Origin of the sequence: Streptomyces sp. NPDC059455 (assembly GCF_042750115.1) — a bacterium.
Classification (GTDB): Bacteria; Actinomycetota; Actinomycetes; order Streptomycetales; family Streptomycetaceae; genus Streptomyces; species Streptomyces endocoffeicus.
Genome location: NZ_JBHYVB010000057.1, coordinates 15,091 through 56,215, shown reverse-complemented (window position 1 = coordinate 56,215; position 41,125 = coordinate 15,091). Strand labels below are relative to the sequence as shown.

Below are 41,125 nucleotides of genomic sequence, written 5' to 3'. Positions count from 1 at the left end.
AGTACGGCCGGTCCGACGATCCCGTCCTGCAGTTCGTGCTGGAGCATCGGCGCCCGATCGACTCGTCGCACGCCATCTGCCCAGACCAGTGGCAGCGTTCCGGCGCTCGCACCGTGCTGGCCGAGGCCGGCCTCGCGCACTCCCTCGAGGCACCGTTGATCGCGGCGGGGACGATCATCGGAACGATCAACTTCGCCCGCGCGCCTCAGAGCCGCGCCTTCTCCTCGACCGATCTCGTGTCCGCCCGCTTCGTCAGCGAGCAGCTGAGCCTCGCCATCGAGCGTGCGCTGCGTTTCGAGGCAACGGGCCGGCGGCTCAGCACGCTCGAATCAGCCCTCGACCGGATTCCGCAGGGGATCGTCGTGACGGGCCTGGACTCCAAGCCGATCTACGCCAACCAGGCCGCGCGGCGGCTGCTGCAGCTCACGGAGCGCCAGGGCGTGACGGACATGCCCCGATGCCTGCCGGCACCGCTCGAGGAGGCCATCGACCAGTTCCGGCAGGGCCGGCGCGTCCACGCAAGCAGCAGCCGGGACACGACCGGGCAACGAGTGGCGGTGAAAAGCTGGCTGCTGGGCGAGCGCCACGGCGCCGTCGTCAGCGTTGTGAGCAGAACGAGCACTGCCGAAAGCTCAGCTCGCGTCCCGGTCCTCGCCGTGCTGTCCCCGCGCGAGCAGGAGATAGCCCAGCTTGTGGCAGAGGGGCTGACCGCCAAGCAGATCGGCGAGCGCGCGTTCATCTCCGAGAACACCGTCAAACAGCACCTGAAGCGGATCTTCGCCAAGACCGATGTCAGCAGCCGGGCCGAACTCGTGCAGTTGATGTGGTCAGCCGGTACTTACTAGCCTGTGTGTTTCGCTTGCGGCGGTGTCCGAGTCTTGATCAGAAAAGCGAAAGTCTCTTCTGAGCTGGGAAGTTGAGGCTTGGCGAAGGTCTCTGTCATGACAGCAGAAAGCCACTGTCTGCGTGCGCCCTACCCGGTCGCGTCCCAAGCTCGTCGTGTCGGCCGACGGCCACGGGTTGGTCAGTCAGGTTGGATCCCGCTTGCTGGCCGACCTTTCCTATGTCACCAGCCTGACCGGCGCCTTCACGGACGCGCTGCGTCGGCTGCGACCGCGTGGCACCGGGCACCGGGCACGACTCCGGCCGGATCACGGTCGATCTCGCGGTGATGCTCGCCGACGGCGGTGAGGCGACAGCGGACCCGGCCCTGCTGCGCGACCAGGGGGACACGCGGATACAACCCGCTACGCTTCTTCACCTGGAGAGTGCTCCGTCGGCTCCGGCTCCAGCAACCTGGCCGTCGCGGCCTCGATGGTGCGCCAATGTTCGGATCGCGGGTCTATAACGTCGAAGTGACCGGCGTCCTGGAGCAGCAGGAGCTCACAGGAATCCCCGACACGCTGCCCATTCGCGGCGTAGGACGCACTCAGGCTGGGCGGGACCACCTCGTCGGCGGTCCCGTGTGCGAGAAGGGTCTTCTTGCCCAGGGGAAGGTGGCGAGTCGGGTTCGCGGCGTCGAAGTTCTCTGGTACTTCATCCGGTCCTCCGCCGCAGAAAGCGGGCACTGCGTTGTTGCCCAGACCCAAACGGGTGGCCTCGCGAAGGTCGCAGTAACCAGCGATACAGACGACGGCGGCCACCTGTGCTTTCTGTGCCGCGCGCAGGGCGAGCTGGCCTCCCGAGGAGTGCCCGAGCAGGATCAGTCGCTGCAGATCGATGCCGGGCACGTCCTGGAGCGCGCGTATCGCGGCCGCCACGTCGGCTCCGGTCGCCGGCACGCCGCCCCCGTTGCCCACCCGCCGGTATTCGATGTTCCACGTGGCCCAGCCTGCTTGCGTGAGCCCGACTGCGAGCGCCTCGATCGTCGTCTTGGAGAACTGAGCTCGCCAGTTGCCGCCGTGAATGAGAACCATGACCGGGTGCGGCCCGTCACCAGTCGGCATGCGCAGATCCGCGACCTGTTCGGGGTCATCGCCGTATCGGTGCCGCTGCGGCCCGAAAACGTCGTTCGATTCGACCCATTCGGCCAGTTCGGCGAACAAACGGTCGCGTGCAGGATTAGCTCTGGGGGCTGGCGTCGGCATCAGTACGTCTCCCGACCGCCGTTGATGTGCAGGGTCCGCCCGGCGGCATACGGCTCGAGAGCCATCCAGCCCGCCGACGAGCATTCACCCGGGGACAGGTGCGCGCCACCTCGGGAGAACTCGGCAGCAGCCGGGTTCGGCGCCATGAGAACGGCAAGCCCGACGGCGCGGCACTGGGAAAGGCGACTCAGATCGGCATGGACCTCCTCACAGAGCGCAACGGGCTCTCGCGTGAGCTGATCGATGGTGATGTCAACACTCATGGTGAGTTACCTCCGAGTCACCGCAGCTGTCCAGAGCTGTGGGCCACCGCGGATCAGTTCCGGGAATGCCAAGCAACGATAGGCGCAGTACCTCACCCGGCCAGTCACTCGACCGGGTACATTTCGAAGACCGGACTGGGGCCCACTACCGTGAGGCTTGGATTACTCAGACGGGCGCATCTGTCGTCTGTCGGCAACTGCCACCAACCCAGAGGTCACGGTCTCCTGCCACCACTGTCGAGAGGGCCCGGGGCGCCGTGGCCAGGGCAGGGCGTCGGGGACGACGAGGTCGACGCGTTCCTACCTCTCGTAGCGGAAGAGGGCGTCCGCGGCGTGCTGGGTGCCGAGGTGTTCCCAGGCCACGGTGATCCGGCCGTGGCGGATGGTGAGACCCCGCAGTAGTCGTTGTCGTAGGGCTTCCCGGTGGCCCGCGGAATGCCGAGCTGATCACCCATGTCGTGGCGGCCTGGCGGATAGGGGCGGGCACGCCTGCCTCGTCTGACGGCATCTCCTGACTGCGAGGGGCCGCGCCCGGAGCAGCGCGCGGCGGCGAATACACCCGTTCAGGGACGGCGCAGGGGTGGTTGCCGTTCATACCGTTCTTCGTGTCGCCCCAGCGAGACGGACCGCCGGGGCCGAGTACGAAGGAGTCGGTGTGAGCGGCCTGGTTGTGCGGAAGACATTCGCCCAGATCGAGGAGATCCGGGCTGTGGCAGGGCAAAGCGACGAGGGCGGCCCGCTGCGCAAGGTAGCGGTGTGCGCGGTGGTTCGTAACCCCTTCGCCGGGCTGGGATACGTCGAGGACCTCTCCCAGATCGTCGAGGGCTCGGATGCGATCGGCACCTACCTCGGAGAGGAAGCCGCCCGTCTGCTCGGCTCCACCCCGGAGAGCTACGGCAAGGGCGGGCTGGTCGGCACCGCGGGCGAGCAAGAGCACATCAACGCCGCCGTCACCTCGACCTTCGGCAACGCCCTGCGCAAGGCGATCGGCGGGGGCGAGGCATGGATCACGTCCGTCACCAAGCCCTCCGGCACGGACGCCACCATCGACGTACCGCTCGCCTTCAAGGACGAGATCTGGGTGCGCAGCCACTACGACGCCATGACGGTACGCATCCCCGACGCTCCGCACCCCGACGAACTGGTGATCATCGCGGTCGTCGCCAACCGCGGCCGGATCAACGCGCGGGTGGGTGGGCTGTCGAAGGCCGAGGCGCAGGCGCGGGTGACGTCATGAGCACCCTCGCTGTCGTCGGCGCCGGCACGGTGCTGTCCGGCGACCATCGCAACCCCCTGATCGCCGACGCGGACACCGTGGTCAACGAGGACGGGGTGATCGTCGCGGTCGGTCGGCGCAATGATCTTGCCGAGCTCGTCGACACCGCCGAGGTGGTGATCGACGCGAACGGTTCGACCGTCGCCCCCGGCCTCATCGACTCGCACTGCCACGTCGTGCTGGGGGACTACACACCCCGGCAGAAGACCGTGGACTTTCTTGCGAGCTACGTGCACGGCGGCATTACCAGCGTGGTGTCCCCGGGCGAGATCCACGCCCAGGGCCGACCGCACGACGCGACGGGTGTGAAGGCACTTGCCATCGCCGCGATGTCGTGTTTCAGGAACTTCCATCCCGGAGGCATGACCGTTCACGCCGGCTCCGTGGTGCTGGAACCCACCCTGACCGACGAGGACTTCGCCGACCTGGAGAAGGCCGGCGTGCGACTGGCCAAGTTCGGTTTCGGTCTGTACGAGGATCCCGCCGACGGATACGACCAGGTGCGCTCGGCCCAGGCCCACGGCATCACCGTGATGTGCCACTCCGGCGGCGCCAGCATCCCCGGAAGCAAACCGATCACCCCCGACCATCTGCTGCACCTGGCTCCCGACGTGTGCGGCCACGTCAACGGCGGCCCGACCTCGCTGTCCAGCGAGGGCGTCGACAAGATCATTGGCGAGACGTCGATGGCGTTGCAGCTCGTGCAGGCCGGCAATCTCCGGTCGGCGGTCCGCATCCTTCGCAAGTGCCACGAGGAAGGCCGTTTCGACCGCATCGTCATTGGCTCGGACACCCCGACCGGTACCGGTGTGATGCCGCTGGGCGTCATCAAGACTGTCGCCGAGCTCTCCTCGCTCTCCGGCATCGACCCTGCACAGGTGTGGGCCGCCGCCACCGGCAACAACGCCCGCACCTGGGACCTGCCCGCAGGCTTCATCGCCCCCGGCGCGGCAGCCGACCTCGTGGTCATGGACGCCCCCTGGGGGTCCACCGCCCCGGACGCGCTCGGCGCCCTCGCCATCGGAGACATCCCCGGCATCACCGCGGTCGTCACCCAGGGCGTTCTGCGCAATCTAACCAGCCGCAACACGCCGCGCGCCGCGCGCCTCGTCGACGTCACCCCACCGATGCCGCACTTGTCCGCGGCCGGTCACTAGGCCGACCACAAGCAACCAGGGAGTGTGTCATGTCCCTCCATGTCATCTTCGAATCGGCAAAGTGCCAGGGGTACGCCAACTGTCTGATCGAAGCACCCGAACTCTGGGGCTTCGACGAGGACAAGAACACGGCCGTCCTGCGAGTGGACAACCCCGACGACACCCTGCGCGCCCGTGCCGAGGCATCGGCACGTTGCTGCCCGGCCCAGGCCATACGCGTGGAGAGCGCGGTATGAAGCGCGTAGTCGTCGTCGGAGCCTCCCTGGCCGGTGTCAACGCCATCGAGTCCCTGCGGGAACGGGGCTTCCAGGGGGACATCGTCCTCGTCGGCGCCGAAGACCACCTTCCCTACACCCGGCCCCCGCTGTCCAAGGACGCTCTCGCCGCAGGGCTGAATGAATCGGCCCTGCGACTGCGGGAGAGAGAGTGGTTCGACGCGCGAGGCGTCACGCTGCAACTCGGAGATGCGGCCACCGGCCTCGACACCCGCGACCGACGGCTGTGGCTCGGAACCGAGACCTCCCTCGCCTATGACGGCTTGGTCATCGCCACCGGATCGATATCGCGCCGGATGCCCATGACCTTGTCCTTGCCTGCCGCGCACACCCTCAGAACCTACGACGACGCGGACCTGCTGCGGCAGGCACTGCGACGCGGCGGTCACCTGGTGGTCATCGGCGCCGGGTTCATCGGCCTGGAGACAGCGGCCACTGCCCGCGCTCTCGGCCTGGACGTCACCGTCGTCGACGTCATGCCGACCCCCATGTACCGGTTCGGAGAACAGGTCGGGGTCTGGTTCACCGATCTGCACGAGCGGAACGGGGTCCGGATCGTCTGTTCCACCGGCGTCGCCTCGTTGCATGCGGTCGGTGATCGCGCTCAGGTGGTACTCGACACGGGGGAGACCCTGGCCGCCGACACGCTCCTCGTGGGAGTGGGCGGCATTCCGGCGACCGCCTGGCTGACCGGCTCGTCGGTCGGCTTCGCCGACGGCGTGAGCTGCGAGCCCGACCTGTCCACCGGAGTTCCCGGGGTCGTCGCCGCGGGTGACGTCGCCCGCTGGCACAACAAGGTCTTCGACGAGACCATGCGCGTCGAGCACTGGACCAACGCCGTCGAACAGGGCATGCACGCGGCGGGGACGCTGATGGGCGAGCACCTTCCCTTCGAGTCCGTTCCCTACTTCTGGACCGACCAGTTCGAAGCGAAGCTGCGCTGCGTCGGACGTATCTCCCCGGACGACACCATCGCCGTACTGCGGCGCGAGGAGAACTCGCTCGTAGCCGCCTACGGACGGGACGGCACCATCCGCGGAGCGGTCTGCGTCAACGCCCCCCGACAGCTCGCCACCCTGCGCGACGCCATCGCGCAGCGCGTGAACTTCCGCGAGATCACCGGCAGTGGCACCACACCGGTGACCACAACACCCTGACCATCCTCTGGCCGCAGGCTGCCGACCAGGCAGCTCGGTCCGGACATCCACCGAGCAAAGGAAGCCCGATGCCCCAGTCGTCTGTCGCCGCCAACCGCGACGCCCTCTCCACCATCGAACTCTTTCCCCAGGACGAAGACTGGTCGCTGCAGACCATGCGCCTGCTGGCACAGGTCGCTGTCGGCGGCTCCGACCTGTTCGAGTGTGCTCGCACCGCCGCCCGCATCGGCCGCACCAGCACCGACGGCGAGCTGTGGCAGAAGGAGTGGAGCCGCACCGCCCAGGAAGTCGCCGCCGCGGCCGAGGCCGCCCTCAGCGCGGGCAACATCACCACCGCCCGCCGGGCCTTCATGCGATCCTGCGGCTACTGGCGTCACTCGGAGTTCTTCCTCAAGTCCGACGACCCGCGCCGCGAACTCGCGTACACCACCGGCACCGCGAACTTCCAGCGCGCCGTCGAGCTCTCGGACGGTCTCATCGAGCGCATCAAGGTGCCTTTCGAAGGCATCACCATGGACGGCTACATCGTCCGTCCCGACAACTCCGGCAAGCGTCGGCCCACCGTCCTGTTCCTGGGCGGCGCCGACTCCTGGGCCGAGGAGCTGTACTTCATGGGCGGGACCGAGTTCCCCTCCCGTGACATGAACGTGGTCATGGTCGACACCCCCGGCCGCGGCAGTTCGCTGCGCTTCAAGAAGCTGTTCAGCCGCCCCGACTACGAAGTCCCCGTCGCCGCCGTCCTCGACTTCCTCCAGCAGCGTGACGATGTCGACGCCGACCGCATCGGCGTGGCCGGTGTCAGCTTCGGCGGCTACTACGCCCCGCGAGCCGCCGCCTTCGAACCGCGCGTCAAGGCCGTCGCCGCCTGGTGCGGCACGTGGAGCATCCTCACCGACTTCTACGAGTTCTACCCGCCGCTGCAGCAGCAGCTGCAGTGGCTGTCGGGGTCCAAGGACGACGCAGAGGCCCGCGAGAAACTGGCCGCGTTCACCCTCGACGGCGTCGCCGACAAGTTGTCCATCCCCGTGTACGTCATGCACGGCACCGACGACATCATCATGGACATCGCCGGTGCCCGCCGCTTCATCGACGCGCTGACCACCAAGGATGTCACCGTCGAGATCTACGACGGAGCCGGTTCGCTGCACTGCAGCTACGACTACTTCTCCGTGGCCACCGCCCGCCTGGCGGACTGGTTCCTCCACAAGCTCGACATCGGCCCTGCGAGCGCCTGAGCAAACCCCCGGAGGTGACGTCGTGTACGAGATCCATCAACTCCTCTGGGAGATCCGCCGCGATCCAGGGGTGAAGAGGGCCTACCAGACCGACCCCGACGCCGTCCTCGACTCCTACGGCATCGAGGGCGAATACCGGCAGTGGATGAAGGACCTCGACTTCAAGGCCCTGTACGAGCGCGGCATCAACCCCTACCTGCTCTACTTCTGCGCCATTCAGCTCCAGGTCGACCGAGCCCAGTACTACGCCCAGATACGAGGGGAGACGCAACGATGAGCGGTAACGGACGCATCGTGGGAGTCTTCGCCGCCTCCCACTCGCCGGGCATCACCGGCTGGCCCGAACGGGTTCCCGCCGATGTCCGCGCCACTGTGGAAGGCGCTTACGCCGAGGTGCGCAAGCGGATCGAAGAGCTGCGGCCCGACGCCGTCGTCGCCGTCTCGGTGGAGCACTTCACCAACTTCAACCTCGGCAACCTGCCGTCCTTCGCCATCGCTACGGCCAGGTCCTACCTGGGGCCCACCACCGCGGAGATGGCCGCCTTCCTCAACGTCGAGCAGCACCACTACCCCGGTCACGCGGAGCTGGGCCGCCACCTGTACGCCCACGCTCTGGGGGCGGAGTTCGACCCGGCCCTGGTCGAAGGCGGCCTGGAGTTCGACGAGAACTTCTGCGTGCCGCTCAAGCATCTCGACCCGGACTCGAAGTACCCGCTCGTCCCGGTGATCGTCAACGGCGTCAACCCGCCCTGGCCCACCCCCAAGCGGTGCTACGACCTGGGACGGATGATCCGCGACGCGGTCGAGGCCCAGAGCTTCGCCCCGCGTGTCGTGGTCCTGGCGACCGGAGGCCTCTCGCACTGGGTGGGCCTGCCGGAATCCGGCTCCGTCAACGAGGACTTCGACCGTGACTTCATCGCACGGCTCACGTCCGGAGACCCCGCCCGGCTGACCGACTACACCCAGGACGCCATCGACGCCGCCGGCAACGGAGCACACGAGATCCGCACCTGGCTCGCAGCCGCGGGCGTCGCCCGGACCGGCTTCGACGTACTGGCCTACGAACCCGTGCCCGAATGGCTCACGGGCACCGCGGTCGCAGCCGCCCGGCTGTGACACACCCTTCCCGCCCACTCTCCAAGGAGAAAGTCCATGAGCAAGCTGCCCAAGGTCACCGGCCGTGACATGCGGGGCGTGATGGCCTATCCGCCCACTCCCGCCCTGCCCGGCGCCGAGCGCGTCGATGCCGTCGACACCGTCGACCTCCAGGAAACCGAGCGGATGATCGGCGCCCTCATCCGCGACGGCGTCGACGCCATCGCCCTCAACGGCACGCTCGGCGAGATGGCCACCCTCACTCTGGAGGAGTGGAAGGCGTATGCCGCCTGCGCGGCCGAGACCGCCCGTGCCATCGACCCCGATTTCCCCCTCTTCATCGGGGCCACCACGCTCAATACCCGGGACACGGTGGCCCGGATGAAGTACCTCTCCGACCTCGGCGTCACCGGCACGCTGCTGGGCCGGCCCATGTGGGGCGAGATGGTCGCACCGGTGATGGACCGCTTCTACCGCGACGTGGCCGAGGCCGTGCCCGAACTCGCCATCGTCGTCTACGACAACACCGCCGCCTTCCGCGGGATCATCCCCCGGAGCGTGTACAGGACCCTCGTCGAGCTGCCGCAGGTCGTCGCCGTCAAGTACGCCGGTGGCGCCTCTGTCGGCTTCCGCTACCACAACGACATGGCCCACACCGGCACCAGCTTCCCGCTGATGTCGATCGAGACGGACTGGTTCCCGGCCTGGGAGCTGTACGGCGAGGAGCTCGTCGGCATGGCCTGGTCCTCCACCACCGCCATGGGCCCCGGCCCCGTCCTGGAACTGCGCGACGCGCTCCAGCAGGGCCGCACCGACGACGCCCGCTGGCTGACCGAGCGGCTGCGCTGGGCCCACGAGCCCTTCCTCGTCGGCCAGGACTTCATGGAGTTCGCCAAGTACAACATCCCGCTCGAGAAGATCCGGGTGAATGGCGCCGGCTACATCAACGTCGGCACGTGCCGCCCGCCCTACACTGTGGACCTCGTCCCCGACGTGCATGTCCAGACCACGGCCCAGCACGTCGAGCGCTACGCGCAGATCAAGACCGAGATCGAGAAGCGGTTCGGGTCGCGCGCGCCGAAGCACCAGGGATGACCGATGACACCACAGGCGGAGCAGCAGCAGCTGGATGCCTGGGTTGAGAACACCCGGGCGGGGATCACCGCAGGCCGGTTCCCCGCCCGGGCCTTCAACGACCAGGCCGTGTACGACCTAGAGCAGGAACGCCTGTTCTCCAAGGCGTGGTGCTTCCTCGCCCACGAGAGCGAGATTCCGGCACCGGGTGACTACGTCACCCGCAAGATCGGCAACAACAACCTCATCGTCGCCCGGGACGAGCACGGTGAGATCCACGCCAGCCTGAACATGTGCCGGCACCGCGGCAACGTGATGTGCAAGTCCGAGATGGGCAACGCCTCGCACTTCCGGTGTTCGTACCACGGGTGGACGTACAAGAACTCGGGTGAACTCATCGGCGTGCCCTACATGAAGGAGGGCTACGAGGGTCAACTAAAACGCAAGGACTGGGGATTGGTCGGGGTCCGCGTCGACAGTTACGAAGGCCTCGTCTTCGGGACGCTCGATCCGCGGGCTCCCACGCTCGATGAGTATCTGGGCGACTTCCGCTTCTACCTCGACCTCTACCTCAAGCACGGCTTCGGCGGCTGCGAAGTGCACGGGCCGCCGGACCACTGGGTCGCCGACACGGACTGGAAGATCTGTGCCGAGAACTTCGCGGGCGACGGTTACCACACCCCCGTGGCCCATCAGTGGGGCTTCAACCTGGGTTACTTCCCGTCGTCGGGTTCCACGCACAGCCAGGGCTGGGCCGCCAGCGTTCCCGGCAAGGGCCACGGCATCGGACTGGGCCACAGCCCGAACTTCCCGGCTTTCGGCGGATTTCCCGACGAGCTGGTCGAGGAGATGAAACAGACCCTGACGCCCGAGCAGGTCGAGGTCTTCGCCAGGACCCGCACGGCCGTGGGCACGGTCTTCCCGAACCTCTCCTTCCTCATGCAGCCCTTCAGCCTGGTGCCCGGCGAGCCGGGAGTCCGCTTCGTCACCATGCGGCTCTACCACCCGGCCGGCCCCGGACGCATGGAGATGTACTCCTGGTGTCTGGTGCCCAAGGACGCCTCGGAGGAGTACAAAACCGAGGCCTACCGCGCCTACACCCTGGCCTTCGGGCAGGCCGGAACTTTCGAGCAGGACGACTTCGAGAACTGGACCAAGGTCACCCAGTCCGCGGGATCGACCATGGTCAAGGATCTCGACTTCCCCTACATCATGGGCATGCACAGCGAGACCGATCCGGAGTTCGCCGGTCCCGGCCACGTCGTCACGCCCTACGTCAACGACACCAACTTCCGGAATCTGTGGACCCGTTGGGGCGATTACCTGGCCGGGGAGGTGTGATGGGCGACCGAATCCTTGTGAACCGCACCACGGTGGCCGAGATCCAGGAGTTCCTCTACCGCGAGGCTCTCGCCCTCGACGAGCGGCGGTTCCGCGACTGGCTGGCCATGCTCACCGACGACATCACTTACGAGGTGCCGGTCCGGGTGACCCGTGAGGCCCAGGCCGACTGGGAACTGACCCCCACCTCACGCATCTTCGACGACGACCGTCAGACGCTCGAAGTTCGCGTGCGGCGGCTGGAGACCGATTTCGCCTGGGCCGAGCAGCCGCCCTCCCGCACCCGGCACTACGTCACCAACGTCCTCGTCGACCCCACGGACCTGCCGGACGAGTACCTCGTGCACTCCAACTGCTTCATCTACCGAAGCCGGGGAGACAGCCCGACGCCCAGTTTCTACTCCCTGGCCAGGAAGGACACCGTTCGCAGGGAAGCCGACGGGTGGCGGCTCGCGCGCAGGTGGGCGGCGTTCGATCAGGCGCTGATCAACGCACACAACCTGTCCATCTTCGTCTAGCCGGCTCCCGCCCCGCATTGATCAGGAGGCCATGGTGGACACATCGAGCCACACGCCGAACATCGAACGCCCGGACATCGGTGAGGAGTCCCACTACCCCGAAGACCCGGGCACCGACGGGCCGATCATCATCGCGAACGAGTTCGCGGACGTGGTCATCCGCAAGGTGGCGACCAGGAACGGCATGCGCCTGGACATCTGGTCGCCCCGCCGGGGCACCCGCGTTCTGCTGGACGCCGTGGCCCTGGACTGCCTCAGCTTCCAGGAGCCCGATTTCATCACCGAGATGCTGGCCAGGAGGCCAGCACCGTGAACGGGCGCATGGAGGGGATGCGTGTTCTCGTCGTGGGCGGCGGCGCGGGCATCGGCAAGGGTGCGGCGCTCGCCTACCTCGACCAGGGCGCGGTGGTGACCGTGGTCGAACGGTCCGAGCATCATGCGGCGGCACTGCGGCGGGAGACCGAGGGCAGCCCCCTGGAGGTCGTCGTCGGGGACGCGACCAGTCCGGCTGTGCTCTATCAGGCTCTGTCTCAGGCCATCGACACGACCGGCGGGCTCGACCACCTCACCTGCTGTGTCGGCGTGTTCGACCACTACGCCTCGCTGCGGGAGCTGTCGGTGGAGGAGCTCGTCAAGGCTGCCGAGGAGATCTGGCGGGTGAACGTCCTGGCCACGCTGGTCGCGGTCAGGATCGCCTGGCCCGCCCTGCACGAGGCGGGTGGCTCCGTCACCCTGACCCTGTCGGAGTCGGCGTTCCACCCGGTGGGCGGCGGCGTGCTGTACGGAAGCTCGAAGTGGGCCCTGCGCGGGGTGGTGCAGCACTTGGCGGCCGACCTGGGCCCCTCCGTCCGGGTCAACGGCGTGGCCCCCGGTGGCACCAGCGGCACCGGCTTCTCCGGCCTCGCGGCACTCGGGGAGAGCGAGTCATCGGTCGCCGCGGTCAGTGGCAGGGACGAGCGGATCGCCGCGGGCACCATGCTCGGGGTGACTCCCTCTCCGGCCGATCACGCCGGGGCCTACGTCTATCTCGCCGACCCGGAGGCATCTCGGGTGGTGACCGGCCTGGTCATCAACAGCGATGGCGGGCGTGCCCTGCGGTAGCGGGTCGCAGGCGCAATTCCATGACGAGCCGGAGGCGCCCAGAGGTGCCGCGTCGACGGCTGTGTGGCCCACCTGAACGGGAGGTCGGGGTGAGCCACGGGAAGTAGCACGGGTGGTGGTCTTCGAAGACCACCACCCGTGCTAGGTGCTCTTAGCGCCAGAACGAAGTCGCTGTTAATTGGTACCTAACGTGGCATAGGCAGGGTCGCCATCTCGCCGAGAGCATACCCGGCCCCTTTTCGTTTATCGCGAGTCAAATACAGCGTGGACATGAGAAGGAAGGTAGAAATGTATATCCGGCAACAAGAAGTACTCTCGCCTCGGCCGCGTGCGACCAAGGCGACAAATTTTTCGTCAGCAATAAATTTAACAGCGTCGCAAATCGAAGAAAAAGGCAAAATATTCAATGAATGGCAGGATGGGCCATTCGCGCATCTCACCCATGTTGAAATTCCTCGCGAAACGGCGTCAGGTGGATTCAGTTTCTCCGCCAACGGTTACTGGTTTAACCACTTACTCTCCGTAAGCGTATACTGTGATTCCCTCGTGGGCATCTCTGGAAATCAAGATCGAGATCCAGTCGTTGCCGATCTAGTGACGTCGGGAGAGCTTAGATTCGCTAGCCGTGGCGAGAATTATGCCATCACGCCGGGGCGGATCTGTATTCGTGATACGAGAACTTCTTGGGAATTCACCTGTGCACCAAGGACGCAAGCTCGGGTGATTGCCCTTCCGCGACACGCTCTTATCTCGCGAGTTCCTTCGTCGGTGACTCTACTGCCTGCTTACGTTGCTGATGTCGAGACGGCAGAGGTTCGCTTTCTGCTCAATTTTCTGGATGCCATCGAGAAAAGCAGCGAGGATCTCGACGGTTCTCTCGCCACGCAAAATATGGCCCTCGACGCCTGCGCGAGTGTTTTTGCGGGCATGTTGACAAAGAACCCCCAACAAGGGCTTAGCGATCACCAAGCAGCCTTGGTGAAGGCGGCGAAGAATGTGATCGAAAATCATCTTGATGACGCTGACCTGTCCCCGTCTATGATTGCTCGGCTCATAGGTGTGTCGCTACGAAGCATTTATCGGTCATTTGAAGCGGCTGACGAGTCGATTATGTCCTTTGTTCGGCGTCGTCGCTTAGAGAAGGCGCGCGAAGATCTGATGCGGCGAGGCAGTACCGCCGCGGTTTCTGAAGTTGCTGCGCGTTGGCATTTCTCGGATGCCAGCCATTTCATCAGAACCTTCAAGTCATTCTACGGATCGACTCCAGCGGTCTACGCAAGGAATAACCACGCGTAATGGTGACACCGTGCAAAGAGCAGCGCCCGGCGCTCCTCGAGGCGTCATGGCCCTGGCCGACCTCGCCTACTAGGGTGGCGGCCCTTGGGGCGGCACCTGCATCAAACGCAGGCCCCTGCAAGAACTCGCCTTCACCGAGAAGACTGTCAACCGGGTTCTGGCCTCGGCACGGGCACCGGTTGAACGCGGTGCCGCGCACCTGAATTCCTGCCGGCTATTCCGGAAGATTCGGATGCTGCCGTCGCGGCGGCAGCATCCGACGGCATGCGATGGCCTCGTGATTACCTGCCTGGTGATCGGGTCACGGTAACGAGTTGGTGTTTCATCAGTGGCTGGTCGCTCTGCCTGCTGTAGTCATCCAGCCCGCACAGGATGTTCAGTTCGGGCATGTAGCCCGCGACGCTGCCGGGCGAGATGCCGTAGGCGATGACGCGGTAGCCGTAGACCGACCGTGTGCTGCCGTCGCGCGCGTGGCTCGTGATGTCGATCAGGTCGAACTCGGCCAGGCCCCGCTCATCCATGTCCTTACGGTTCATGAAGAGCAGAGTGCGCAGATTCTTGACCCCGCGGTATCGGTCGTCGTCCGAATACACGGTGGTGTTCCATTGGTCGTGCGAACGCATCGTAGAGAGCACGAGCATGCCCTGGGGCGGCATTACATCCGGAAGTTCACTTGAGTGGAACTCAGCGCGGCCGGACTCGGTGTGAAACTCGCGCTCACGGGCTGGCTGGGTGATCCGGAACCCCCGTGCCTCGCGAACCCGTCGGTTGAAATCCTCGAACCCCGGGAGCACGCGGGCCATCGTGTCGCGGATCCGGTCGTAGTCCTCGACATACCAGACCCACGGCGTCTTCGAGTCCGGCAGCGTTGCCTGCGCCATGCCAGCCACGATCGAGCACTCGGACCTGAGCATCTCCGAGGGCGGCTTCCGCATGCCGTAAGAGAGGTGCACCTCGCTCATCGCGTCCTCGACGCTCACACCCTGCTCCCCCGTTGCCTGTGTGTCCTTCTCGGTGCGTCCGAGGCACGGGAGAATGAGAGCCTTCCGGCCGTGGACCAGATGGCTGCGGTTGAGTTTCGTGCTCACCTGCACGGTCAGTTCGGTGTTGCGCAGTGCGGCACTGGTCGCGTCGGTGTCGGGTGCGGCGAGGACGAAGTTCCCACCCATTGCGACGAACACCTTCACTCGCTCGTCCAGCATCGCTTTGATCGTGCCGATAGTGTCCAGCCCGTGCTCACGAGGTGCGGAGATCCCGCACACCTCGTCGAGCGCGTCGAGGAAGTCGGACGGGGGGCGGTGGTCGATGCCGCACGTGCGGTTGCCCTGGACATTGCTGTGGCCGCGCACCGGCGAGGGCCCGGCTCCTTCCCGGCCGATGTTCCCACGCAACAGCAGCAGGTTCAGAATCTCATGGACAGTGTCCACCCCATGGTCCTGCTGAGTGACTCCAAGGCACCAGGAGATGATAGTGCGGTCAACGGCCATGTAGCAGGCGGCGACTTCGCGGATCTCGCTCTCGCTCACCCCGGACTGCCGCACCAGCTCGGACCAGTCGGCGGCACGCACCAGGTCGCGGTACGACGTGAAGCCTGACGTGTGCCGTTCGATGAAGTCGACGTCGAGCACAGCCGGATCCTTCTCAGCTCGCTCAAGTATTGCCTTGGCGACCCCTCGCAACAGGGCGAGGTCACCGCCGACGACGACCTGCACGTTCCGGCTTCCCGTCGGGGTGGAGCGGAAGGTGGCCATCGCGGCGAACTCGTGCGGCACGATCGTGCGTCGTGCCGCCGCCTCGATGAGCGGGTTGATGTGGATGATTTGGGCACCACGCCGATGTGCTTTGGCGAGAGTGGTGAGCATGCGCGGGGCGTTGGACGCCGCGTTCACGCCCATGACAATCAACAAGTCGGCCGCGTCCCAGTCGTTGATGTCGCACGTGCCTTTGCCGGTACCCAGCGCGGCTTGCAGGGCACGACCGGAAGCCTCGTGGCACATGTTCGAGCAGTCCGGCAGATTATTGGTGCCGAATTCGCGCACCCACAACTGGTAAAGGAACGTCGCTTCGTTGTTGAGCCGGCCGGAAGTGTAGAAAGCGGCCTGGTCAGGGCTGTCCAGGCCGCGCAGCGTCTGCCCGACCAGAGCGAACGCGTCCGGCCAGGAGATCGGGACGTACATGTCCGTGGCCTCGTCGTACGCCATCGGCTCGATCAGCCGGCCCTGCTCCTCCAGCGCGTAGTCCGGCCAATCCAACAGTTCGGTGACTGTATGCGCGGCGAAGAACTCCCGGCCGGTCTTCTTGCGAGTCATCTCCCAGGTGACATGCTTGATGCCGTTCTCGCATATATCCAGATGCAGGCCTTTGCGGTCGTCCGGCCACGCGCACCCCGGGCAGTCGAACCCGCCGTTCTCATGGTTCATCTTCGTGATCGCTAACGGCCCACGGACCGGCTCGCCGGTCCTGGCGATGACCCGCGTCACGCTGCGCGCCGCACCCCAACCTGCCGAGGGTCCCACGTCATCCACCTGGGAAAAGCCACCAGGGCGATTCGGTCCACGGCCCCGAGCCGCGACACCCGGTGCTCCACGGCCCAAGTCATCGCCGGGACGACCCTCGAAATCCGAGCGTTGCATGCTGTGTCCTTCGCAATCGAGATGCGGCCATCATGTACGCGGTGACGTCGCGCACATCAAATTTCACCGTCCTGGTCGCGGCGCCGTGGACCGTCGCACCTGCAACCCGCTCTGTGACCAGTCACTTGGCAGCCGGGACGGGGACGAATGTCCGTGTCCCGTGGGGAACCGCCAGGGCGTAGAGGACCAGACCCGCCGAGGTGAACACGAAACCGGCCCACGCCGTGGACAGCGTGCCCCACCCTGACTGGAGCGTGAACGCGCCGCCGATGGCGCCCAGCGAGTTGGCCAGGTTCAAGGCCGCCAGGTTGAGTGCCCCCATGAGGGTCGGCGCGTCGGGTGCGAACTCGGTCAGGCGAACCTGGATGGTGGGGATGGCGAACATCATCGTCGCACCGACGCCGAACAGGGCCGGCATCAACACCAGCAGGTTGCTGCCGGCCATTCCGATCAGCACCAGGAGCACAAGCACACCGGCGTAGCCGTATACCAGACCACGGCTTTCGAACTGGTCGGCGACGCGGCCGCCAAAGTAGTTGCCGACCGCCATGCCGAGGCCGAAGACGGCGAGGGCAATCGGGATGAGCGAGGCGTCATCACCCACTGCGTCGGTGATGAAGGGACCGATGAAGGTGTAGACCGCGAAGATGCTGGAGATGCCCAGCGCAGCGACAACGACCATCAGCCACACGTTGAGTTGGCGTAGGGCGCCAAGCTCGCGGGCGACGGAGCCACCCCGCAGGTCGTCGGTGCGGGGCACCCAGACGAACAACGCCAGCATCGCCAGTACGCCTATCCCGACCACGGTCCAGTACATGGCTCGCCACCCGGCCGTCTGTCCGATTGAGGTACCCAATGGCGATCCGACTATCGTGGCGACGGTCAGGCCGCCCATCACCGTTGCGAACGCTTTGCCACCCCTGCCCGGGCCGTAAACGTAGGCGGCCACCACGGCACCTGCCCCAAAATACGCACCCTGCACGCATCCGGTCACAAAACGGAAGATGATGAGGAGTGCGATATTCGGTGCCAAGGCTGAGAGCACGTTGCCAGCCAGAAAGAGCCCCATCAGGCCGAGCAGGAGCGTACGCCGGTTGACCCGTGCGGCAAGGAGGGTGATCGCCGGTGAGCCGATCATGACCCCGAATGCGTAAGCCGTGATCGCATATGTAGCGACGGGGATGGACACGTCGAGACTGGACGAAAAGAGCTGGATGATGCCGTTGCTGCCGAACTCGCCAGTGCCGATGGCGAATGTACCCAGTGCCAGCGCGAAAAGAACAAGCCCTCGGCGCTGGACCGGCGAGCCGGTAGTGGTGTGACGGCCTTCCTCGGCCCCGCATTGCTGCTCATACGCTTTCTGATGCATAAGGGCATCATCACGGTGGCGAGTGGACAAACAGTTGACGGAAAGTTCAGTCCCACTTCGCTGCCGGGCGCGACCATCCGCGCGTGGCGTAGGGGTGAGCGCTTGCAGGGCCGGGGCGGTGCAGTGCGGCTCCAGCGATACGGCGCGTAGCGACACCGGAATCGGACTTGCCTGGCGATCCGACTCGGTGTCGTCGATCTGCCGCTCTCGCTGAAGAAGTTTGTTCCGATGAGCACCGTGGCGGCCGTCTGCGGTCTCGCGGGCTGGTGTGCGCTTCACCTGGTCCGTCGCGGCATCTTCTGGGGTTCAGCCCTGCAAGGTGAGGCATCATGATTCTATTTGTCGGCAGGCTGATTCTATCGAGATGGCCGACGTTCTTGCTAGTTTTCCTGTGGAATTTATCAAGCGGTGCCGTTCGGGCATGCTGCGGATCGGTGCTCATGGCTGAGCTGGTCGCGGACCGATGGGCATCGCTATGGACGCGTTCACGGATCGAACTGTCAGCTGCTGAGAGTTATGAATCTCCAGAATCGATCGCCGTAGGTAAACTCTGGTGTGCGCGTGTCGTGAGAAAGCAATCCGTGTCGGTGCATCCGGGGGCCATAAGCGTGGCTGTGTCAATGCGTTCCGTCCCGCCTGGTCGAGATGCCCGGCCGGGCGATGGAGTTCGCCTGCAGATCCTCGGCCCGTTGCGGCTCTGGCGTGACGGCGTCGAGATGAGCGCGGGTCCGAGGCGGCAGGCATATCTGCTTTCACTTCTCCTGGCCCGCGAGGGGCAGCCGATCAGCACCACTGAATTGATCTACCTTATGTGGAGGGATGACGTCCCGGCCAGCGCCTTGAACGTCATTCACAAATACATCGGCGTCCTACGACGCATCCTCGAACCACATCTTCCGACCCGTGACAGCGGCTCATACCTTCACCGGCGTGGCAGCAGCTACATGTTCACCGCCGGACCCCAGATGCTAGACCTGGTCACTTTCCGTGAGCAGGTGGCGGCTGCCAGGACGGCTCTGGCGCAGCAGCGGTACGAAGCGGCGTTCGCCACCTATGTGGAAGCGCTTGGGCTCTGGCACGGTTCCGCAGGCAACGGCCTGAGCTACGCGTCCACCGCGGAACCGATTTTCACCGCCCTCGACGCCGAGTTCTACGACGTGTGCACAACAGCAGCTGAACTCGCGATATCGCTGGCCCGGCCGGAGCAGGTGCTCCCGGCGTTGCAACTGGCTGCGTGGATGGAGCCGTTGCACGAGCCCGTCCAGGCCAGCCTCATAACGGCACTCGCGGCCGCTGGGCGGCAGGCAGAGGCACTGTCGGTGTTCAGCGCGGTTCGTGCCCGCCTCGCAGAAGACCTGGGTGTAGACCCTGGTCCAGCGTTGCGGACCGCACATCAGCGGGTGCTGACGCAGCAATCACTGTCTGGGACCGAGTCGGACGCGAACAGCGACGGAGGCCATGCGCAGGCCAGGGCAGTCGGCAGTCTGGTCGGCAGGGCCAGGGAACTCACAGTGCTGCAGCAGAGCCTGAAGGCGGCGCTCAGCGGCGGCACGGCGATCGGTATCGTCGAGGGCGAGCCGGGTGTGGGTAAGACCCGCCTGCTGGAGGAGATCACCGGTGAGGCAGGCCGGCGCGGGGCGCTCACCGCCTGGGGCCGCTGTTTGGACGGCGATGGGGCGCCCTCGATGTGGCCATGGGCGCAGGCGATCGGCACGATCCTCGACGGCCTGCCTTCTCCCGCCCGGGAGCAGTGGCTCGCCGGTGAGCTCGGCCACCTCTTCGAGCCGTGCGGGGATGACGTCCTTGCCGCACGGGTGCCGCTGGACAGCGGGTTCCGGTTCCGGCTGTTCGAACGGGTCGTCGCCGTCATCGGCCAGGCTTCGTCCCAGGGGCCGGTGGTGCTCGCCATTGACGATCTGCAGTGGGCGGACGATACGTCGTTGGAGCTGTTCGGACACCTGGCGGCCCGGCTGCCGATCGGCACCGTCGTTCTGGGCGCGCTGCGCGACCGCGCACCGGCACCCGGTTCAGAGTTGTCCAGCCTGCTCGCCGCAGTCAGCCGGGTGCCCGGCCACCGCCGGCTCCGGCTCGGCCCGCTTGCCCAGGACGACGTAGCCGAACTGGTCAGCCGCGAAACTGGTCGTGATCCTGGCGCGGGTGCGGCCCGTAGCATCTACACACGTACCGTCGGCAACCCCTTCTTCGTACGGGAACTGTCGCGGCTGCTCGCGGACGCGGGCGGGCTCACCGACGCCGCCGCGGCCCAGGCGGGGGTCCCGGCAACCGTGCGCGACGTTGTCCTCGACCGGATGTCCGGCCTCGATGAGGCCACCAGGGATCTCTTGCAGATCGCCGCGCTCATCGGCCGCGACGTCGAGCTTGGCCTGCTCGTCCGCGTTGCGGGCCTTGACGCTGAGAGCTGCCTCGAACGCCTTGAGGCCGTGACGGCCCTGGGCATGATCGAGTCCACGCTGGAGAATCCGTTCCTGTTCCGGTTCGCCCACGACGTGGTCCGCGAGTCGGTCACCGCGACAACGCCACCCTCGCGGGCAATGCGGCTGCACTTGCGGGTCTCTGACGCCCTGGACGAGACCGACTCCGACGGCGAGTCCATCGCCGAGCGCCTCGCACACCATCTGTGGGCCGCTGGCCCGCTCGCCGATCCCGCCCGCACCGCCGCCGCGCTGGTCCGCGCTGGCCAGCGGGCAGCGGGTAAGTCCGCGATCGATACCGCCGAGCGTCAGCTGCGGTTGGCCGCGCACGTGGCGCGGACCGCGGGCCTTGCGGAACTGGAGCTCACAGCCCTGTCACAGCTCGCAGCCCTGTCACAGCTCACCGCCGTGGTCGGGATGCGGCCGATGTGCGGCTCCTTGTCGCTCGATCTACTCGAGCGCGCTGAGCACCTGGCCCGCCGACTCGGCCGAGAGGCCGAGGCCACCGGCTTCCTCTGCTTCCGCTGGGTTGCCCATACTCAGGCCATCGAGCCCGACCGCAGCGGGCCCCTCGCACACCAGTTGTTGCCGTAAGGCGAGGCATCCTCTGACCCGTTCGTGCTCGGTTGCGGTCTGCAAGCCTGGGGGCTTCACCAGTGGGACATCGGCAGCATCCGCGAGTCACTTCGGTACTTCACCCGGGCCAGAGCCATCGTCGTGAATCTCGCCCAGCGCAAGAAGAGTCCGGTCCAGCACGACCTTCAGCTACTCGCGGCTGAGCGGGGAATCACTGTGGACCCGGACCTCTTCTTCGTCTTCTTCGGCACCTACCGGCGACTGGCCTCGGTGTGGATCGCTTTGATGCGCTTGGCGAGGGCGGCGCCTGCCGCCGCTCGTTCGGCGCGGGCCGCAGCCGACGCCCGCCACTTGTAGAAGCCGGAGCCGGCTACCTCCAGCACGTGGCACAGCCGCTTGACCGGGTGGGTCTCGCAGTGGTCCTCAAGGAGCTGGAAGCGGTCTACCCTGCCCCCTCCTCCCCGACCCTCACCAGGGCCGGGCCAAAGGTGTCCACCACTCGGAGGGAAGACCCCCGTTCACACCGCGCGGGGCGGCAGTGGGCGACTTGGGAAGGTCACCCGTCAACCGGAGCTTCGGCGCATTCGTGACGGGCCTCCGCTGGATCGTCACACCCCAGCGACCTGCACGTTTCCGTGACCCCCAGGACTTTGAATCAGCCCTGGTGTGTACGGGCGCTTATCCGGATGCCTGTGAGGGTGCTGACGTGGCGCCCGTTGTCCACTCGGTAGCCGGGCCCGGTGCAGCAGTACGACGGCCCGCGTGGCGCGCTCTGTTCATCACGCCCGTTGCGCAGAAAATCAAAAAAATGGCACTCCAGTACAATCTGCGAGCGGGATCGCCGAATACATTTACGTGGTGGCTGCCTCGCACGGAAGGGCCGGGTTTCAGATCGGTTCGCCGGGGGCGGCAGGGTGGAGTGCCCTCAATGAACACAGGGCTGGTGCCCGAATTGTCGGACCGGCTTGGAAGGGTTGAATCAGCTCTGTATCGATGGGCGACCCGCAATGGCCGATTGTACTTTGATCCGGCACTCGAGAACTTGATCCGCGGCCCACTGAACTTGAGGCCGCAGTGGCCTCGATATGGAAGGAGGCGGTGACGCGTGGAACCGGAACTCGTGGTCAACGAGATCTTCGGCCCGACCATCCAGGGTGAAGGCCGGTCCATGGGCCGCAGATGTGCGTTTCTACGGCTCGGTGGCTGCAACTTATCGTGCACGTGGTGCGACACGCCCTACACATGGGACTGGACCGGGGCGGGGGGTTCCGGGGTCAAGTACGACCCTCGCAAAGAGTTGCACCAGAGGCCGGTCCGCGAGGTGGCCGAGGAACTCCTTGCGTTCGGTGTCGAGTTGATCGTCATATCCGGCGGTGAGCCGCTCAGTCAGCAGAGCCGGCTGGTCCCGCTGGTCGAGCTGCTCACGGCGCGGGGCCTGGAAATCGAGATCGAGACCAATGGCACGCACACTGCAGACCCTGCTCTGGCGGCCTCCGGGGTCCGCTTCAACGTCTCGCCGAAACTGGCTCACTCGGGCGATCCGGTCAAGCGGAGGATTGTGCCGGACGCGCTGAGAAGTTTCGCAGTGACGGAAGGCACCACGTTCAAGTTCGTCTGCCGTAACGCCGATGACCTGGACGAGGTAGCCGGACTGGTCGAGGAGTTCGGTCTGGGCTCGGTCTGGATCATGCCGATGGGGCAGACGGGCGCCGAGGTGAGTCGGCACATGGCTGAGTTGGCCGATGCGGTGATCGCACGCGGTTGGGGTCTGACAACACGCTTGCACACCTTGTTGTGGGGCGACAAGCGAGGTGTCTAAGGGGTTGTATCACGTGGCTTGATGTCCGTGCGGCATGATCTCGGTCGCGGGTTTCGATCTGCCGTAGCGGCTGGATCCTGATGAACTGTGGCAGCTGGGCGCTCCGTTGCCGCAGGTTCGCCGCTCGTCCGCAGGGCGGTGGGATTGCTCCGTGGGATGAGCGTGCCGTGTTCACCGCGGTGGTGTACGTGCTGACCAGCGGTTGTGGTCGGAGGTACCTGCCGCCGACGTTCGGTACGTCTCCCGCTACGGCACATCGCCGGTTCGCGGTGTGGACCGAGGCGGACCTATGGCGCCGACTGCGCCGGGCGGACTCGGCGCCAGGAGCGAGGTGGACTGGATCGGGCGATCGTCGACACAGCGTCCGCCCGGGCGAAAGGGATCCCACTGACCAGGCCGAACCCGTTTGATTGCGGCAAGAAGGGCAGCAAGTCGCACGTGCTGTCCGAGGCGCGGGGCATCCCGCTCGCTGCCGCGGTCTCCGGTACAAACTCGCACGACAGCCAAGCGTTCAAGCCGCTGATCCCGGCCGTACCCGCCGACCGCTCCAGGCGCGGACCGCGCCGACGGCAACCGGTCAAGGTCCGCGCTGACAACGGGTACCACTCCGCCGACCACCTGGCCTGACTCCGCCGCCGCAACCTGATGCCGCGGACCGCGCGTCCGGGAATCGAGCCAGGCGAACGGCTCGGCCGCCACCGCTGGAAGATCGAGCGGTCGATCTCCTGGCTGCTCGGCTACCGCCGGCGCACCGTCCGGTACGAGCGCAAGGGCAGCCAACTTCCTCGCCCTCCTCGGCCTCGCCGCAGCCCTGACCTGCTGCAAGAAGCGCGCGAAACTCGCCACGTGAGACACCTTCTAAAAGCGTGGCTGAATCAAACCAGAAAGGGGAATCGCAGACATGACGCTGCGTATTACGAAGCAGTTCGAGTTCTCTGCCAGCCATCAGCTCTCCGGCCTGGCCGAGGGGCATAAGTGTGCTCGACTGCACGGCCACAACTATGTTGTCGAGCTGGAGCTGAGCGCTGACCTGACGGGGCTGACGCCGACGGGGTTTGTCCGGGACTACGGCGAGTTGGACTCCTTCAAGTCGTGGCTCGACCAGACGCTCGACCACCGTCACCTCAACGACCTGGTGGACGAGAATCCCACCGCCGAGAACCTGGCTGTGTGGCTCTACGAGCGTTGGTCGAAGGAGTTTCCGGATCTGACATCCGTGCGAATTTCCGAAACTCCCAAGACATGGGCCGCTTACCGGCCCTGAAACGCCGACCGGTTGGCGAGAGCAGCTGCCCGTTCCTCGGAATCGAACAACGGCCGTGCCGGTCGGACTGGAGAGGTGCCCGAATGCCTGTGACGACGTGGGTGCAGGAGAGTGAAGTGAACTCGGTGAAGTCGCGCGAGGAAGATCCGCTGGTCGGACTCGCCCGGCAGCTCCTCAAGGAAATCGGGGAGGATCCTGACCGCGATGGACTGCGCGATACGCCGACGCGGTTCGCCCGCTGGTGGCGTGAATTCATCAACTACCAGCCGGGTTCGGTCGGCACCTCGTTCGAGTCGGTCGGCACCAAGCAGTTGGTGGTGGTCTCGGACATTCAGGTCTGGTCCCTTTGCGAGCACCACCTGTTGCCGTTCAACTGCTCGGTGACGATTGCCTACCTGCCGACCGACCGGCTCCTGGGCCTGTCGAAGTTCGCTCGGGTTGCTCACCGGCGTGCGCATAAGCTCCAGGTTCAGGAGCGCCTAGTCTCCGAGATCGCCGAGGACATCGCCGTGCTTAGCGGGACGGATGACGTGGCTGTCATCGCCAAGGGCGAGCACCTGTGCATGACGATGCGCGGCATCAAAGCAGCCGCCCAGATGACTTCGACGGCCTACCGGGGGAAATTCGGTGAGGACGCCGGGCTCCGGGCCGAGATGTTCAACCTGCTGCACCCCTGAGACCTGACCGGGACCGCTGGGCCGCCGCCGGTGATTCGGTCCAGCAGACCGTTCCGATCGGGTCCCGTCAGGACCGGACTGACAGTGGGTACGGCGGACCAGGGGGAGTTCGCTCCGTCTTCTCGCCGGGGTATTGGGGTCGGCGCTCCCCAAATGGACCGGCTAGCGAGCGATCAATCCCCATGCTTCATTGCGGGAGCGACCGAGTCGGCCGCGAGCCGCCTGTTCATCGGCCGTAAGCGGGAACTGGCTGTGCTGACGACGCTCGGTGACGAGCACCTTTACACGGCCACACGTGGCGTCCAGGCGCCGGACACAACCCTTACCACGACTACCGTTCGCGAGCGGATACGGGATCGTCAAGCCGCTCGGACCGAAACGGTTACTTCAATCGGAATGAGGTCTCAGTGAAAAGCAAGGCCATGGTGTCTCTCTCTGGAGGCCAGGACTCGGGGACGTGCCTATTCTGGGCGGTGTCAAAATTCGACGAGGTAGAGGCGGTTTCGTTTGACTACGGTCAGCGTCATCGCGTGGAACTCGATTGCGCGGCGCGGCTCGCTGAACACGCCAGGGTTCGCCATACTGTCCTTGAACTCGGCTCCGCCTTTCGCCAGATGGGAGGCTCATCGCTCACCGATGAGTCCATCGACTCTCGGGTCGACGCTGCTGGAACTGGCAATGACTACGCGGCACGGCATGGGTTGCCGTCGTCGTTCGTGCCCGGACGTAACGTCATTCTACTCGGCTACAGCGCTGCGCTAGCCGTGACCCGTGGCGCACAGGCACTGGTTACCGGCGTGTGTTCAACTGATGATGCCGGCTACCCCGACTGCAGAATCAGCTTTGTACGGGCCTATGAAATCGCCCTACGCGAGGCACTTGATGAGCCCGAATTTCGCGTCGAGGCACCGCTGTTGGATCTCACCAAAGCGGCTACCTGGTTGATTGCTGCGGAGTTGGATTGTGTTGAGGAGATCGTAGAGCACACCCACACGTGCTATCACGGGGACCGCAGTGAACGGTTTCCGTGGGGGTATGGCTGCGGTCGGTGCCCGGCGTGTGTCACTCGCGCCGCCGGATGGGATGAGTTCGTCGCGGGCAAGGCGGAGCAGAGCCGGTGAAGATCGCGTTCGTCCTTCTCACCTACAACCCTGATGAGCCTGCGGGGATCGAACGCAGCGTGGGGTCACTCTCTGTCGGCCTGCGCGAGTTGGGGCACCAGGTCATCACCATCGCAGCCGGCCCTGCCTCCGCTACCGACGGACCGGACCTGGTCCGTCTGGACTCGATCAGGCTGCCACGCCCCATGCTTTTCGATGACCTGCCACGCGCGCTTGCCGATCCCGGGCCGCTGCGGGACGAGGTCAGCGCAGTGCTCGTCAAGCATCACGTTGACCTGGTGTGCTGGGCCGACGCCGTGGTCGGCCTCGGGTATCTGGCTCCGGCCCCGCGCGGGGTACGAACCGCACTGATGGCGCACCTCGTGCGGGACAACCACTGGATGCACGAGAGTCTGGCGCACAAACCTGACGCGGTGCTTGCTGTCAGTTCCTTTCTCGTCGAGGAGTCCGCCCGGGCAGGTGTGGACACATCCGGGTGGCAGGTGCTGCCGAATCCGCTTCCACGCCGGGGCACTCCGCCACTTTTCGGCATGCGTGAGCAACTCCGGCTCACCGGTCCGCTGAGGACTCTGGCCAGGGCGGACCCGGTCAAAGGCATTTCCGGCCTGCTTCGCGCCATCCCGGAGGATTTCGATCGCCCTGTGCAGGTCGCGCTCGCGGATGCAGGCTTCGAGCTGTGGCCGGGCATGCAACACGATGTCCGCCATGAATGCCAACAGTTGGCTGAAAGGCGGCCTCAGATCGAACTGTTGTCTGCTCTGCCGTGGGATGAGGTGCAGGATTTCCTCGCCGATGCAGCACTCGCCATCGTGCCGACCACGTGGCCGGAAACCTTCGGCAACGTGGCGGCCGAGGCGCTCTCCACCGGAACACCGGTGGTCGGCTTCCACCTCGGCAATCTGCCGCATCTCGTTGGCGGAGCCGGAAGCCTGGTCGAGATCGGACCCGCTGCCGAAATTCACCATATCGGTGCGGTCACCAGCCAGAGCGCCCAACCACCGGGTGCGCAGGAAGGCTTCGCGAGGCTTTGGGCGGCGACCGCGGCCCTGCTCTCCGACTCCGACGGCTACCACGCAGCCTCCGAGCAGGCGGTGCGTCAGGTGGCCGGTTACGAACCCGCTGCGGTGGCGGGCGCGTTCCTCCGCTGCGTCGGCGTCCATGACTAGCAGCGCCCGTCGTTGCTGCAATTCCTATCGCCCGAGGAGTTCCGAGATGTGGCCAGGCAACAGCACCCTCGCAACGCACAGGCTTGACGCGGACGCCGTTCGCGCTCACCCCTGGTGCGGACCAATTGACCAAACACCTCGAAAGTACCGAGGCCCCCATCTGCTCTCCCGAGACGGATGGAGGAATTTCACCGAGCGGCTGGAACGATCCGAGGAGATCGCCACCGTGCTGTCGCTCACCGCCGGCCACACCCGAGTCCTCGACGTCGGCGGCGGCACCGGCGAGTTGACCCAGGCTGTGGCAGCCCAAGTCGGAAAGTGCACAGTAGTCGAACCACACCGCGACAGGGTGGCCGTCCTCGACACCGGAGGATCGGTCGAGGCCACAGTCGAGGTACATCCCGGCCAAGCGGAGGCCTTGCCGTTCGCCGATCGCTCTTTCGACGCGGTGTTGACCGCCTGGGTCCTTCCCTACGTGCAGGACTTGCAGCAGGCTCTGGAAGAGATCGCCCGGGTCTGCGACGACACGAACCCCAATGCCACGATCATCGTAGTTGGTGGGGCACCGGATAACGAACTCGTCCGCCTGCTCAACGAAGTATGCGTTCCGATGGCCGGAGAGCAGCCCGATCATCAGGGCTTCCTTCTCGCTGAAGCCGCCCGGGTCTTCTCCAACCACGGGTTCTCCGAGTTCAGCCTGCTGCGCACTGAGGCAGCGCTGCACTTCCCGGAACTTTCTGAATCGGACCGGACCACCGCTGCGGCGGCGACACTGGTCGATTTCTGGTTCGAAGGCCATGCTCGTGCCGCCGACATGCGGCACGCCCTGGAATCAGCGATGCACGATCATTTCGCGCGTCGCCCCCATGCCGTTGGTGACCAGGCCACCGTGCTGGTCGCTCGGGTGCCACAGCTGGACAACTCGAACACCGGCAGGGCGTAGGACATAGGTGCCGGTGTGCTCTGCGGCGGCGGGCGGCGCTGACCGCTACCCCATCGACGCTCATCCGTTATCGCACAGGAGCGGGACTCATGATTTTCTGCGGGCTTAAGCTCACCCACGATGGCGCCGTGGCGCTGATCGACGGCGACCGGCTGGTTTTCAGCGTGGAGATGGAGAAGATCGGCAACGGCAAGCGATACAGCTGGATCAGCGATCTCAGCATTATTCCCAGAATACTCGACGATTTCGGTTACAAACCCGAGGATGTGGATGAGTGGGTGATTGACGGCTGGGACGGTGATCAACCCAGGCCGCTTTTTTTCACCATGCACGACAATGGGAATCCAGTCGAGATCACCGTCGCGCCGTACCGCGAGTGCCCCGCCTGCCCGGACCTGCTTCAGCCCGGTTACTCAGACGAGTTCACCATCGATGGTCGCAGTTACAACTACACCAGCTACGCGCACGCCGCCGGCCACCTGTCCAGTACCTACTGCACCAGCCCCTTCGCCCGGCGCGGGGAGCCCGCGTTCGTGCTCGTCTGGGACGGCGGCCTGTTTCCGGCCCTGTACCTGGTGGATCCCGACACCGGTGTGCGCAATCTCGGTGACCTGTTTCCGTTGTTGGGACATGCCTACGCCATCGCAGGTCAGCACTTCGGGCCGTTCCGCAAGCCCGGCGATGCCGATGCCTGGGACCTGACGGTGGCCGGGAAGCTCATGGCCTACATCGCGCTTGGCTCGCCCCGCGAATCGGTGCTCGCTGTGCTGCGCGAGGAGTTCCATCGCATTTTCGAAAGCGATCTGCCTCAAGCGGTGGAGTACCGGCGCAGCACCGGCGGCTTCGGAAGTCCGTTCGAGCCTTCGGTGCCGCCGGTGCACGAGTTCTACGCCGCAGTGCGCATGCGGACCGACCCGGCCGCGGTGTCCGACGAGGACGTGCTGGCCAGCATTCACCAGTTCTTCGAGGACTTGCTCTGCGAGCGGATCACCGGCGCCCTGCGCATGGTCGGCGCGGCGGGCCCGGTAAATCTGTGCTTCGCTGGCGGTTGCGCGCTGAACATCAAGTGGAACAGCGCACTTCGCGCGCTGCCGGCGGTCCGCGAGATGTGGGTGCCTCCGTTTCCCAACGACTCCGGCTCGGCGATCGGAGCCGCGGCCCTGGGTCGGGTCGCGCACGCCGGGTTGTCGGCTATCGAATGGTCCACTCGGCTTGGGCCCGATCTGCTCCCCGTGTCGAACATCCCGGCCGGCTGGTCGGCCCGCCCGTGCCCACCGGCTGAACTGGCCAGGCTGTTGTACGAGACCGGCGATCCGGTGGTTGTGCTCAACGGGCGCGCCGAGCTGGGGCCACGGGCTCTGGGTGGGCGCAGTATCCTCGCCGCACCGACCGATATCGCGATGAAGGACGAACTCAACCGGATCAAGGCGCGCGAGCCCTACCGTCCGGTCGCCCCGATCTGTCTGGTCGACGCCGCCCCGGAGATCTTTGACCCGGGCACCCCAGACCCGTACATGCTCTTCGACCACGACGTACGGCCGGACTGGGCGGACCACATCCCGGCGGTCGTGCACCTCGACGGCACCGCCCGGTTGCAGACGGTCGACCCAGCCGACGACCCCGTGTTGGGCGAGGTGCTGGCCGAATACCACCGGCTCAGCGGGATTCCGGTGCTGTGTAACACCAGCGCCAATCTCAACGGCTCCGGATTCTTCCCGGACGTGGTCTCGGCCATCGAGTGGGGGCAGGTGGACCGAGTCTGGAGCGCCGGAACCCTCTACCAACGCCACAGCGGTTGACCGACGAGACCGGGACCCGTGACCGGCTCGGCCGGTCGATTCCATCGCCCGGCAATGTTTTCTGGAGGATTCGGTGCTTTTCTGTGGAATCGCCTGGGGGTCGGTGGGGTATCGCGCCGCAGGAGTGGACGCGGATGGCGAGGAGGTCTTCGCCAGGGACTTCCCACCGGGGCCGCTCGACGGCCTGATCGCCTTTCTGCGCGAGCAGGCGGTGACTGCCGACGGCGGGTTGTGTTGCGTCATCGACAGCACCAACGGAACGCTGGATCTGCATCTGCTGACTGCGGGTCTGGCCGTGTGTCGAGCCGACCCGTGGTCGTTGCCCAGCCGGCCGGTTGACGGTTCGGTGCCCGCGACAGAGCTGGCCAGGGCAGCCGTGGCCGACCCCACCGCGATCACGTGGCTGGCCGTGGGGTCGGGAACGCTCAGCGGTCGCACCGACGCGTTTGACCACCACCTGCGCATTCCGGCCGAACCCCAGCGAAACTTCCTGGAACGCGGCGCGGGGCAGCCGCGGGTCGCGCTGACCTTCGACGATGGCCCGTGCCCGCCCTACACCGACCGGATCCTGGACATTCTGCGGTCCTACCGGGTAACGGCCACTTTCTTCTGCGTCGGGTTGAACGTGGCCGGCTATCCGACGACGGTGCGGCGCATCGCCGAGGAGGGGCACACGCTGGGCAACCACACCTGGTCACATCCCTTTCTGCCCGAGCTTGGCATGGACGAACTCACCTTCCAAGTCGAAGCGACCGCCGATGCGATATTCAGGGCCACTGGGTCGCGGCCCCGCATGGTGCGCCCGCCCTACGGAGCCGGTCGGCCCGAAGTGCTGGACTGGCTCTCCGCGCAGGACCTGGACTGTGTGCTGTGGAACAACGACAGCCATGACTGGGCAGCGCCGGGGGCAGCGGCGATCACCGAGCGGGTCGTCCAGCAGGTGCACGACGGATCCGTTGTGCTGTTGCACGACGGGGGCGGCGACCGATCGCAGACCGCGGCGGCACTGCCCGGGATCATCGAACGGTTCCTCGCCGACGAATACGCCTTCGTGGGCGTCGATTCGCTGCCGCCTGCGCTCCCTGGCCCGGGAACCTGAGCCAACGGTGGACACTCAGTTCTCGGCCCCGACCCGGCCCGTACTGCCAGGGCCATCTGTCATCCTCGTGTTGGGCGGCGTGACGGCGCTGCCTTCTCTGTCCATGGATATGTACCTGCCGGCGCTGCCCGATGTCGCCCACTCGCTCGGGGCATCCGCTGCCGCCGTCGCGCTCACCCTCACCGCGTCCCTGGTCGGCCAGGCGGTCGGTCAACTCGTCTTCGGCCCGATGAGCGACCGCTGGGGTCGGCGGCGCGTGATGGTGTCGGGCATGGTCGGCTACGTTTTGGCAACCGCGCTGTGCGCACTCGCATCGAACGTCGGGCTGCTGATCGTGTTTCGGCTGCTCCAAGGCGGTGTGGGGGCCGCACCCGTCGTGGTGGCCTTTGCCGTCGTTCGCGACCTCTATGCGGGCGCAGCCATGGCCCGGTTCAGCTCGTCGCTCATGCTCGTCTCCGGCCTGGCTCCGATTATCGCTCCGCTTATCGGTGGCCAGTTGTTGCGGGTCACTGACTGGCGAGGCGTTTTCGGCGGCCTGACCGCGTTCGGTGTGCTACTCGTCCTCGCCCTCTGTCGCTACTTGCCGGAGACTTTGCCGCCCGAGCGCCGGCTCCCTGCGGGCGTCGGTGCTGCCCTGCGGACCATGCATGGCCTGCTTGCCGACCGGGTGTTCACCGGTTACATCCTGACCGCCGGACTGACCTTCGCCGTGTTGTTCGCATACGTAAGCGCGTCTCCGTTTATCGTGCAGAACGTCTACGGGGCATCACCGCAGACCTATTCGCTGCTGTTCGGCGTCAACTCCGTCGGCCTGCTGATCACCGGGCAGGTCAATGGCAAGCTGCTGGTCGCCCGGTTTGCCCTGGACCAGGTGCTGGCGGCAGGGATCACGGTGCTCATGATCGCGTCCCTGGCCCTGCTTGTGCTGACCACCGGTGTTCTGGGCACAGTGGGCCTGCTCCCTGTCGCGATCGCGCTGTTCGCGCTGATTTCTGCGATAGGTGTCATATTGCCCAACGCCAGTGCGCAGGCGCTGACCCGTACCTCGGATGCCGCCGGTTCGGCCAGCGCGCTGTTCGGCACCAGCACGTTGGCGTCGGCCGCGGTGGCCTCCCCGCTGGTCGGCCTGACCGGTGAGCACACCGCCACGCCAATGGCTGTTGTCCAGCTGACCTCGGCCGGACTGGCCGGACTGTGCCTGCTGGGGCTGTGCAGGGACCGACGAAGCTCAACCGATTGACGCTCGATGCGTATCGAGGGCAGGAATGGATCGGCTACCACAACATTTCTTGGAGCAGCGATGTCACCGCAACGCGCGGACCAGCCGCGGATCGCGGTCGTGATCCCCACCTATAATCGATCCGCGCTGCTGCGCAGTACGCTGGCGGCGCTGGCGAGGCAGCGGATTCCAGTGAGTGAGTTCGAGGTCGTCGTCTCCGACGACGGTTCCTCGGACGACACCAGCGACGTGGTCGCCGATTTCGCCGACGAACTCCGGCTGAAGTACCATTTTCAGGAGGACCTCGGCTTTCGGGCATCGGCCGCGCGGAACGCGGGGGCCCGGCGCACATCAGCGCCCATCCTGGTTTTCCTCGACGCGGGCGTACTGCCGGGGCCGGACTTCTTGTCCGCCCACCTGTCCGCTCAACTGTCGGGTTCGGCGGTGGTCGGATACATCTTCGGTTACCAGCCGAACGGCCCGGTCACCACACTCGACGAGACCGCGTGGGCCCTGACCCCCGAACAGCTGATCCGCAATTATGGCGATTCGCCGGAGTTCAGGGATGTTCGGCACCTCGCATTCGAGCGTTTCAACTTCGACCTGGAAAATTGTGCGGTTCCGTGGCAGTGGTTCTGGTCGGGAAACTGCTCGGTACGCGCAATGGACTTCTGGGCCGTTGGCGGATTCGATGAGGATTTCCGCAGTTGGGGTGGCGAGGACACGGAGTTGGCCTACCGGCTGTTCGGGCACGGCGCACGATTCGTCGTGAGCCGGGCCGCATGGGCCATCGAGGTGCCTCACCCCAGGGCGATCGCGCCGAACCTGGACAGCGGCACCACGAACATGCTGAGGTGCTTGCACAAGCACCCGGACACCGTGATTGAACTGCTATGGGCCTGGTTCGCCCGCGAACAACGTACTCAGTTCCAGATCCGTCATGACTGGAACGTCGAAGACGAGTACCTGCTCATCCTCGACGCGGTTGCCACCGCCAAATCGGTCGACGTCGCCGGTGAACTCGCTCAGCTGCGCCAGACGGCGGGAAATGCGCGAATCGCCGTTCTCGGCTGCGGCAGCGACGTGCCGGACTGGCTGGCCCCTGCCGCGCTTTTCGACTTCGACCGCGATGTCGTCAAGAACGCCACGCTCCAGGTGAGTCATGCTATCGGTTTGCGCACCGCCTTGCCGGACAACTCGGTCGATCTCGTTTTTGTGACTTCGAGGCTGCGCACGTTGTGGGACCGGTGGGAGAGCGAAATCCGGGCTGAGGCACGACGGATCGGGCGTGATCTTCTTGGCCCGCCGGAGCCGAGGTGATCCGACCGGGATGTTGGTGAACTGCGAACGATGTCACGGCGGGTATGCCCGCCGTGCTGAGTGCCGCGTGTAAATCACTCGGAGGGTGGTCGTGATCATGGAATGGAATCTTTCGAAATGAATTTTCCTGTGCAGGAAAGAAGAATGCGGACAACCAGCACGAGTGAGGAGCTCGACCGACTGTTCCTCGAACTGGTTTCCCTGCTGCGGCCTCGGGTTTTCGTTGAAGCAGGGGCGTATGAGGCAGAGACCTCGCTGGCGGTCGCCGCCGCGGTGCCGGACTGCGCGGTGGTCGCGTTCGAGGCGAACCCTTACGTGCACCGGAAGTTCGCGGCCGGCACGGACTTCGCCGCTAACCGCGTGGACTACCGGCACCAGGCGTTGTCGAGCCGGCCCGGTGAGGTCACCTTCCTCGTGATCACCGACAGCGCCAGCCTCGCCGACGACCGCGTCGAGGGGTACAACTCCCTGCTGCGCAGGGCGGGCGGTGACTGGCTTGGTGACGTCGAATACGAAGAAGTCACTGTGGCGGCGACGACTCTGGACCACGAATTCGCCTGCCACCCGGGACCGTTCGCCCTGTGGTTGGACGTCGAAGGCGCCACGGAACAGGTTCTGGCCGGCGGCCGCACGTTCCTCGACCGGTGCGACCTGCTGAAGGTCGAAGTCGAGGAAACGCCGTTCTGGCAAGACCAATGGCTGGCTGAGGACGTCGTCGCCGAGCTGCGTGGGCACGGCCTCGAACCCGTCGCCCGCGACACCCAGACCGAAGAGCAGTACAACGTGGTGTTCGCCAGTAAGCGCTTCCTCGAAGCGGAGGCCGCCGCGTGATGTCCGCGTTCAGCCGCCGCTTACTCGATCTCGAATCCCGCCTCGATTCCCGCAATCTCGGCTGGTACCTGGACAACCTCCACGAACCGGTCATGGATTACTGGCGCGTGGAAGGCCCCGGCCGGCTCGTGCGCGACCCCGGCACCGGCACCCCGGTCACCGAACGCATCACGATCGCCGAGTTCCTCGCGCGTACCGGGGTGGCGGGTCTCTTCGCCGAACGCGATGCGGTCGGCATCACGGCCGTTCAGGCGGCGGTGATCAACCCATGGGGCTTCGTCGGGTTCCAGTTCGGTGAGGCGCTGCTCATCGACCTGCAGTACTACCGTCCGGTGCGCGAAGCCGTCGTTCTCGACGGGGAAGAGGCCATGGTTCCGTCGTACTACGCCCCGGCGTTGCCGGAGCGTACTTGGCGCGGTGGCGCGACGAGCCACGTCCACCACGACGAAGGCATTGGTGGTTACCGAGTCGGCACGGACGTCAACGAGTGGCGCGGCACGTTCACCGGCCGTGACGGCATCCACTCCTTCGCCGACCTCCGCCGCTTCGACAACCAGCTCGCGGTGTTGCGCCGCGCCTTGCGCCACAACGCCGCGCTCCTCAACCGCCACTTCGCGAAGTCCGGCCGCGACCTCTGGAGCTCGACCGAGCCGTCGCCGGCGTCCCTGCTCGGTGCCGCGCACCTCTGCGGCCCGTACGGCGTGCTCGCATACCTGGACAACGGCTCGCGGCCCGCCGACGAGGCCGGCACCTCCATCACCGCCTACCTGCGGGCTTTCTCCGACATCGCGCTCGCGCCGGGCGACCTCGGCGCGGAGTGACTACCATGTTGATTTTTGTCCCGTTCGTGGTGCTCGCGACGTTATCTGTCTTCTCGTCCCTCCAGGGGTTTGTCCTGCTGGCTGTCGCACGCAAACCCGTGTACGGCCCGCGGGAGGAGCCCTGGCGGCAGGTGTCGGTGCTCGTGCCTTGTTTCAACGAGGAGAAGGTGGTGAGCAAGACCATCGACTCCATCCTCGCCTCCCGGGGGGTCGAACTCGACCGCGTGATCTGCGTCGACGACGGTTCGACCGACAGTACGCTCGAGGTGCTGTACGAGGCGCAGCGGCGCCACGGTGACGTGCTGCTCGTGCTCAGCCAGCGCAATCGCGGCAAAGCGGCAGCCCTCAACCACGCCCTCACGGCTGTCGGCACGGAGTTCTTCGTCTCCGTGGACGCCGACACCCAGGTGCTGCCCGGCACCCTCGCCCGGCTGCTGGACCACTTCACCGATCCGCGCGTGGCCGCTGTGTCCGGGCAGATGATCGTCGGCAACCGCCGTCCGGCGCAGGATTTCGTCTACGCCGCGCAGGTGCGCGAGTACGAGTCCGCGAACAACATCGAGCGCCGGGCCTTCGCGCGCCTGCGGCGGATCACCGTGATCCCCGGGGCGATCGGTGCCTTCCGCCGCAGCGCCGTGGCCGAAGCCGGGGGTTACCCCGAGGGCACGTTGGCCGAAGACGCGCACCTCACGCTGGCGTTGCTCCTCAACGGTCACCTCACGACCCACGAGGCGTCGGCGACCGTGTTGACGGAGGCACCGGACACGATGGCGGGTTTGCGCCGCCAGCGCGTCCGCTGGGCCACCGGCAAGACGCAGGTGCTGCTGCGCGTCGCGGGCCCGGCCCTGCGCCGCGGGGGTCTCGCGGCCGCGTTGTGGCTGTACCTGCTGTGGAACAACTCGATCCTGCCACTGGTCTGGCTGCCGAGCGCGGTGCTGCTGCCGCTTTCGACCGTGGCGCTCCTGGTGCGGGGCCCGGAAACCGTGACGTGGGTGATGGCGGTGTGCGTGCTCACTCTCGCGGTGAACTGGGGCTACCTCGTGGTGTCACGCCGGTTCGCGCGCTCGCTCGACGCCGCCGGCAGAGCGGCGGCCGGGCTGGTCGAGGTGCGCACCGGCCTCCGGTCCACTGCGGTCATCCCGCTCGTGGGGTCACTGGCTACGTGGGTCGCGTGGGCCCGGATCCTGACCGGGCAGCGCGGTGGCTGGGACAAGCTCGACCGCAGCGGTGACGTGCAAGTGCGGTCGTTCCCGGCGGAAGGAGCCCTCGATGCGGACTGACAAGCGTGTGGCGTTCACCTTCGACGACACCCCGCACGACGCCGGTGTCTTCTTCACCCCCGACGAACGCACGGCCACGCTGGTCGGGCAGTTGGCCGACGCGGGTGTCGAACAGGCGGGCTTCTTCGTGGTGGTCGGCGATCTCCAGCAGCCTCGCGGTGTCGGCGGCGAGGACCGGATCAGGGCCTACACGGCGGCCGGGCATGTGCTGGGCAGCCACAGCTACCGCCACCCCCGCCTGGAGGAGACCTCGGCCGAGGACTTCCTCGCGGACGTCGACCGGGCCGCCGGATGGTTCGTGGGCCGCGAAGGCGCCAGGCCGTGGTTCCGGTTCCCGTTCCTCGACGAAGGTGACGCCGACCCGCATAAGCGAACGACGGTCCGGAAAGCCTTGGCCGAGCGGGGTTTGCAGAATGCGTACGTCACCGTCTTGACCCTGGACTGGTACCTCGATGCCCTGGTCGCGCAGACCGTCCGCGAAGGCCGGCCCTATGACCGCAGGGCTCTTCGCGACCTTTACGTGGAATCCCTCCTGGAGCCCGCCGAGTTCTACGACCGCCTCGCCGTCGCCGCGATCGGCCGCTCACCCGTCCACGTGGTGCTGCTCCATGAAAACGACCTCAACACGCTGTTCATAGCCGATGCCGCCCGCGCGTTCCGGGTAGCCGGCTGGGACATCGTGCCGATCGACGAGGCATATCGAGACCCGATCGCCTCGATCGAGCCCGAGGGCTGGTGCGGCTCCGGTCGCGTCAGCGCACTGGCCTTGGACAGCAAAAAGATCCGCCCGGGTGGCCTCGACCTAGAAGTCCTCGAAACACCCGTGATGCTCCGCTCGTTCGAACGCCGCGTGACGGCCCGGCAGACCGCGAAAGGACTACCAATGAAGTCGTCAAGCGCGGAGGGCGACTCACTGTGAGCGCGCCAGCCGAGCGAGACGGGGCGGGACGGCGGGGTAGCCCCGAAGACGCGGCCGCCGCGTATGAGGGTCCACAGGACGTTCAGGCGGCGGCGCGCGAGGGCGCCGACGAGCCGGTCGAAGCTGCCGAAGACGCTCATGTCGCCGCCAGTATGGGCGATGAACTCAGCGCCCAGGACGGGGCCGAGGCCGGGCATGCCAACGGGCCGGACACCCAATGCCACACCCAGCACCCCTGGGTCTTCCGATCCCGCGAATGACCAGAGCAACCACCCTTGAAAGGTAGGACAACCATGGCAGCATCGTTCGACCTGTGTGTGGGACTCGGTCAGCACTGCGAGTCCACCTACCAGATCCGGCGCATCACCGGCCAAGAGACCGCGCAGTTCTTCGACTGGCTCGAAATCGACCTCGTATGCGTGTGGCAGGTCCTCGAGAGCGATTTCCGGGGACTGCTCAAACCCGGCCGCATGGCGTTGACCACCGACGGTCAGGGTGCGATCGATCTCGATGCCGGCATCGAGTTCTACCACGAGTTTCACGCTCACCCCGGCGCCGAGCTCACGCTGGCCGATGTTGAGGAGCAGCTGACCGCCGTGCGCGAGAAGCTCGAGTTCCTCGCGGACCGCTGGCGTGAACTGGTCGCGTCACCCGCGCGCGTGCTCTACGTCCGGCAGGACGCCAACGGCGTCGAGACCGCCGCCGATCTCCAACGGCTGCAGGCCACCCTGCGCGAGCGCTACCCCGGCCACGACTTCGCGATCCTCTGGCTGTGCCGGACGGCCCCCGAGGACCGCGACAAGCTGCCGCCGGGCGTCGCGTGCCGCGAGATCCCGTTGCTCGAAGGCCGCTGGCAGGGTGACGACCGTGCCTGGGACGAGCTGTTCGCCACCCTGCCGGTGGACGAACTATGGCCGTGAACGCGGTGGCCGTTGACGGCCTGTCGATGTCCTATCGGGTCCCGGTGCGGGAAGCGGGGCTGAAGGCCGCGTTCCGCACCCTGGTGCACCGGCGGTTCCGGGAAGTCCAGGCCGTGCGGGATTTGTCGTTCGAGATCCCGCACGGTGAGGTCGTCGGCTTGCTCGGGCCCAATGGGGCGGGCAAGACCACCGCGATGAAGCTGATGTCCGGCCTGCTGCACCCCACGGCCGGGTCGGTCGACGTGCTGGGGTACACGCCGTGGCAGCGCCGGACTCCGTTCCTCCAGCAGATCGCCCTGGTCCGCGGCAGTCAGCCGACGGGTGGTGCGCAGGAACTGACCGTGCTGGATTCCCTGCAGTATCAACGAGTTCTCTACGACATCCCCGACGCCGACTACCACGCCGGGCTCGACGAGCTGGCCGGGCTACTGGGTCTGGGGCCGTTGCTGCACCGGCAGTTGCGTGCCCTCAGCCTCGGGGAGAGGATGCGGGCGGGGCTCGCGCTTTCCTTGCTGTACCGGCCGAAAGTGCTGTTCCTCGACGAGCCGACACTCGGCCTGGACGTGTCCGCGGCCGCCGCCATCCGCCGGTTCCTCTCCGCGTACGCCGATCAGTCCGGCGCCACCGTCGTGCTCACCAGCCACTACATGGCGGACGTCGAGTCGTTGTGCCGGCGGCTGATCCTGGTCGACCACGGCCGGGTGCAGTACGACGGCCCGCTCGAGCGGCTCTCGGCGCGGCTGTCGCCGTACAAACTGCTGCGCATCAGCGCTCCCGCAGCGGCGAAGGAGGATTTCGAGGGCGTCGCGGAGGTCGTGGCCACCAGCGGGGTGTCGTGGGAGCTGCGGGTACCCCGAGACGACGTCGCCCGGGTCACAGCCCATCTCCTCACCTCGTTCCACGTGATCGACTTGGCGGTGGAGGAGCCGTCGCTGGAGACCGTGCTGGACCGCGCGTACCGGGAGGGCGTATGAGGACCTCTCGACTGCTCGCGCTGGCGGTGCGCCATCAGTTCCTGGAATGGGCCGGCACCTGGTGGTTCACCGCGTCGCTCGTTGTGAACTACGCGATCGGGCCGCTCATCGGGCTCGTCGTGTGGTCGGCGGCGCTGCCCGGCGACGCGGGGGTCGTGCGGTACTTCGTGGCGCTGGTGGCGGTGCACCTGCTGACGGCGTCGTTCGAGGACTACACCTTCGCCGAGTCGGTCTACGACGGGACGATCGGCCACCAGCTGCTGAAACCGCAGCCCGTGGTGGTCGGGCCTGCGGGGGCGAACCTCGCGATCCGGCTGTGGTTGAGTCTGTTCGGGCTGCCGCTCACGGTGGTGGTCGCGCTGGTCACCGGCGCGTCCTATCGGTGGCAGGCTGTGCTGCTCGCGTTTCCATCGCTGGTGCTGGCCGCGGTGCTGCGGTTCCTGTGGACATGGCTGCTCGCGCTCGCGGCGTTCTGGACCGAACGCGTCCACGCGATCGTCGCGTTCGGCAACATCCTGGTGTTCCTGCTCGGCGGCATCGCCGCACCGCTGGGGGAGCTGCCCGGCAGTTGGCGGACGGTCGCCGCCCTCCTGCCGTGCCACGCGATGCTCGGCCTGCCCGCGGGGATCGCGGCCGGGACGCTGTCCGGTTCCGGTACTGCGGTCGCGCTGCAAGCAGGGTGGTGCGTGATCTTGACCGCCGCCGCCGTGGTCGTCTGGCGGTCCGGTGTGCGCCGGTACACCGCGGTGGGAGCGTGACGCGTGAAGCTGCTGAAACTGTTCGCCACGAGCTTTTCCCTGTCCCTGCGCCAAGCCCTGGCGTTCCGGGCGAACCTCGTGTTCGACGCGGTCCTGTCGGTGGTCGCCCTGGCCTCGACGATCGCCACGGTGCTGATCATCTTTTCCCGCACCGGCCGCCTCGTCGGCTGGACGCAACCCGAGGTGCTGGTGCTCACTGGTACGTTCGAGCTGCTCAGCGGCGTGAAAACGACGTTCGTGGACCCGAACCTGGCGGGCTTCCCGACCCGCGGCGTGCGGGAGGGACGGCTCGACCACCATCTGCTTCAACCCGCGCCCAGCATGTTCCTCGTCAGCTTCGCCACCGCGGCGCCCCTGGCCGGGGTGCAGATCCTCCTGGGGTTCGCCGTCGTCCTCACCGGCGCGGGCACGCTGCCGCACTACCCGGGCACGGGCGCGTTCGGCGCGTGGATGGTGCTCGTGCTGGCCGCGACCGTGACGACCTGGGCAGTGGGGATGATCTTTGCGAGCCTCGCGTTCTGGGCGCCGAAACTGGACCTGCACAGCCTGTTCGGCAATGTCTGGCAGCTCGCCCGCCACCCCGCCGACCTCTACGCGCGTCCCCTGCGGAGTCTGTTCACCTACGTCTTGCCGCTCGCTCTCATCGCCAGCGCGCCGGCGCGCACACTCACACGACCGGGCGACCCGGGACTCCTGCTCGGCGCCCTGGCGACGACGGCCACTGCCGTACTGGTGGCGAACGCCGTGTGGCGGGCAGGCCTGCGCCGCTACACGGGGGCCAGCAGCTAAGGGCTCGTAAAGAATCAACACGTTGCTTCACGGTGTCTCTGTCGTTGGTGTGGTATGCGCATACCGAGCGAGGTTCGTGACCAACTCGTCCTGAGATTCGGGGTGTTGTTCCCCCATCTGAATGAGCGGCAGCAGCGGCTGGCGCTGGCCGCCGAGGCCCGGCTGCTGGGGCACGGCGGGGTGAGGGCCGTAGCCCGTGCCGCGGGGGTGAGCGAGACGACGGTGCGCAAGGGAGTCTTCGAGCTGGAGGGCGGAGAGGATCCCTTGCCCGATGGCCGGGTCCGCCGGGACGGCGGCGGTCGCAAGAGCGCAGAGGAGCTTGACCCGCTGCTCGTTCCGGCTCTGCTGGCCCTGGTGGAGCCAGACGAGCGGGGCGATCCGATGTCGCCGCTGCGGTGGACGACCAAGTCGCTGCGGTCTCTGGCCGGGGGGGTGGGGCGGGGGGGGCCCCCCCCCGCGGCACCCCCCGCGGGGCGGGGGCGGGGGGGGGCCCGGGTAGGTGGGCGCGCGCAATCCCAACC

At 66.5% G+C, this 41,125-nt stretch carries 40 protein-coding genes and 2 pseudogenes; 38 read left to right on the top strand and 4 right to left on the bottom strand.

The features are described from left to right. Positions 1-845 (top strand): LuxR C-terminal-related transcriptional regulator (locus ACFXB5_RS21745; protein ID WP_385210312.1); only part of this gene is annotated, 845 nt, incomplete at its 5' end. A 402-nt stretch (positions 846-1,247) separates the two neighbouring features. Here the strand turns inward: ACFXB5_RS21745 and ACFXB5_RS21740 are convergent. Continuing rightward, complete coding sequence (locus ACFXB5_RS21740) at positions 1,248-2,045, bottom strand: alpha/beta hydrolase family protein (RefSeq protein ID WP_385210309.1); 798 nt, start codon at positions 2,043-2,045, stop codon at positions 1,248-1,250. Positions 2,046-2,086: 41 nt separating this feature from the next. After that, entirely contained in the window at positions 2,087-2,350 is a 264-nt protein-coding gene (locus ACFXB5_RS21735; RefSeq protein ID WP_385210307.1) for a hypothetical protein, read from the bottom strand. Between the two features lie 655 nt (positions 2,351-3,005). On the opposite strand from ACFXB5_RS21735, the gene ACFXB5_RS21730 reads away from it, so the two are divergent. The 14 genes and pseudogenes from ACFXB5_RS21730 to ACFXB5_RS21665 form a co-directional block, all read left to right on the top strand. Beyond that, the gene (locus ACFXB5_RS21730; protein ID WP_385210304.1) at positions 3,006-3,587 is read left to right on the top strand and encodes an amino acid synthesis family protein; all 582 of its coding nucleotides are present in this window, start codon (positions 3,006-3,008) and stop codon (positions 3,585-3,587) included. Continuing rightward, a complete protein-coding gene (locus tag ACFXB5_RS21725; protein ID WP_385210301.1) occupies positions 3,584-4,783 on the top strand; it encodes an amidohydrolase family protein in 1,200 nt (399 codons plus the stop codon). The genes ACFXB5_RS21730 and ACFXB5_RS21725 overlap by 4 nt, the downstream gene beginning before the upstream one ends. 29 nt (positions 4,784-4,812) lie before the next feature. Continuing rightward, positions 4,813-5,019 carry a ferredoxin gene (locus ACFXB5_RS21720; protein ID WP_385210298.1) on the top strand — a complete coding sequence of 69 codons (207 nt, stop codon included), beginning with the start codon at positions 4,813-4,815 and terminating at the stop codon, positions 5,017-5,019. Beyond that, complete coding sequence (locus ACFXB5_RS21715; protein ID WP_385210296.1) at positions 5,016-6,215, top strand: NAD(P)/FAD-dependent oxidoreductase; 1,200 nt, start codon at positions 5,016-5,018, stop codon at positions 6,213-6,215. The genes ACFXB5_RS21720 and ACFXB5_RS21715 overlap by 4 nt, the downstream gene beginning before the upstream one ends. Before the next feature lie 68 nt (positions 6,216-6,283). Continuing rightward, entirely contained in the window at positions 6,284-7,450 is a 1,167-nt protein-coding gene (locus ACFXB5_RS21710; RefSeq protein WP_385210293.1) for an alpha/beta hydrolase family protein, read from the top strand. 22 nt (positions 7,451-7,472) lie between these two features. Continuing rightward, positions 7,473-7,727, top strand: a complete 255-nt coding sequence (locus ACFXB5_RS21705; RefSeq protein WP_385210291.1) for a hypothetical protein — start codon at positions 7,473-7,475, stop codon at positions 7,725-7,727. Beyond that, a complete protein-coding gene (locus ACFXB5_RS21700) occupies positions 7,724-8,566 on the top strand; it encodes a hypothetical protein (protein ID WP_385210289.1) in 843 nt (280 codons plus the stop codon). The genes ACFXB5_RS21705 and ACFXB5_RS21700 overlap by 4 nt, the downstream gene beginning before the upstream one ends. A 36-nt stretch (positions 8,567-8,602) precedes the next feature. Continuing rightward, positions 8,603-9,640, top strand: coding sequence for a dihydrodipicolinate synthase family protein (locus tag ACFXB5_RS21695; RefSeq protein WP_385210287.1), 1,038 nt, complete (start codon positions 8,603-8,605; stop codon positions 9,638-9,640). Between the two features lie 3 nt (positions 9,641-9,643). Beyond that, positions 9,644-10,960: an aromatic ring-hydroxylating dioxygenase subunit alpha gene (locus tag ACFXB5_RS21690; RefSeq protein ID WP_385210284.1), complete on the top strand. Its 1,317-nt coding sequence runs from the start codon at positions 9,644-9,646 to the stop codon at positions 10,958-10,960. Next, the gene (locus tag ACFXB5_RS21685; protein WP_385210281.1) at positions 10,960-11,478 is read left to right on the top strand and encodes a 3-phenylpropionate/cinnamic acid dioxygenase subunit beta; all 519 of its coding nucleotides are present in this window, start codon (positions 10,960-10,962) and stop codon (positions 11,476-11,478) included. Before ACFXB5_RS21690 ends, ACFXB5_RS21685 begins: the two co-directional genes overlap by 1 nt. Before the next feature lie 31 nt (positions 11,479-11,509). Next, positions 11,510-11,791 (top strand): dihydrodiol dehydrogenase, encoded by a 282-nt coding sequence (locus tag ACFXB5_RS21680; RefSeq protein ID WP_385210278.1) that lies wholly within the window; start codon positions 11,510-11,512, stop codon positions 11,789-11,791. Further along, the gene (locus ACFXB5_RS21675; RefSeq protein WP_385210275.1) at positions 11,788-12,579 is read left to right on the top strand and encodes an SDR family NAD(P)-dependent oxidoreductase; all 792 of its coding nucleotides are present in this window, start codon (positions 11,788-11,790) and stop codon (positions 12,577-12,579) included. The genes ACFXB5_RS21680 and ACFXB5_RS21675 overlap by 4 nt, the downstream gene beginning before the upstream one ends. Positions 12,580-12,867: 288 nt before the next feature. Then, positions 12,868-13,875, top strand: a complete 1,008-nt coding sequence (locus ACFXB5_RS21670; protein WP_385210272.1) for a helix-turn-helix domain-containing protein — start codon at positions 12,868-12,870, stop codon at positions 13,873-13,875. Between the two features lie 37 nt (positions 13,876-13,912). Further along, positions 13,913-14,185, top strand: a pseudogene (locus ACFXB5_RS21665) (hypothetical protein); the annotation flags it as partial. On the opposite strand, the gene ACFXB5_RS21660 reads toward ACFXB5_RS21665, so the two are convergent. Both ACFXB5_RS21660 and ACFXB5_RS21655 read right to left on the bottom strand, forming a co-directional pair. Then, positions 14,157-16,508 (bottom strand): FdhF/YdeP family oxidoreductase, encoded by a 2,352-nt coding sequence (locus tag ACFXB5_RS21660; RefSeq protein WP_385210270.1) that lies wholly within the window; start codon positions 16,506-16,508, stop codon positions 14,157-14,159. The pseudogene ACFXB5_RS21665 and the gene ACFXB5_RS21660 overlap by 29 nt on opposite strands. Before the next feature lie 121 nt (positions 16,509-16,629). Then, positions 16,630-17,877, bottom strand: a complete 1,248-nt coding sequence (locus tag ACFXB5_RS21655) for an MFS transporter (RefSeq protein WP_385210267.1) — start codon at positions 17,875-17,877, stop codon at positions 16,630-16,632. 329 nt (positions 17,878-18,206) lie between these two features. Between ACFXB5_RS21655 and ACFXB5_RS21650 the strand changes: the two genes are divergently transcribed. The 23 genes and pseudogenes from ACFXB5_RS21650 to ACFXB5_RS21540 all read left to right on the top strand — a co-directional run. Continuing rightward, positions 18,207-20,903, top strand: a complete 2,697-nt coding sequence (locus ACFXB5_RS21650) for an ATP-binding protein (RefSeq protein ID WP_385210265.1) — start codon at positions 18,207-18,209, stop codon at positions 20,901-20,903. Positions 20,904-21,026: 123 nt separating this feature from the next. After that, positions 21,027-21,242, top strand: a complete 216-nt coding sequence (locus ACFXB5_RS21645; protein ID WP_385210262.1) for a hypothetical protein — start codon at positions 21,027-21,029, stop codon at positions 21,240-21,242. 748 nt (positions 21,243-21,990) lie between these two features. Then, entirely contained in the window at positions 21,991-22,704 is a 714-nt protein-coding gene (locus tag ACFXB5_RS21640; protein WP_385210259.1) for a 7-carboxy-7-deazaguanine synthase QueE, read from the top strand. Between the two features lie 80 nt (positions 22,705-22,784). After that, on the top strand, positions 22,785-23,114 hold the full coding sequence (locus ACFXB5_RS21635) for a transposase (RefSeq protein ID WP_385210258.1): 330 nt from the start codon (positions 22,785-22,787) through the stop codon (positions 23,112-23,114). Continuing rightward, the gene (locus ACFXB5_RS21630; protein WP_385210318.1) at positions 23,041-23,331 is read left to right on the top strand and encodes a transposase; all 291 of its coding nucleotides are present in this window, start codon (positions 23,041-23,043) and stop codon (positions 23,329-23,331) included. Before ACFXB5_RS21635 ends, ACFXB5_RS21630 begins: the two co-directional genes overlap by 74 nt. 274 nt (positions 23,332-23,605) lie before the next feature. Continuing rightward, positions 23,606-23,968, top strand: a complete 363-nt coding sequence (locus tag ACFXB5_RS21625; RefSeq protein ID WP_385210255.1) for a 6-pyruvoyl tetrahydropterin synthase family protein — start codon at positions 23,606-23,608, stop codon at positions 23,966-23,968. An 83-nt stretch (positions 23,969-24,051) separates the two neighbouring features. After that, positions 24,052-24,645 (top strand): GTP cyclohydrolase I, encoded by a 594-nt coding sequence (gene folE, locus ACFXB5_RS21620; RefSeq protein ID WP_385210253.1) that lies wholly within the window; start codon positions 24,052-24,054, stop codon positions 24,643-24,645. 407 nt (positions 24,646-25,052) lie between these two features. After that, the gene (gene queC, locus ACFXB5_RS21615) at positions 25,053-25,766 is read left to right on the top strand and encodes a 7-cyano-7-deazaguanine synthase QueC (RefSeq protein WP_385210251.1); all 714 of its coding nucleotides are present in this window, start codon (positions 25,053-25,055) and stop codon (positions 25,764-25,766) included. Then, on the top strand, positions 25,763-26,932 hold the full coding sequence (locus tag ACFXB5_RS21610; protein ID WP_385210249.1) for a glycosyltransferase family 4 protein: 1,170 nt from the start codon (positions 25,763-25,765) through the stop codon (positions 26,930-26,932). The genes queC and ACFXB5_RS21610 overlap by 4 nt, the downstream gene beginning before the upstream one ends. A 124-nt stretch (positions 26,933-27,056) precedes the next feature. Further along, positions 27,057-27,875 carry a class I SAM-dependent methyltransferase gene (locus tag ACFXB5_RS21605; RefSeq protein ID WP_385210315.1) on the top strand — a complete coding sequence of 273 codons (819 nt, stop codon included), beginning with the start codon at positions 27,057-27,059 and terminating at the stop codon, positions 27,873-27,875. A gap of 89 nt (positions 27,876-27,964) precedes the next feature. After that, positions 27,965-29,674: a carbamoyltransferase N-terminal domain-containing protein gene (locus tag ACFXB5_RS21600; protein ID WP_385210247.1), complete on the top strand. Its 1,710-nt coding sequence runs from the start codon at positions 27,965-27,967 to the stop codon at positions 29,672-29,674. 124 nt (positions 29,675-29,798) lie between these two features. Beyond that, positions 29,799-30,773, top strand: coding sequence for a polysaccharide deacetylase family protein (locus tag ACFXB5_RS21595; RefSeq protein WP_385210245.1), 975 nt, complete (start codon positions 29,799-29,801; stop codon positions 30,771-30,773). A gap of 7 nt (positions 30,774-30,780) precedes the next feature. Next, positions 30,781-32,013 (top strand): multidrug effflux MFS transporter, encoded by a 1,233-nt coding sequence (locus ACFXB5_RS21590; RefSeq protein WP_385210242.1) that lies wholly within the window; start codon positions 30,781-30,783, stop codon positions 32,011-32,013. A 60-nt stretch (positions 32,014-32,073) separates the two neighbouring features. Then, on the top strand, positions 32,074-33,312 hold the full coding sequence (locus ACFXB5_RS21585; protein WP_385210239.1) for a glycosyltransferase: 1,239 nt from the start codon (positions 32,074-32,076) through the stop codon (positions 33,310-33,312). A gap of 144 nt (positions 33,313-33,456) precedes the next feature. Continuing rightward, the gene (locus ACFXB5_RS21580) at positions 33,457-34,143 is read left to right on the top strand and encodes an FkbM family methyltransferase (RefSeq protein ID WP_385210236.1); all 687 of its coding nucleotides are present in this window, start codon (positions 33,457-33,459) and stop codon (positions 34,141-34,143) included. Beyond that, a complete protein-coding gene (locus tag ACFXB5_RS21575) occupies positions 34,143-34,964 on the top strand; it encodes a hypothetical protein (protein ID WP_385210233.1) in 822 nt (273 codons plus the stop codon). The genes ACFXB5_RS21580 and ACFXB5_RS21575 overlap by 1 nt, the downstream gene beginning before the upstream one ends. 5 nt (positions 34,965-34,969) lie before the next feature. Continuing rightward, positions 34,970-36,244 carry a glycosyltransferase gene (locus ACFXB5_RS21570; protein WP_385210230.1) on the top strand — a complete coding sequence of 425 codons (1,275 nt, stop codon included), beginning with the start codon at positions 34,970-34,972 and terminating at the stop codon, positions 36,242-36,244. Beyond that, positions 36,234-37,163, top strand: coding sequence for a polysaccharide deacetylase family protein (locus ACFXB5_RS21565; RefSeq protein WP_385210228.1), 930 nt, complete (start codon positions 36,234-36,236; stop codon positions 37,161-37,163). Before ACFXB5_RS21570 ends, ACFXB5_RS21565 begins: the two co-directional genes overlap by 11 nt. A gap of 293 nt (positions 37,164-37,456) precedes the next feature. Continuing rightward, complete coding sequence (locus ACFXB5_RS21560) at positions 37,457-38,083, top strand: DUF1796 family putative cysteine peptidase (protein WP_385210225.1); 627 nt, start codon at positions 37,457-37,459, stop codon at positions 38,081-38,083. Then, entirely contained in the window at positions 38,074-39,057 is a 984-nt protein-coding gene (locus tag ACFXB5_RS21555) for an ATP-binding cassette domain-containing protein (protein WP_385210222.1), read from the top strand. Before ACFXB5_RS21560 ends, ACFXB5_RS21555 begins: the two co-directional genes overlap by 10 nt. After that, positions 39,054-39,815 (top strand): ABC-2 family transporter protein, encoded by a 762-nt coding sequence (locus ACFXB5_RS21550; RefSeq protein WP_385210220.1) that lies wholly within the window; start codon positions 39,054-39,056, stop codon positions 39,813-39,815. Before ACFXB5_RS21555 ends, ACFXB5_RS21550 begins: the two co-directional genes overlap by 4 nt. 3 nt (positions 39,816-39,818) lie before the next feature. Continuing rightward, positions 39,819-40,604 carry an ABC transporter permease gene (locus tag ACFXB5_RS21545; RefSeq protein WP_385210217.1) on the top strand — a complete coding sequence of 262 codons (786 nt, stop codon included), beginning with the start codon at positions 39,819-39,821 and terminating at the stop codon, positions 40,602-40,604. 54 nt (positions 40,605-40,658) lie between these two features. Then, positions 40,659-41,125 (top strand): annotated as a pseudogene (locus ACFXB5_RS21540) (ISAzo13 family transposase); the annotation flags it as partial.

Excerpts from the sequence above, each read along its gene's own strand:
- ACFXB5_RS21735 (WP_385210307.1), bottom strand. The coding sequence starts at position 2,350 with ATGAGTGTTGACATCACCATCGATCAGCTCACGCGAGAGCCCGTTGCG.
- ACFXB5_RS21725 (WP_385210301.1), top strand. The coding sequence starts at position 3,584 with ATGAGCACCCTCGCTGTCGTCGGCGCCGGCACGGTGCTGTCCGGCGAC.
- ACFXB5_RS21720 (WP_385210298.1), top strand. The coding sequence starts at position 4,813 with ATGTCCCTCCATGTCATCTTCGAATCGGCAAAGTGCCAGGGGTACGCC.
- ACFXB5_RS21715 (WP_385210296.1), top strand. The coding sequence starts at position 5,016 with ATGAAGCGCGTAGTCGTCGTCGGAGCCTCCCTGGCCGGTGTCAACGCC.
- ACFXB5_RS21710 (WP_385210293.1), top strand. The coding sequence starts at position 6,284 with ATGCCCCAGTCGTCTGTCGCCGCCAACCGCGACGCCCTCTCCACCATC.
- ACFXB5_RS21700 (WP_385210289.1), top strand. The coding sequence starts at position 7,724 with ATGAGCGGTAACGGACGCATCGTGGGAGTCTTCGCCGCCTCCCACTCG.
- ACFXB5_RS21695 (WP_385210287.1), top strand. The coding sequence starts at position 8,603 with ATGAGCAAGCTGCCCAAGGTCACCGGCCGTGACATGCGGGGCGTGATG.
- ACFXB5_RS21690 (WP_385210284.1), top strand. The coding sequence starts at position 9,644 with ATGACACCACAGGCGGAGCAGCAGCAGCTGGATGCCTGGGTTGAGAAC.
- ACFXB5_RS21685 (WP_385210281.1), top strand. The coding sequence starts at position 10,960 with ATGGGCGACCGAATCCTTGTGAACCGCACCACGGTGGCCGAGATCCAG.
- ACFXB5_RS21680 (WP_385210278.1), top strand. The coding sequence starts at position 11,510 with ATGGTGGACACATCGAGCCACACGCCGAACATCGAACGCCCGGACATC.
- ACFXB5_RS21670 (WP_385210272.1), top strand. The coding sequence starts at position 12,868 with ATGTATATCCGGCAACAAGAAGTACTCTCGCCTCGGCCGCGTGCGACC.
- ACFXB5_RS21660 (WP_385210270.1), bottom strand. The coding sequence starts at position 16,508 with ATGCAACGCTCGGATTTCGAGGGTCGTCCCGGCGATGACTTGGGCCGT.
- ACFXB5_RS21655 (WP_385210267.1), bottom strand. The coding sequence starts at position 17,877 with ATGCATCAGAAAGCGTATGAGCAGCAATGCGGGGCCGAGGAAGGCCGT.
- ACFXB5_RS21650 (WP_385210265.1), top strand. The coding sequence starts at position 18,207 with ATGATTCTATTTGTCGGCAGGCTGATTCTATCGAGATGGCCGACGTTC.
- ACFXB5_RS21635 (WP_385210258.1), top strand. The coding sequence starts at position 22,785 with ATGAACTGTGGCAGCTGGGCGCTCCGTTGCCGCAGGTTCGCCGCTCGT.
- ACFXB5_RS21625 (WP_385210255.1), top strand. The coding sequence starts at position 23,606 with ATGACGCTGCGTATTACGAAGCAGTTCGAGTTCTCTGCCAGCCATCAG.
- folE (WP_385210253.1), top strand. The coding sequence starts at position 24,052 with ATGCCTGTGACGACGTGGGTGCAGGAGAGTGAAGTGAACTCGGTGAAG.
- ACFXB5_RS21600 (WP_385210247.1), top strand. The coding sequence starts at position 27,965 with ATGATTTTCTGCGGGCTTAAGCTCACCCACGATGGCGCCGTGGCGCTG.
- ACFXB5_RS21585 (WP_385210239.1), top strand. The coding sequence starts at position 32,074 with ATGTCACCGCAACGCGCGGACCAGCCGCGGATCGCGGTCGTGATCCCC.
- ACFXB5_RS21580 (WP_385210236.1), top strand. The coding sequence starts at position 33,457 with ATGCGGACAACCAGCACGAGTGAGGAGCTCGACCGACTGTTCCTCGAA.
- ACFXB5_RS21575 (WP_385210233.1), top strand. The coding sequence starts at position 34,143 with ATGTCCGCGTTCAGCCGCCGCTTACTCGATCTCGAATCCCGCCTCGAT.
- ACFXB5_RS21570 (WP_385210230.1), top strand. The coding sequence starts at position 34,970 with ATGTTGATTTTTGTCCCGTTCGTGGTGCTCGCGACGTTATCTGTCTTC.
- ACFXB5_RS21565 (WP_385210228.1), top strand. The coding sequence starts at position 36,234 with ATGCGGACTGACAAGCGTGTGGCGTTCACCTTCGACGACACCCCGCAC.
- ACFXB5_RS21560 (WP_385210225.1), top strand. The coding sequence starts at position 37,457 with ATGGCAGCATCGTTCGACCTGTGTGTGGGACTCGGTCAGCACTGCGAG.
- ACFXB5_RS21555 (WP_385210222.1), top strand. The coding sequence starts at position 38,074 with ATGGCCGTGAACGCGGTGGCCGTTGACGGCCTGTCGATGTCCTATCGG.
- ACFXB5_RS21550 (WP_385210220.1), top strand. The coding sequence starts at position 39,054 with ATGAGGACCTCTCGACTGCTCGCGCTGGCGGTGCGCCATCAGTTCCTG.